The 56540-nt window shown below is 69.7% G+C and carries 54 protein-coding genes and 2 pseudogenes; 28 read left to right on the forward strand and 28 right to left on the reverse strand.

Going from position 1 to position 56540, the window contains the following annotated elements; genetic code table 11:
* Positions 1-180 precede the first annotated feature (180 nt).
* Positions 181-796: pseudogene (locus tag ACNPQM_RS11835) on the forward strand (TetR/AcrR family transcriptional regulator).
* 83 nt (positions 797-879) lie between these two features.
* Here ACNPQM_RS11835 and ACNPQM_RS11840 read toward each other — a convergent pair.
* The 3 genes and pseudogenes from ACNPQM_RS11840 to ACNPQM_RS11850 all read right to left on the reverse strand — a co-directional run.
* The gene (locus ACNPQM_RS11840) at positions 880-1968 is read right to left on the reverse strand and encodes an NADH:flavin oxidoreductase/NADH oxidase (protein WP_418083937.1); all 1089 of its coding nucleotides are present in this window, start codon (positions 1966-1968) and stop codon (positions 880-882) included.
* A 186-nt stretch (positions 1969-2154) separates the two neighbouring features.
* A complete protein-coding gene (locus ACNPQM_RS11845; protein ID WP_358860589.1) occupies positions 2155-2535 on the reverse strand; it encodes a hypothetical protein in 381 nt (126 codons plus the stop codon).
* 31 nt (positions 2536-2566) lie between these two features.
* Positions 2567-2689: pseudogene (locus tag ACNPQM_RS11850) on the reverse strand (hypothetical protein); the annotation flags it as partial.
* A gap of 115 nt (positions 2690-2804) precedes the next feature.
* On the opposite strand from ACNPQM_RS11850, the gene ACNPQM_RS11855 reads away from it, so the two are divergent.
* Positions 2805-5540, forward strand: coding sequence for a SpoIIE family protein phosphatase (locus ACNPQM_RS11855; protein WP_418083938.1), 2736 nt, complete (start codon positions 2805-2807; stop codon positions 5538-5540).
* A 196-nt stretch (positions 5541-5736) separates the two neighbouring features.
* The gene (locus ACNPQM_RS11860; RefSeq protein WP_418083939.1) at positions 5737-6261 is read left to right on the forward strand and encodes a GNAT family N-acetyltransferase; all 525 of its coding nucleotides are present in this window, start codon (positions 5737-5739) and stop codon (positions 6259-6261) included.
* On the opposite strand, the gene ACNPQM_RS11865 is transcribed toward ACNPQM_RS11860, so the two are convergent.
* Complete coding sequence (locus tag ACNPQM_RS11865; protein ID WP_418083940.1) at positions 6249-6965, reverse strand: cupin domain-containing protein; 717 nt, start codon at positions 6963-6965, stop codon at positions 6249-6251. The genes ACNPQM_RS11860 and ACNPQM_RS11865 overlap by 13 nt on opposite strands.
* A gap of 274 nt (positions 6966-7239) precedes the next feature.
* Here ACNPQM_RS11865 and ACNPQM_RS11870 point away from each other — a divergent pair, with 274 nt between their 5' ends.
* The 4 genes from ACNPQM_RS11870 (at position 7240) to ACNPQM_RS11885 (ending at position 11111) form a co-directional block, all read left to right on the forward strand.
* Positions 7240-8328: a WD40/YVTN/BNR-like repeat-containing protein gene (locus ACNPQM_RS11870; protein WP_418083941.1), complete on the forward strand. Its 1089-nt coding sequence runs from the start codon at positions 7240-7242 to the stop codon at positions 8326-8328.
* A gap of 34 nt (positions 8329-8362) precedes the next feature.
* Positions 8363-9040 carry a uracil-DNA glycosylase gene (locus ACNPQM_RS11875; RefSeq protein ID WP_358860584.1) on the forward strand — a complete coding sequence of 226 codons (678 nt, stop codon included), beginning with the start codon at positions 8363-8365 and terminating at the stop codon, positions 9038-9040.
* The gene (locus ACNPQM_RS11880; RefSeq protein ID WP_418083942.1) at positions 9037-10068 is read left to right on the forward strand and encodes an N-acetylglucosamine kinase; all 1032 of its coding nucleotides are present in this window, start codon (positions 9037-9039) and stop codon (positions 10066-10068) included. Before ACNPQM_RS11875 ends, ACNPQM_RS11880 begins: the two co-directional genes overlap by 4 nt.
* Positions 10069-10187: 119 nt before the next feature.
* Positions 10188-11111, forward strand: a complete 924-nt coding sequence (locus ACNPQM_RS11885; RefSeq protein ID WP_358860582.1) for a sirohydrochlorin chelatase — start codon at positions 10188-10190, stop codon at positions 11109-11111.
* 98 nt (positions 11112-11209) lie between these two features.
* On the opposite strand, the gene ACNPQM_RS11890 is transcribed toward ACNPQM_RS11885, so the two are convergent.
* From ACNPQM_RS11890 to ACNPQM_RS11900, 3 genes are all read right to left on the reverse strand, one after another.
* The gene (locus ACNPQM_RS11890) at positions 11210-12259 is read right to left on the reverse strand and encodes a lactonase family protein (protein WP_418083943.1); all 1050 of its coding nucleotides are present in this window, start codon (positions 12257-12259) and stop codon (positions 11210-11212) included.
* A gap of 200 nt (positions 12260-12459) precedes the next feature.
* The gene (locus ACNPQM_RS11895; protein WP_418083944.1) at positions 12460-13974 is read right to left on the reverse strand and encodes an FUSC family protein; all 1515 of its coding nucleotides are present in this window, start codon (positions 13972-13974) and stop codon (positions 12460-12462) included.
* A 270-nt stretch (positions 13975-14244) separates the two neighbouring features.
* Positions 14245-15384 carry an MFS transporter gene (locus ACNPQM_RS11900; protein WP_418084043.1) on the reverse strand — a complete coding sequence of 380 codons (1140 nt, stop codon included), beginning with the start codon at positions 15382-15384 and terminating at the stop codon, positions 14245-14247.
* A gap of 705 nt (positions 15385-16089) precedes the next feature.
* Between ACNPQM_RS11900 and ACNPQM_RS11905 the strand changes: the two genes are divergently transcribed.
* The 4 genes from ACNPQM_RS11905 to lepB all read left to right on the forward strand — a co-directional run bounded on the left by ACNPQM_RS11905 (position 16090) and on the right by lepB (position 19875).
* Entirely contained in the window at positions 16090-17508 is a 1419-nt protein-coding gene (locus ACNPQM_RS11905) for an APC family permease (protein ID WP_358860580.1), read from the forward strand.
* 87 nt (positions 17509-17595) lie between these two features.
* Positions 17596-18081, forward strand: a complete 486-nt coding sequence (locus ACNPQM_RS11910; RefSeq protein ID WP_358860579.1) for an Lrp/AsnC family transcriptional regulator — start codon at positions 17596-17598, stop codon at positions 18079-18081.
* A 25-nt stretch (positions 18082-18106) separates the two neighbouring features.
* Positions 18107-18805 carry an HAD family hydrolase gene (locus tag ACNPQM_RS11915; protein ID WP_418083945.1) on the forward strand — a complete coding sequence of 233 codons (699 nt, stop codon included), beginning with the start codon at positions 18107-18109 and terminating at the stop codon, positions 18803-18805.
* Between the two features lie 362 nt (positions 18806-19167).
* Positions 19168-19875: a signal peptidase I gene (lepB, locus tag ACNPQM_RS11920; RefSeq protein WP_418083946.1), complete on the forward strand. Its 708-nt coding sequence runs from the start codon at positions 19168-19170 to the stop codon at positions 19873-19875.
* 146 nt (positions 19876-20021) lie between these two features.
* On the opposite strand, the gene ACNPQM_RS11925 is transcribed toward lepB, so the two are convergent.
* The 3 genes from ACNPQM_RS11925 to ACNPQM_RS11935 are packed head-to-tail and all read right to left on the reverse strand — an operon-like array spanning position 20022 to position 22643.
* Positions 20022-21035, reverse strand: coding sequence for an NAD(P)/FAD-dependent oxidoreductase (locus ACNPQM_RS11925; RefSeq protein WP_418083947.1), 1014 nt, complete (start codon positions 21033-21035; stop codon positions 20022-20024).
* The gene (locus ACNPQM_RS11930; RefSeq protein WP_358860574.1) at positions 21032-21568 is read right to left on the reverse strand and encodes an isoprenylcysteine carboxyl methyltransferase family protein; all 537 of its coding nucleotides are present in this window, start codon (positions 21566-21568) and stop codon (positions 21032-21034) included. The genes ACNPQM_RS11925 and ACNPQM_RS11930 overlap by 4 nt, the downstream gene beginning before the upstream one ends.
* A 7-nt stretch (positions 21569-21575) precedes the next feature.
* The gene (locus tag ACNPQM_RS11935; protein WP_358860573.1) at positions 21576-22643 is read right to left on the reverse strand and encodes a type III polyketide synthase; all 1068 of its coding nucleotides are present in this window, start codon (positions 22641-22643) and stop codon (positions 21576-21578) included.
* 42 nt (positions 22644-22685) lie between these two features.
* On the opposite strand from ACNPQM_RS11935, the gene ACNPQM_RS11940 reads away from it, so the two are divergent.
* From ACNPQM_RS11940 to ACNPQM_RS11990, 11 genes are all read left to right on the forward strand, one after another.
* The gene (locus tag ACNPQM_RS11940; protein ID WP_418083948.1) at positions 22686-23588 is read left to right on the forward strand and encodes a UbiA family prenyltransferase; all 903 of its coding nucleotides are present in this window, start codon (positions 22686-22688) and stop codon (positions 23586-23588) included.
* Between the two features lie 252 nt (positions 23589-23840).
* Positions 23841-24236: a nitroreductase/quinone reductase family protein gene (locus ACNPQM_RS11945; protein WP_358860571.1), complete on the forward strand. Its 396-nt coding sequence runs from the start codon at positions 23841-23843 to the stop codon at positions 24234-24236.
* 270 nt (positions 24237-24506) lie between these two features.
* Positions 24507-24722, forward strand: a complete 216-nt coding sequence (locus tag ACNPQM_RS11950; RefSeq protein ID WP_418084049.1) for a hypothetical protein — start codon at positions 24507-24509, stop codon at positions 24720-24722.
* Positions 24631-25644, forward strand: a complete 1014-nt coding sequence (locus ACNPQM_RS11955; RefSeq protein WP_418084044.1) for a metallophosphoesterase family protein — start codon at positions 24631-24633, stop codon at positions 25642-25644. The genes ACNPQM_RS11950 and ACNPQM_RS11955 overlap by 92 nt, the downstream gene beginning before the upstream one ends.
* A 428-nt stretch (positions 25645-26072) precedes the next feature.
* Positions 26073-26540, forward strand: coding sequence for a DUF5709 domain-containing protein (locus ACNPQM_RS11960; RefSeq protein WP_358860570.1), 468 nt, complete (start codon positions 26073-26075; stop codon positions 26538-26540).
* 351 nt (positions 26541-26891) lie between these two features.
* Positions 26892-27224 carry a hypothetical protein gene (locus ACNPQM_RS11965; RefSeq protein WP_418083949.1) on the forward strand — a complete coding sequence of 111 codons (333 nt, stop codon included), beginning with the start codon at positions 26892-26894 and terminating at the stop codon, positions 27222-27224.
* 89 nt (positions 27225-27313) lie between these two features.
* On the forward strand, positions 27314-27625 hold the full coding sequence (locus tag ACNPQM_RS11970; protein ID WP_418083950.1) for a pore-forming ESAT-6 family protein: 312 nt from the start codon (positions 27314-27316) through the stop codon (positions 27623-27625).
* 118 nt (positions 27626-27743) lie between these two features.
* Positions 27744-28145: a DUF6507 family protein gene (locus ACNPQM_RS11975; protein WP_418083951.1), complete on the forward strand. Its 402-nt coding sequence runs from the start codon at positions 27744-27746 to the stop codon at positions 28143-28145.
* Positions 28142-28819, forward strand: a complete 678-nt coding sequence (locus ACNPQM_RS11980) for a hypothetical protein (RefSeq protein WP_418083952.1) — start codon at positions 28142-28144, stop codon at positions 28817-28819. The genes ACNPQM_RS11975 and ACNPQM_RS11980 overlap by 4 nt, the downstream gene beginning before the upstream one ends.
* On the forward strand, positions 28708-29466 hold the full coding sequence (locus ACNPQM_RS11985) for a hypothetical protein (protein WP_418083953.1): 759 nt from the start codon (positions 28708-28710) through the stop codon (positions 29464-29466). Before ACNPQM_RS11980 ends, ACNPQM_RS11985 begins: the two co-directional genes overlap by 112 nt.
* A 324-nt stretch (positions 29467-29790) precedes the next feature.
* Entirely contained in the window at positions 29791-30756 is a 966-nt protein-coding gene (locus ACNPQM_RS11990) for an aldo/keto reductase (RefSeq protein ID WP_358856267.1), read from the forward strand.
* 378 nt (positions 30757-31134) lie between these two features.
* On the opposite strand, the gene ACNPQM_RS11995 is transcribed toward ACNPQM_RS11990, so the two are convergent.
* On the reverse strand, positions 31135-31779 hold the full coding sequence (locus ACNPQM_RS11995; RefSeq protein WP_418083954.1) for a TetR family transcriptional regulator: 645 nt from the start codon (positions 31777-31779) through the stop codon (positions 31135-31137).
* Positions 31780-31859: 80 nt separating this feature from the next.
* On the opposite strand from ACNPQM_RS11995, the gene ACNPQM_RS12000 reads away from it, so the two are divergent.
* Positions 31860-32798, forward strand: coding sequence for an oxidoreductase (locus ACNPQM_RS12000; RefSeq protein ID WP_418083955.1), 939 nt, complete (start codon positions 31860-31862; stop codon positions 32796-32798).
* A gap of 160 nt (positions 32799-32958) precedes the next feature.
* Here the strand turns inward: ACNPQM_RS12000 and ACNPQM_RS12005 are convergent, their stop codons facing one another.
* Positions 32959-34143 (reverse strand): AI-2E family transporter, encoded by a 1185-nt coding sequence (locus ACNPQM_RS12005; protein WP_418083956.1) that lies wholly within the window; start codon positions 34141-34143, stop codon positions 32959-32961.
* 680 nt (positions 34144-34823) lie between these two features.
* Between ACNPQM_RS12005 and ACNPQM_RS12010 the strand changes: the two genes are divergently transcribed.
* Positions 34824-35357, forward strand: a complete 534-nt coding sequence (locus tag ACNPQM_RS12010; protein WP_418083957.1) for a SixA phosphatase family protein — start codon at positions 34824-34826, stop codon at positions 35355-35357.
* A 145-nt stretch (positions 35358-35502) separates the two neighbouring features.
* Here the strand turns inward: ACNPQM_RS12010 and ACNPQM_RS12015 are convergent, their stop codons facing one another.
* The 14 genes from ACNPQM_RS12015 to ACNPQM_RS12080 all read right to left on the reverse strand — a co-directional run bounded on the left by ACNPQM_RS12015 (position 35503) and on the right by ACNPQM_RS12080 (position 50709).
* Entirely contained in the window at positions 35503-35967 is a 465-nt protein-coding gene (locus tag ACNPQM_RS12015; protein WP_418083958.1) for a zf-HC2 domain-containing protein, read from the reverse strand.
* 358 nt (positions 35968-36325) lie between these two features.
* Complete coding sequence (locus ACNPQM_RS12020) at positions 36326-37138, reverse strand: ABC transporter permease (RefSeq protein WP_418083959.1); 813 nt, start codon at positions 37136-37138, stop codon at positions 36326-36328.
* The gene (locus ACNPQM_RS12025) at positions 37135-38073 is read right to left on the reverse strand and encodes an ABC transporter ATP-binding protein (protein WP_418083960.1); all 939 of its coding nucleotides are present in this window, start codon (positions 38071-38073) and stop codon (positions 37135-37137) included. The genes ACNPQM_RS12020 and ACNPQM_RS12025 overlap by 4 nt, the downstream gene beginning before the upstream one ends.
* Positions 38074-38224: 151 nt before the next feature.
* Complete coding sequence (locus ACNPQM_RS12030) at positions 38225-38920, reverse strand: response regulator transcription factor (protein WP_358856044.1); 696 nt, start codon at positions 38918-38920, stop codon at positions 38225-38227.
* Positions 38892-40148 carry a sensor histidine kinase gene (locus ACNPQM_RS12035; RefSeq protein ID WP_418083961.1) on the reverse strand — a complete coding sequence of 419 codons (1257 nt, stop codon included), beginning with the start codon at positions 40146-40148 and terminating at the stop codon, positions 38892-38894. Before ACNPQM_RS12035 ends, ACNPQM_RS12030 begins: the two co-directional genes overlap by 29 nt.
* Before the next feature lie 527 nt (positions 40149-40675).
* A complete protein-coding gene (locus tag ACNPQM_RS12040; protein ID WP_418083962.1) occupies positions 40676-41500 on the reverse strand; it encodes an ABC transporter ATP-binding protein in 825 nt (274 codons plus the stop codon).
* Positions 41493-42470, reverse strand: a complete 978-nt coding sequence (locus tag ACNPQM_RS12045) for an ABC transporter ATP-binding protein (RefSeq protein ID WP_418083963.1) — start codon at positions 42468-42470, stop codon at positions 41493-41495. Before ACNPQM_RS12045 ends, ACNPQM_RS12040 begins: the two co-directional genes overlap by 8 nt.
* Entirely contained in the window at positions 42467-43321 is an 855-nt protein-coding gene (locus ACNPQM_RS12050) for an ABC transporter permease (protein ID WP_418083964.1), read from the reverse strand. Before ACNPQM_RS12050 ends, ACNPQM_RS12045 begins: the two co-directional genes overlap by 4 nt.
* A complete protein-coding gene (locus tag ACNPQM_RS12055) occupies positions 43318-44277 on the reverse strand; it encodes an ABC transporter permease (protein ID WP_358856049.1) in 960 nt (319 codons plus the stop codon). Before ACNPQM_RS12055 ends, ACNPQM_RS12050 begins: the two co-directional genes overlap by 4 nt.
* On the reverse strand, positions 44274-45941 hold the full coding sequence (locus ACNPQM_RS12060) for an ABC transporter substrate-binding protein (protein WP_418083965.1): 1668 nt from the start codon (positions 45939-45941) through the stop codon (positions 44274-44276). Before ACNPQM_RS12060 ends, ACNPQM_RS12055 begins: the two co-directional genes overlap by 4 nt.
* Positions 45942-46017: 76 nt before the next feature.
* Positions 46018-47097 carry an agmatine deiminase family protein gene (locus tag ACNPQM_RS12065; protein ID WP_418083966.1) on the reverse strand — a complete coding sequence of 360 codons (1080 nt, stop codon included), beginning with the start codon at positions 47095-47097 and terminating at the stop codon, positions 46018-46020.
* An 8-nt stretch (positions 47098-47105) separates the two neighbouring features.
* Entirely contained in the window at positions 47106-48854 is a 1749-nt protein-coding gene (locus ACNPQM_RS12070; RefSeq protein ID WP_358856052.1) for an urease subunit alpha, read from the reverse strand.
* Complete coding sequence (ureA, locus tag ACNPQM_RS12075; RefSeq protein ID WP_418083967.1) at positions 48851-49564, reverse strand: urease subunit gamma; 714 nt, start codon at positions 49562-49564, stop codon at positions 48851-48853. Before ureA ends, ACNPQM_RS12070 begins: the two co-directional genes overlap by 4 nt.
* 566 nt (positions 49565-50130) lie before the next feature.
* Complete coding sequence (locus ACNPQM_RS12080) at positions 50131-50709, reverse strand: TetR/AcrR family transcriptional regulator (RefSeq protein ID WP_358856055.1); 579 nt, start codon at positions 50707-50709, stop codon at positions 50131-50133.
* Between the two features lie 355 nt (positions 50710-51064).
* Here ACNPQM_RS12080 and ACNPQM_RS12085 point away from each other — a divergent pair, with 355 nt between their 5' ends.
* The 4 genes from ACNPQM_RS12085 to ACNPQM_RS12100 all read left to right on the forward strand — a co-directional run bounded on the left by ACNPQM_RS12085 (position 51065) and on the right by ACNPQM_RS12100 (position 54231).
* Positions 51065-51697 carry a TetR/AcrR family transcriptional regulator gene (locus ACNPQM_RS12085; protein WP_418083968.1) on the forward strand — a complete coding sequence of 211 codons (633 nt, stop codon included), beginning with the start codon at positions 51065-51067 and terminating at the stop codon, positions 51695-51697.
* A gap of 228 nt (positions 51698-51925) precedes the next feature.
* On the forward strand, positions 51926-53077 hold the full coding sequence (locus tag ACNPQM_RS12090; protein ID WP_418083969.1) for an agmatine deiminase family protein: 1152 nt from the start codon (positions 51926-51928) through the stop codon (positions 53075-53077).
* A 34-nt stretch (positions 53078-53111) separates the two neighbouring features.
* Positions 53112-53273, forward strand: coding sequence for a hypothetical protein (locus ACNPQM_RS12095; protein WP_418083970.1), 162 nt, complete (start codon positions 53112-53114; stop codon positions 53271-53273).
* 124 nt (positions 53274-53397) lie between these two features.
* The gene (locus ACNPQM_RS12100; RefSeq protein WP_358856058.1) at positions 53398-54231 is read left to right on the forward strand and encodes a pentapeptide repeat-containing protein; all 834 of its coding nucleotides are present in this window, start codon (positions 53398-53400) and stop codon (positions 54229-54231) included.
* Positions 54232-54353: 122 nt separating this feature from the next.
* On the opposite strand, the gene ACNPQM_RS12105 is transcribed toward ACNPQM_RS12100, so the two are convergent.
* Positions 54354-54848: a lamin tail domain-containing protein gene (locus ACNPQM_RS12105; protein WP_358856059.1), complete on the reverse strand. Its 495-nt coding sequence runs from the start codon at positions 54846-54848 to the stop codon at positions 54354-54356.
* A 542-nt stretch (positions 54849-55390) separates the two neighbouring features.
* The gene (locus tag ACNPQM_RS12110; protein WP_358856060.1) at positions 55391-56437 is read right to left on the reverse strand and encodes a M36 family metallopeptidase; all 1047 of its coding nucleotides are present in this window, start codon (positions 56435-56437) and stop codon (positions 55391-55393) included.
* Positions 56438-56540 lie beyond the last annotated feature (103 nt).

Raw genomic sequence — 56540 nt, forward strand, 5'->3', positions numbered from 1 at the left:
GCCGCATGAGGAACTTGTACGCACGGATCATCCGGCCCACCCCCCTTCGGCTGTCGTGATCAACATAGTGCAGGCCACTGACAACACAGCGAACTTTGGCGCTTCGCGCCTCCGGGCCGAGGATGCGTTTCCCTCCCCGGCTGAAGCCGGGGATACCCACGCAAGATCACGGATGGACCGGTGAGCAGAACGCCGGTACAGAGCGCCGCCGCCCGTCGGGGCCGCCCCAGCTACGACCGTGACTCCCTGCTGGAGGTCGCGGTCGTGGTCTTCAATGAGCGCGGCTACGACGGCACCAGCATGGAAGAGCTGGCCAGGCGCCTGGGCCTGAGCAAGTCGAGCATCTACCACCATGTCTCCGGCAAGGCGGAACTGCTCGACCTCGCCGTCAGCCGCGCCCTGAACGCGCTGTTCGCCGTGCTTGAGGAGGACCAGGACCCCCGGACCTCGGCCACCGCGCGCCTGGAGCGGGTCGTCCACCGCAGCGTCGAGGTGCTGGCCGCCGAACTGCCCTATGTGACGCTGCTGCTCCGGATCCGCGGCAACAGCGCGGCGGAACGGCGGGCGCTGGAGAGGCGGCGTGAGTTCGATCACCGAGTGGCCGAACTGATGACCCGAGCAGCAGCCGAGGGCGGCGTACGCGGCGACATCGATCCCCACCTGGCCGCCAGGCTGCTGTTCGGAACGGTCAACTCCCTGTATCGAGTGGTACCGCCCGAACGGCGACCTACCCGTTTCGGCACTCGCGACGGCCCTGACGAGCGTGCTCTTCGACGGCCTGCACCACGAGAACTGAACCCAGCACCTCGACACCGCCCGTGCGAGGACCCAAGAGCCGACGCGTAGCAGCGCCGAACCGCTCAGCACTGGCCCGCCCCGTCACCGAAGTGCTGAGGAGCGGTGGTACTGGTCCGGGACGTGGACGTCGCCGCCGAGGCCGCGGGCTGCGTGCTGGGCCCAGTAGGGGTTCCGCAGCAGTTCGCGGCCGAGGAGGATCGCGTCGGCTTCATCGTTGGCGAGGATCTTCTCGGCGTGCTCGGGTTCGGTGATGAGGCCGACGGCGGCGACGGGGAGGGTGGTCTCGTTCTTGACTCGGGCGGCGAAGGGGACCTGGTAGCCGGGGGCGGTGGGGATGCGGACGCCGGAGGCGTTGCCGCCGGTGGAGACGTCGAGGAGGTCCACGCCGTGCTCCTTCAGCAGGGCGGCGAAGCGGACGGTGTCGTCGGCGGTCCAGCCGTTGTCCTCGAGCCAGTCGGTGGCGGAGATACGGAAGAACAGCGGGAGGTGGTCGGGCCAGACGGCACGCACGGCGTCGACGACTTCGAGGGCGAAGCGGGTGCGGTTCTCGAAGGAGCCACCGTAGGCGTCGGTGCGCCTGTTGGAATGGTGGGAGAGGAACTCCCCGATGAGGTAGCCGTGGGCGCCGTGGACCTCGACAACCTCGAAGCCGGCTTCCAGCGCGCGGCGTGCGGCGTCCGCGAACTGCCCGACGATTTCCTGGATTTCATCGGTGGTCAGCTCGATGGGCACCGGGTGGCCATCGGCGAAGGCCACGGGGCTGGGGCCCGACGGCTGCCACCCGTGCGCGCCGGGCCCGACCGGGGCGCCGCCCTTCCAGGGGCGGTCGGTGCTGCCCTTGCGTCCGCTGTGCGCGATCTGGATTCCTGGGGTGGTGCCCTGGCTCTTGAGGAAGTCAGTGATCCGGCGCAGGGTCTCGGTCTGGTGGTCGTTCCAGATGCCCAGGTCGTAGGGGGAGATCCGCCCCTCGGGGCTGACCGCGGTCGCCTCGAGGAGGATGAGTCCGGTGCCGCCGGCGGCGCGGGCCGCGTAGTGAGCGAAGTGCCAGTCGTGCGCGACGCCGGCCTCGAGGCCTTCGGGAGCGGCGGAGTACTGGCACATGGGGGCCATCCAGATGCGGTTCGGGATGGTGAGCGAGCGCAGGGTGTAGGGCTCGAAAAGGACACTCACGGCAGACTCCGTTTCGCCGGGAACGACAGGATCGCTAGTACGATACATCTCGTAGTACGAGAATCGTCAAATTACGAAGGTTCTCGTACAACGACCCGCACGCGCATGAGGCCCCTCCCGGCTTTGGACACTGCTGGTCCGGCTCCGGGAGGGGCCTCATGCCCATCCGGGCCGGCCCTTCAGAATTCAGCCGCGGCGCCGCAGCGCAATCTCCGCATCGGCGTCGTAACCCTGGGTCCAGCTGCGCCCGGCGCCCGACTTCCAGGTGATGTGGGCCGTGGCCCCGTCGACCCTGACCGCTTCCACGGTCATGGCCCGGTCGCCGTCCCGTACATCGCCGCGACGCAGCTGCCCCGCCTTGACCGTCACGGGCTCAGCCGACTGCGCGCTCTCCACCTCGTCCGCCGCACGAACGAGAGCCACAGCCAGCTCCCGGGCCTGGGCAGGGGTGCAGATCAGCGAGAACTCCCCCGAAGGACCCGCCGCCCGGACCTCGACCCCAGCCGCAACGGGGGTCACGCCCAGGATCGCACCGCGTCCGCCGGTGCCCTCGATCTCACTCTTCATCGCTCTGCTCTCCCCTTGCCTGTCCCCCGGCTCACTTCAGCCGGAGGCTCTCCGGCGGGCCCAGATAGCCGGGCTTGAGGCCGCCGGTGTCGACCGCCAGGTTCTGCAGCACCATCGTCGGGTCGACCATCCAGAATTTCAGCACATGGACACCGGCTCGGACCGGCGTGGTGCACCATGCGGTGCGATAGGAAGGAGGCCGCAGCCTGACCCCGCATCGGCATCACACGTGCGACATTTTGTGCGGATATAGCGGGTAAACAGGAGCTATGGGAGGCTTTGGCGGATATATTTCAAGGCTCCGACGATCGAACACCGGGCGCTCCCGCACCCTGCTCGGCGTGCGCACCGTGGCCGGGGAAGTCCTGCTGCTGGAGCTGGTGCTCGTAGTGCTGCTCGTCGCCACGGCGGCGTTCTCGCTCGTGGTGCAGGCCCGGAACGCCGCCGTTCGCGATGCCGAGAGTGGTTCGTACGCCGTCGCCCAAACGTTCGCTCACTCCCCCGGCATCGTGGCGGCGCTGGACAGCCCTGATCCCACCGCAGTACTGCAGCCGCTCACTGAGGAAATCCGGAAAACCACCCACGTCGATACGGTCGTCGTGGCCGACATACACGGCATCCGCCTCACCCACCCCGATCCCTCGCTGATCGGCAAGCACATCCTCGGCCCGTACAAGGAGGCGGTTCTCGGGCATGGCTTCACCCGTACCTTCACGGGGAGCCGGGGGCCGGCCGTGAACTCGGTGGTGCCCATACCGAGGGCCGACGGCTCGACCGCCGGCCTGGTGTCCGTGGGCATCGCGATCAATAACGTGAACAAAGTGGCCGACCGCGAAGTGCCGGTGCTGGTCGGCGCCGCGGTGGCCGCACTCGCCCTCACCTCCGGCGGTGCGGCACTGGTCAGCCGACGTCTGCGGCGGCAGACGCATGGCCTCGGCCCCGCCGAGATGACGCGGCTGTACGAGCATCACGACGCGGTGCTGCACTCCGTGCGCGAAGGTGTCCTGATCATCGACGGCGACGGGCGGCTGCTCCTGGCCAACGACGAGGCCCGGCGGCTGCTGAGCCTGCCCGCGAACACCGAGGGGCTTCCAGTAACAGCCATCGGCCTGCCTCCTCCCCTCGCGGAACTGCTCGCCTCCGGCCGCAACGCCTCCGACGAGGTGCGCATGGCCGGTGACCGGCTGCTGGCCGTCAATCTGCGGCCCACCGACGAACATGGCGGACCTGCCGGGACGGTCGCGACCCTGCGGGACACAACGGAACTGGCCGCACTTGCCGACCGGGCCGCAGAGGTACGGGAGCGGCTGCTTCTGCTGCACACAGCCAGTGCACACATCGGTACGACACTGGATGTGAACCGGACCGCGGAGGAGTTGGCGCAGGTGGTGGTCCCCCGCTTCGCCGACTTCGCCTCGGTCGACCTCGCCGAGCCCGTGCTGCGCGGCGAGGAACCGTCGATACCGCTCGGCACCGTGCTGGACCTGCGGCGTACAGCTGTGGCAGGCATGCGCGCCGGCCACCCCTTCTACCCGATCGGGCAAGTCGTCGGGTTCGTTCCCACCAGCCCGGAGGCCCTGGGACTTATCCGTGGGCACACCAAGCTGGTGCCGGACCTGTCCGCCGAACGGGGCTGGCTGGGAGCCGACCCCGAGCGGGCGGCGAGGATCGTCGCGTACGGTGCCCACTCCCTGATCTCCGTTCCGCTGCACGCACGCGGTGCGGTCCTGGGCATGGCGAACTTCTGGCGCTCGGAGAATCCGGACCCCTTCGACGGGGACGATCTGACGTTCGCCGAGGAACTGGTCGCCCGGGCGGCCGTCTGTATCGACAACGCCCGCCGCTACACCCGCGAGCACGAGATGGCGGTGACGCTGCAGCGCAGCCTGCTGCCCCGCGGCCTGCCCGAACAAGCTGCTCTCGACGTCGCCTACCGCTATCTGCCCGCTCAGGCGGGGGTGGGCGGTGACTGGTTCGACGTCATTCCGCTGCCCGGTGCCCGCGTCGCGCTGGTCGTCGGTGACGTCGTCGGGCACGGTCTGCACGCCGCCGCGACGATGGGCCGCCTGCGCACCGCGGTCCACAACTTCTCCGCACTGGACCTTCCGGCCGACGAGCTCCTCGCCCGCATCGACGAAGTGATCGCACGGATCGACCGGACGGAGAACACCGACGACGGGGCCGCGGAGATCACGGGGGCCACCTGCCTGTACGCCGTCTATGACCCGGTGGCCGGCACCTGCTCCGCCGCCCGGGCCGGTCATCCCGGTCCCGTCCTGGTGCTGCCCGACGGCACGGTGCAGGTCCCCGACGTCCCCGCAGGCCTGCCCCTGGGCATCGGCGGACTGCCCTTCGAGGCGATGGAGCTGTCCCTGCCGGAGGGGAGCCGCATGGTCTTCTACACGGACGGTCTCGTCCGGTCGCGCGAGCGGGACTTCACCACCGGACTCGGCACGATGCGCGAAACGCTGGCCGGACAGCACCGGACTCCGGAAGAGACCTGCGACGACCTGATCTCTGCGCTCCTGCCCACACCTCCGGGTGACGACGCCGTCCTCCTGGTGGCCGCCACCCACATCCTCGCCCCCTCCCGTGTCGGCGAATGGGACGTCGAGCCCGACCCGTCGGCCGTCGCCGGGATCCGCAAGGACGTGTCCCAGTGGCTCATCGACCGGGGACTGGAGGAAGAGACCTTTGCCACCGAGCTGATCCTCAGTGAGCTGGTCACCAACGCCATCCGCTACGGCGCCCCTCCCATCCGGGTCCGGATGCTGCACGACCGTGCTCTGATCTGCGAGGTGTCCGACTCCAGCAGCACCGCACCGCATCTGCGCTATGCGTCGACGACGGATGAGGGTGGCCGCGGACTGTATCTCGTCGCCCAGTTCGCCGATCGCTGGGGCACCCGCTATACAGCCGAGGGCAAGGTCATCTGGTCCGAACAGACACCGGGCGCGGCTGAGGCGCCGGAGTTCGAGTGGAACGACGGGACCCTGGGTCTCTGAGCGCACCGCCATGAGCGCCGTCGCCGGATGAACCGGCGCCTCGCGGTGGGGAGTCGCGGCACAAGCCCGCCCAGGACGTGTGCCTCGGCAAGCTTCCGGCCGTCCCTCATCGAGCACAACAACCTCGGCGTCCGGGCATTGCCGGTCGGTCTTATTCCGTTGCAGGTCGGACAGGGTGTGCGTACGGTCGACCGGCATGACGCTCCTCACCCTGCACACCGCACGGCTGCGCCTGGAACCGTACACACCTGCCGACGAGGACGATTTCGTGGCGCTCTTCCAGGACACCCGGGTATCCCGGTGGATGGGGGACGGCCCTGCGGCGGAGGCCGAGGACCGTGCCCTGTTCGGGCGGATCTTCAGCAAGGTGTACGCGCAGGATCTATTCAACATCTGGGCGGTGCGGCAGGACAGCCGGTTCGTCGGCCATGCGGAGATCAAGCCGTCGTCGGACGTGGACGGCCACGAGATCGTCTACGCGCTGGCTCAGAGCTCCTGGGGGCAGGGGCTCGGGACCGAGATCGCGCAGGCACTCACCGTGTACGGGTTCGCCACCCTGAAGCTGACCGCGGTGCACGCGACGGTCGCCGCGGAGAACGCCGCGTCGCTCGCGCTGCTGGGCCGGATCGACTTCCGGCACGTGCGGAACAGGACGGAGGACGACGGGAGCATCACCCGGGTCCTTACCGCGACCGCGGCCACGGACACTCAGCCGCTGTAGACGTCGAGACAACCGCACATCCCGAACTTTCCGTAGGCCGAAGGCTGTTGAGCGTGCACACGGGCAGCGGCGAGATGACCGCCGTCCCCGAGCGCCAGGGCGTCGAGCTGTTCACCGGTTGCCCGGGACGCGGCGGCGGCGCCCTGTTCCCAGCGCCCCCGCCAGTCGTCCGTCCGATGCTTCACGAGCGCGGCGGCCGCCCGGTGGAAAGCGGCGAGCGGCTCGGTGTCGCCCGCCTCCGCGGCCCGGCGCAGAGCCAGAAACCCCTGGACGGCGAGGTCGCGGCGGGCACGGGCGGCGCCTTCTTGTTCCGGCTCGGAACCGTCGACGGGCAGAGCAACGGCCGCGCGATACGTGTCGGGGTCCGTCAGGAAGCGGGGCGGGAGGGTGAGCACGGCGTCGCCCGCCTCGGGCAGTCCGCTGTTCTGCATGAGAACGACGATGCGCAGGTCGTCGTCGTTGACGAGCCGGTGGATCGTACCGGGGGTGAACCACACCAGCGAACCGGCGGCCAGGGGAGTCTGCCGGTAGCCGGACACGGTGAGCGTCTGCACCGAGCCCGTGCCCCCGACCACCACATACCCTTCGGAACAGGTGAGATGGAGGTGGGGCGTGCCGCCGCGCAGTCCGTCCTCGGTGGGCCAGTCGTAGACCCTGAGGTGGGAGACGGCCACGGCGCCGGGCAGTCCTTCGAAGGTCTCCACGCGCGCTCCTCGGTCCGGTTCGTCGGCTGTTCGTCGGGGGCCGATCGATGGCCCACCACATGGGCAAGCGCTTTCTACGAGGAAATTACGGCCCATCCGGGACGGCGGTCAAGGGTGCCCCGGCAGTGTCGGCCACGCCCCGGGGTGCCGGATCGGGCCCCTCCTCCGCACTCGCCGTCCGGCCTGCACAAACGCCTACTCTGCGGGCCACTGTCAGTGGCCGGGTGCAGACTGGCCCGTATCCGTCACAAAGGCGTTTCGGGAGGTGTCGGCAATGCCCGACGTACTGCTCACTGTGGGAACCCGCAAAGGACTCTTCATCGGCCGCAGACGCCGTGGCACATGGGAGTTCGGCGACCCGCATTTCAACGCGCAGGCGATCTACTCCATCGCCATCGACACCCGCGGGCGGGCCACCCGGCTGCTCGTCGGCGGGGACAGCGCGCACTGGGGACCCTCGGTGTTCCACTCCGACGATCTGGGCGCGACCTGGGTCGAGCCGAAGCAACCGGCGGTGAAATTCCCCCAGTTCACCGGGGCCTCGCTGGAGCGGGTCTGGCAGCTGCACCCGGCCGGGGCGGAAGCGCCGGATGTCGTGTACGCGGGGACGGAGCCGGCCGCGCTGTTCCGCTCCGAGGACCGCGGGGAATCGTTCGAGCTGGTGCGCCCGCTGTGGGAGCATCCGACGCGCTCGAAATGGGTCCCGGGCGGGGGCGGCGAGGGGCTGCACACGATCCTGACCGATTCGAGGGACCCACAGGCGGTGACCGTCGCGGTCTCCACGGCCGGTGTGTTCCGCACCAAGGACGGCGGGGCGAGTTGGGCTCCGTCGAACAAGGGGGTGTCGGCGGTCTTCCTGCCGGATCCGAACCCGGAGTTCGGCCAGTGCGTCCACAAAGTCACCCGGGATGCGGTCGATCCGGACCGGCTCTATCTCCAGAACCACTGGGGTGTGTTCCGCAGTGACGACTCCGGGGACAACTGGACGGACGTCGGCGGGGGGCTGCCCTCCGACTTCGGCTTCGCCGCGGCCGCGCATCCTCACCGGGCGGAGACGGCGTACGTCTTCCCGATCAACGCGGACGCCGACCGTGTCCCGGCCGAGCACCGCTGCCGGGTGTTCCGTACGAGCGACGCGGGCAACAGTTGGGAGCCGCTGTCCGCCGGACTGCCCGAGGAGACGCATTACGGCACGGTGCTGCGCGACGCCCTCTGCACGGACGACGCCGATCCGGCGGGGGTCTATTTCGGCAATCGCAACGGCGAGGTGTACGCGAGCGAGGACGACGGGGACAGCTGGGAACAGCTCGCCTCGCATCTGCCGGATGTCCTCTGTGTACGGGCGGCAGTCGTCGGCGGTTGATCACCCCGGTCGTATGAGCAGTAGAGTGCGGCCCGTGGCAGCAAGACCGTTGAAAGAAATCATCGAGCCGGGATGGGCGCAGGCCCTGGAACCCGTGGCCGAACGCATCGCCGCGATGGGCGACTTCCTGCGCGCGGAGATCGCCGCAGGGCGCACCTATCTGCCCGCGGGGCAGAATGTGCTCCGGGCGTTCCAGCAGCCGTTCGACGAGGTGCGGGTCCTGATCGTCGGTCAGGACCCGTACCCCACACCGGGACATGCGGTGGGACTGAGCTTCGCCGTCGCGCCGGAGGTCCGGCCGCTGCCGGGCAGCCTGGAGAACATCTACCGGGAACTTCACACAGACCTGGGGCTGCCCCGGCCGTCCAACGGCGATCTGACACCCTGGACCCGCCAGGGGGTGCTGCTGCTCAACAGGGCGCTGACCACGGCGCCCCGTAAGCCGGCGGCGCATCGCGGCAAGGGCTGGGAAGAAGTGACCGAGCAGGCGATCCGGGCGCTGGTGGCGCGCGGAACACCGCTGGTGTCCGTCCTGTGGGGGCGCGACGCCCGCAATCTGCGGCCGCTGCTGGGTGACCTCCCGGCGATCGAGTCCTCGCACCCCTCTCCCATGTCCGCGGACCGCGGGTTCTTCGGCTCGCGGCCGTTCAGCCGGGCCAATGAACTGCTGGAGCGCCAGGGCGCCCGGCCGGTCGACTGGCAGCTTCCGTGACTGCCGCCGCGGGGTCGTACGTCCTCGGAGTGGACTCGGGCGGTTCCGGGCTCCGAGTGGCGCTCGGCTCGATCGGGGGCGAGAAGCCGGTGGCGACGGCAGTCTGCGCCGAGCCGGTGCGTACGGGTCCGGCCGGGATCGATGCCGGACACCTGCTGGAGCAGTTGCTTCCCGCCATCGACGAGTTGCGGGCGCAGGCCGGGGAGCGGGCGGAGACGGCCGCAGGCTTGTCCGTCGTCGCCGTGGCGATCGGCGCCGCCGGCATGGCGACGCTCGGGGACCAGCTGCGCGCGGAGCTGCCGGCGGCGCTGGAGCGGGCACTCGGGGTGCAGCTGCTGGCGCTGGCGGCCGACGCGGTGACGGCGTACGCGGGAGCGGTCGGGCAGCGACCGGGAGCCGTCGTCGCGGGCGGCACCGGCATGATCGCGCTGGGGACGGATCTGACGAGCTGGCGCCGGGCCGACGGCTGGGGTCATCTCCTCGGCGACAGCGGCGGCGGCGCCTGGATCGGGCGGGCCGGACTCGACGCGGCGATGCGCGCCCATGACGGGCGGCGCGGCGGTTCGGCCGCGCTACTGGCCCGGCTGGAGGCGGTGTTCGGTCCGGCGCCGGAGCTCCCCGGTCTGCTCTATCCGCGTACCGACCGCCCGGCACTGCTGGCCTCGTTCGCCCCCGAGGTCGCCGCGTGCGCCGGGGACGATCCGGTCGCCGCGGGCATTCTGCGGGACGCCGCCGGTCATATCGCAGAGGCGGCCGCCGCGGTGTGCCCGGAGCGCGGGGTGGCCGACGAGCCGTGCGAAGTGGCCCTGACGGGTGGCTTGTTCCGGATGGGCGATCCGCTGCTCGTACCGCTGCGTGAAGAGCTCTCCCGGCAACTGCCGCGGGCGCGGACGGTCCCCGGTTCGGGTGATCCGCTGACCGGTTCGCTGCGCATCGCCGAGGCGATGGCCACCGGTGAGCTGCGGTTGCCGCTCCACCCGACGCTGCTGTGCGTACCCGCGTACGGGCCCGGGCCGGGGCGACCGTAAGGGGCGACAGAGCAGGGCAGTTGACCGGTAAGCCATTGATCGGATAAAAGCGGACAGATAACGCCTGACTGGGCCCTCCCCGAACGGTGAGGCACCCAAAACCAGTAGCATGCGGCGCCATGAGCACCCCCACTGAGCCCGCTTCCGGCCTGCCTGTACGAATGCCGCGACCTCGCCAGTCCGGACGGCACCGCCGCCCGGAGCCCGTGGTCGCACCCGAGGGCGCTGCCGCGCTCGTTCTCGCCGTTCCCGGTACCCCCTCTTCGGCCACGCGCAGTCTGGCCGAAGAGGTGATCAGCATTGCCCGTTCAGAGCTGCCCGGTCTCCATGTCCGGATCGGGTACCTCGACGGCGACGATGCCGAGTACCCCACGCTCGTCTCCGTACTCGCGGATGCCGCCGCCGAGCGCATCGCGCGCTTCGAGCAGGCGAAGGCCGCGGGCCGTGAGGCCGCCGAGCCCGAGGGCCCGGCCGCCGTCGTGGTGCCGCTCCTCGCGGGGCCGGACAACGCCCTGCTCCGGCGGATACGTCAAGCCGTCATGGACAGCCGTGCGCCGGTCGAGCTGACCGACGTGCTCGGCCCGCACCCGCTGCTCGCCGAGGCGCTGCACGTACGCCTCTCCGAGGCCGGTCTGGCCCGCGCCGACCGCGCCAGGCTGTTCACCGTGGCCACGGCCGCGGACGGGATCGTGCTGGCCACGGTGGGTGGCGAGGAGGCCGTGCAGGCCGCGGGGATCACCGGCATGCTGCTGGCCGCCCGCCTCGCGGTGCCGGTGATGGCCGCTGCTCTCGATGTCGAGGGTTCGGTCGCGTCCATCGCCGACCAGCTGAAGGCCTCCGGTTCGGTGCAACTGGCCGTGGCGCCTTACCTGGTGGGTCCCGAGGTGCCCGAGGGGCTGCTGGATACCGCCGCAAAGGAGGCGGGCTGCGCGACGGCCGAGCCGCTCGGCGCGTACCCGGCGATCGGCAAGCTCGTCCTGTCGCTGTACACGACGGCGCTGGGCATCGCCCCGGCGACCCCGCAGGGGGCCCAGGCCCACTGACCTGATCAGCACGGAGCAGCGGGCCCGTACCGGACGTTCGGCCGGTACGGGCCCGCTGTGTCTGCCGTCTCGCACCCGGGGGCGGACCGCGGGTCGGATCAGTCGAAGATCACGCAGGAGACGGCAGGAGCGGTCAGGGAACCCGTGTGGCGTGGGATGCCGGTGCTCGGGTCGACGGCGAACCAGCTGACGTTCCCGGACCGTTCATTGGCCGCGTACAGCCACTGCCCGGTGGGGTCGAGGGCAAGGTCGCGCGGCCAGTGGCCACCGCAGCTCACGGTTGTGACCAGGGACGCCTTCTCGCCTGTCGCGTCGAGGGTGAGGACGGCGATGCTGTCGTGTCCTCGGTTGGCGGCCCAGAGGAAGCGGCCGTCGCGCGAGACGACGAGCTCGGACGGGTAGACGACCGCGTCGGCGGCCACGTCCTCGGGCACGACGGTCGTTTCGCCGACCGGTGTGAGGGTTCCGGTGGCGGCTTCCCACCGGCAGACGGTGACGGTCGGTTCGAGTTCGTTCAGGACGTAGGCATGGGTGCCTGCGGGGTGGAAGGCCAGGTGGCGCGGTCCGGTGCCCGGTCGCAGCGCCGTCTCGTCGTGCAGGTGCAGCGTGCCGGTGCTCGGGTCGAGGGCGCAGACGCGTACGGAGTCGGTTCCGAGGTCCACGCTCAGCACCCAGGCGCCCGACGGGTCGGCGAGCACCTGGTGGGCGTGCGGGGCTTGCTGACGGACCGGGTGCGGTCCGCTTCCCTCGTGCCGGAGCACGGAAGTGGCGGCGTCCAGCGATCCGTCGGCGCGCACGGGGAGGGCGGTGACGCTGCCGGAGCCGTAGTTGGCGGTGATCAGGTATCCACCGGTCAGTGCGAGGTGGGTGGGTCCACTGCCGTCCACCGGCCGGATCCTGCCGAGCAGCCGCAGGTCGTCGCCGGTGAGGTCGAGGGCGGCGGCCGCGCCGGACTCGGTCTCGCTGACCGTGTAGAGGGTGGTGGAGCCGGGGCCCAGGGCGAGATACGAAGGATCGGGGACGATGTCCGTGGTGGCGAGGACGGTCAGCGCCCCGGTCTCCCGGTCCACGGCCGCGACGGTGACCCCCCGACCGCCCGCCGACGTGAACGACCCTATGTATGCCCGTCCCGCACCGTTGCTGCTCACCGCTTCTGCCCCTCTCCGCCGACTGATCACGACGGCTCGGACCGCCGTGATCCTCCGCGACGGTAGCAGTGCAGCTTGTGCGGCCCAGTGCCGTGACCGGCAGTGTGTGCCCCATGAGGAGCGTCGTCCGGTGCATGCAGAGCCGGGGGGAGCGCTGGACCAGGGCCGTGTCACCACCGTCTGCTGCCGCGGGTCACAGGTCAGGCCGGGACGAGCGGGGCGCGGGGCGAGGTGCGCAGGGTCGCGGCGAGTTCCGCGAGGGCCCGCTCCAGGGCGTGCAGATGCGCGAGTGCGGCCTCGGCGCCGGGGTGGTGGTGCGGTGCGTGTGCGGGCGCGGCGTTCAGTTCCGTACGGACGGGTCCCGGCTGCGCCAGGGCGAGCACCGCGGCCTCGACGCGGCGGCAGGCCGCTCCGAGCCGGGCGTCGTGCGAAGCGTCGGGATCGGCGGTGACCGCGGCGAGACCACGCACCTCGCGGGCGCACAGGTCGAGCAGGGCGAGGACCTGGCGGGCGCGCGCCTTACGGGCCCGCAGCGGGTTGAGTGGATGCACCAGTGGGGCGAGCGAGAGCCGGACCCGGCCGAGCAGCGCCTCCAGTTCGGTCACCTGCGGACCGGGGTCGGCGGTCGGGGAACCGGCCAGACGGGCGGCAGCCCCGGCCGTGCAGGCGTGCACGCAGCGCAGTGCCCGCTGGATCCAGGCGTCAGTGGTCGCGTGGAGGGTGACGGGCAGCACGAGAAGGACGGCGAGCGTCGAGCCGAGGGCTCCGGCCCCGGTCTCCGTGAGGCGGAGCACGAGCAGCCCCGGATTCAGGACGCCGAGCAGGCCGTACAGCAGTCCGGCCATCACGGTCACGAAGAAGACCATCCAGCTGTACGAGACGGCGGCGGTGTAGAAGATGCCGAAGACGCAGACGGCGACGAGGACCGCGGTGGGGACCGTGTCGCCGTGCAGCGGCACGGCGACCAGCAGCCCTGCGGCGATCCCGGCCGCCGTGCCGAGGATGCGGCGGAAGCCGCGGACCAGCGTCTCGCCGCGCGAGGCGGTGTTCACGAAGACCCACCAGACGGTGCCGACGGCCCAGTACCAGCGGTCGGCGGACAGCAGCTGCCCGATGCCGAGCGCGAAGGCGCTGGCGGCGGTCGCCTGGAGCGCCTGCCGCGTCGTAGCCCGGGCCAGCCCGCGACTGCCCTGGAGTGTGGGTACGACGGGCGTGGGCAGCCGACGTTCGTAGCACCAGGCGCCGAAGCGGATGGCCGAGGCGGTGATGAGCGAGAGTGCGACGGCGGCGTACAGCTCGGGCAGTTGGCCTGGTACGACGTGCAGGAACTGCGCCATGAAGAACGCCATGAACGCGAAAACCCCCAGGGCATGACCGCGGGGACCCCAGCGGCGCGCGTACACCCCCGCACAGACAACGGCGAGGAACGCGGCGTCACGCGCCAGGGGGTAGTCGTGCAGCGCCGTCGCGAGCGCCAGGACCGGGAATCCGACAACGGGCAGCAGCACGGTGGTGAGCGCCTGGTCGCGGACCTGGGCGTCGGTGACCGTGAAGAGTGCAAGCAGAGCGGCGAGGCCGCCGGCGACGGACGCGGGAAGCGAGTGACTGACGAGGCCCGAAAGGGTCACGGCCAGACCGATGCCGACAACGGCCCGGGCCGAGCTGCGCAGCCGCAGCCGCCCCGGGTCCGGAGCCACCAACATCCGCTTCAGCACCGATGACCACTCCCTGTTCTGTCCGGGCATGAAAAAGGCGCCGCGGGATCCGCAGCGCCATCGACTGGTCCAATCAGAGCATCTCGCCACCATCTGGCTCAAGTCGAGCAGACACAGTTGAGCCATTGGCACAGCCTGATGGGCTTTCGATGTGCCAGGCGCGCACCAATGGACCACGTCCTGCGCAACCGTCGGGCCGAAGAAAGGCCGTCCGAGCGATTCACGCGCGGGCCTCGGCACGGGCGCGCTTCCAGGATCCGTCCCGCGAGGTCAGCCGCACTCCGGGGGTGTGCGGCGAGCGCGCAGGAGAAGCGGCAGAACGGCGGTCGCCGCGGCGAGTACCGCGAAGCCCCAGGTCAAGGTCGCGGCACCGGCGACGGCGGCGACCAGCAACGGGCCTCCGGCGTCGCCGAGTTCACGTCCGAGTTCGGCCGTCCCCATGGTCTGACCGAGTCGTTCCTCCGGGGTGGCACCCGCGAGGGCGGCGAAGCCCAGCGGAGTGATCAGCCCGGTTCCGGCCCCGATCAGCACGGCGGCCGACAGGATGCCCGGCAGGCCGCGCAGCATGGCGGCGGCGAGTCCGCACGCGGTGACCAGCAGTCCGGCCACCAGCCCCCCGCCGGCGCCCAGGCGCCCGTGGTCCAGGGCTCGCCCGGCCCACGGCTGCACGAGCGCGGCGCACAGGGCGAGGACGGAGACAGCCGCGCCGGTGGCCACCGGCGACAGACCGGCAGCCACTCCGGACACCGGCAGGAACCCGACCCCGACGGACAGCGCGGCGGTGGCGGCGGCCAGGGCCGCCACCGGCCGCAGAAAAGCACCGTCGGCCAGTCGCCGGACGAGCCCCAGGACGGTCTGACGGGTCTTGGGCAGAGGCGGAACAGCAGGTACCGCGAACACGGCCCACAGGGCGACCGCGGCAGCCAGCGCGCCCAGCACCGCGAACAGCAGCGTCAGGCCGCCGGCCCAGACCAGCACGCCGCCGAGCAAGGGTCCTGCGGTGTAGCCGATGCCCTTGAAGAATCCGTACGAGCCGAATGCGCGGCCGTGCCGGGCCTGCGGGCTGAGCCGGGCCACCAGCGCGGAGGCGGCAGGTGAGAACGCGGACGCGGCCGCGCCCTGTCCGAGGCGGGCGGCCCACAGCCAGCCGGGGTCGCGGACCACCACGAAGATTGCGGAGGTGGCGGCGAACGCAATGAGCCCGCCGAGCAGCACCGGCCGGGCGCCGATCCGGTCGGCGAGCGTCCCGAACACCGGCTTGAGCACCACCTCGGCCCCGTCGTAGAGCGCGAGCAACAGCCCGAGATACAGCACCGAACGCGTCAGCCCGGCATCGCCCTGGCCGAGGTTGGCGGCGACGCCGTGCGCGCCGAAGGCGGTGGTGAACCCGGCTGCGTACAGCGGCCACATCCGCCGCCGCGATCCCGCGGGCAGAAGCCTCGATTCCTGGGCAGGCCCGGGGGTCACGGCTGCCGCCGTACCGCGACCCGGTGCCGGGACGGCCGCGTCGGCAGCCACACCATCAGCACCACCCACCGCAGCGGGGACGCCGAAGACTCCTCACCCACCGAGCAAACGTAACAGTCGTTACGTCATGAGGAGCGGGCGTCACGTGCTGGGCGCGACCTGCGCCCCTTTCGGCCAGCTTTGCCCCCGCCGGAACGCGGGCGGAGATTTCCTGGTCGCCTCTCACCTGGGCGCGGTCCGGGCCGGAGCCCCCGCGCGCTTCGCAGGCAAAAATCCGCAAAACGTGACCGGTTACACGCTGCGCATCCCGTTGCGGTCCGAGCGCGGTTCGCCGCACCCGAACCCCTCGCCGCCGACTCGCTCATCGAAGGAACTAGCGAGCAAAAGCCTTCATTTCGAAGATCATCAAGTGAACACGGGCACCGAACCATCAAGTTGTCAATAAGCGGCCGACTCTCGCCCAATCTACGAATACCGCCAGTTGCACTCCTGACGGCAACGAATTCCGTAGGTATTAGGTGGTTGACGTGACGGATCCCACAGGTTTCCATAGCGCGCCGGGAGCAGACGAAACCAACAGCGCAGCAAGCCACGGAGGCGATAGCGCTCCCGCCGTACCCGTCACACCCAGTCGATCGGAACCGCTCCATGACCGACACGCTCAGCCAGCCCGTCACCTCCGGCACCGCACCGGCGGAGGCCGATCCCCACGGCCAGGACGGCCCCCGCACTCTCAAGCGTTCCATCGGGGTCGTCGGAGGAACCCTGCTGACCCTCTCCTGCGTGACGCCCGCGTCCACGCTCTTCGTGGTCGTGCCCGACCTGTTCGGCGACCTCGGCTCCGCCACCGCGCTCACCATCGCCATCGGTTCGCTGCTCTGCATCGCCGTGGCGTTCTGCTACTCGGAGCTGGGCACCATGATCCCCAGCGCGGGCGGCGAGTACGCCATGGTCACCACCCTGACCGGCCGGCTGGCCGGGTGGCTGGTATTCGTCCTGTCCCTGCTGGTCGTGATGATCGTCCCGCCCGTGATCGCCATGGGCACGGCGGACTACCTCGCCCCGCTGGTCCACATCCCGGCCGAGGCCGCCGGGGCCGGGGTCATGGTGCTCGCCACCCTGGCCGGTCTGCTGGACCTGCGTGCCAACGCCTGGATCACCGGCATCTTCCTGGTTCTGGAAGTCATCGCGGCGGCCGTCGTCGCCGTGCTCGGCTTCGCCCACACCGAGCGCGGCGCGGGCAGCCTGATCCATGGTGTGGTCGCGAGCGACAGCGGAGCGTCCCGCCCGGTCACCGCGATGCTGGTCGTCTCGGGTCTGGCCATCGCACTCTTCATCACCCAGGGCTTCTCCACCGCTGTCTACCTCTCCGAGGAGATGGAGAACCCGCGGCGCAACGTCGCCCGCACCGTCCTCGCCACCCTGGCCATCTCGACAGCCGTCATCCTCGTCCCGGTGGTCGCGATCACCATGGGTGCACCCGACCTCGCGGCGCTCACCTCCGGTGACATCAGCGGCATGGTCACTGCCTGGAGCAACTCAGCCGTCGGTACGTTCGTGAGCCTCTGCGTCGCACTCGCGATCATCAACGCGGGCATCGTCATGGTCATCCAGAACTCCCGGGTACTGTTCGCCTCCGCCCGGGACAAGGCGTGGCCCGAACCGGTCAACAACGCCCTCGCCCGTCTCGGCCGCTTCGGTTCGCCGTGGGTCGCCACCCTGCTGGTCGGAGTTCCCGGCGCGGCACTGTGCTTCGTCAACCTCGACACGCTGTACGGCGTGACCGGCGTCTCGGTCACCGGTATGTACCTCCTGGTCGCCGTCGCCGCGCTCGCCGCCCGCCGCACGGGTCACAAGGAGCTGCCCGCCTGGCGGATGCCGCTCTGGCCGGCGGTGCCGGTGGCGCTGATCGTCGTACTCGTCTACATCCTCAGCCAGCAGGAGGTCACGTACCTGCTGTGGACCGGCGGCATCATGGCGGCGGCCACCCTCTACTGGGCCTTCTACCTCCGCCCCCGCCCCCACACCCGCTGGCTGGTCACCCTCCCCGAGGATGCCCGCCCCTGACCCGACGTGGACGGGCCCATGCCCGTCCACTGGGCCATTGGTACAGTCGGAGTCCGTATCAGCAGACCAGGGAGAGGCCGACGGACCATGGCGGTGGACGCGCTCGACACCCGCATCCTGCGGCTGCTCATCGAGCAGCCCCGGACCAGCGTGCGGGAGTACGCGCGGATCCTCTCCATCGCCCGGGGCACCGTGCAGGCCCGTATCGACCGGCTGGAGCGGAACGGTGTGATCACCGGTACGGGCCCGGTCCTCTCCCCCGCCGCGCTCGGCCACCCGGTGCTCGCCTTCGTCCATCTGGAGGTCACCCAGGGGCATCTGGACGAGGTGGGCGAGGCCCTCGCCGCCGTGCCGGAGATCGTCGAGGCGTTCTCGACCACCGGCGGCGGGGATCTGCTGACGCGGGTCGTGGCCCGCGACAACGAGCACCTGGAGGATGTGATCCAGCTGCTGATCCAGCTGCCCGGCGTGGTGCGGACCCGCACCGAAGTGGCCCTGCGCGAGCGGGTCCCGCACCGGCTGCTGCCGTTGGTCGAATCCGTCGGCCGAGCCGCGACCGGATCGTCGGACTGATCACCTCCTTGGCATGCTGGGTGCCATGAGCAATCGGCCCACCCCTGCCCCCTCGGTCATCTTCGATCTCGACGGCACTCTCGTGGACAGCGAGCCGAACTACTACGAGGCGGGGCGCCGGCTCCTCGCCCGTCACGGCGTGCCGGACTTCACCTGGGAGCACCACACCCGGTACATCGGGATCAGTACCCGCGAGACGCTGACGGCGCTGCGGGCCGAGTACAGGATCGCGGCACCCGTCGATGAACTCCTCGCCGGCCAGGACGCTCTCTATCTGGAGCTGGCGCGATCATCGACTGAGGTGTTCCCTGAGATGCGGAAGTTCGTGGAACGGCTGCATCAGGAGGGGATCGCGACGGCCGTGGCATCGGGTTCGTCCCGGGCCGCGATCGAGGCGGTGCTCGCAGGCACCGGACTCGGCGCGCACGTCACGACGTATGTCTCCGCCGACGAGGTGGCGCACGGGAAACCGGCGCCGGATGTGTTCCTGGAGGCCGCGCGGCGGCTGGGCGCCGCGCCCGGCGACTGCGTGGTGCTGGAGGATGCGGCGCCGGGCGCGGCGGCAGCGCATGCGGCGGGCATGCGCTGCATCGCGGTTCCCTATGTGGCATCGACGGCCGACGATCCGGCATTCACCACGGCGGGGCTGCGCTTCCGCGGTGGTCAGGGCGAATTCACAGCGCAGACCGCGTACGACTGGCTGACCGGAGCTCAGCCTTCCTGAATCGTGCCGGTGGCGGTCATCGGGAAACTCTCGACGAGCTCGATGCCCGGCACCTCGTATGCCGCCATCACTCCGGGTGTTCGTCGCCGACCCGGCCCTGTGGCACCGGCTGGACGAGGACGCGCGCATCTGCATGGGCCGCGGGACGCTGCTCGGGGGGGGGCGACGGCGCTGCGGCAGCTCGGTGACCGTATCGACCGTCGCACGGCCCGGATCGTGTTCACGGTTTCCGGTCTGGAGTGGAGCCGTCCGGGCCCGCCGTCCGTCGTCACTGCCCCCGGTGCGTGCTTGGTGACCGGGGCCTTCTACGGTATCGCTGCACGTGTGGGGTGATGATGACGGCTGTGAGGGGAGACCGGCGGATGCGACGCGCTGGACGTGGGTTGTTGATCACGGGAGCCGTACTGGCCGTCCTGGGGATCGTGCTGACCGCGGGGTCGCTCTGGACCCTCCGCAGCGGCTACACGATGGTGACGCCCAGGGGTGAGTCCATGGAGCCGACATACGCCCCGGGTCATCGGGTCTTCTTCGCGAGGACCGGTGGCGAGAAGATACGGAAGGGCGATGTGGTGCTCTTCGGCCTGCCGGACCGTTTCAACGGCGAGGCCGTGCTGCAGCGTGTCATCGGCCTCGGAGGCGACCATGTGGTCTTTGACGGGACCCGGTTGACCGTCAATGGGACACCGCTCGAGGAGCCGTACCTGAAGGGGGCGGAGGTCGACGGCGGGCACGGCCCCTACAACGTAAAGGTTCCGGCCGGGCGGATGTTCCTCCTCGGCGACAACCGTGGGAACTCCAACGACTCGCGCTACTTCTCCGGCGAGGACTCCGGAACCGTGCCCGTGACGGCCGTGCGGGGACGGGCACTTGACGATGCCACCGCGCCGATGATGCTGGGCCTCGGTGCCATGCTCGGTGTGGTTCTCGCCCTCGCGGGCGCCGTCTGTGCGCTGGTGGGCGGGCTGACACGGCGGCACCGGGCCACGGTGCCCCCGCCTCTTACCGGGTACGCAGGTACAGGTACCGGATACACCGCTCCCGGGGGGCCGTCGCCCTTCCAGCGCCCCTGAGGTGCGGCGCCACGTGACTTGTGGCCCTCAGCGTTCGGTGCCTTGCACCGCAGTGCCGAGGCGGCGGGCGCCCTCGGTCAGTTCGGCGGGGTCCGCCGCGGCATGAAGGAGGAACCTGCTCGGACGGCCACACCCCGGAGAGCCGGTCACGCCAACTGGTTGACCAGGGCGGTGAAGACCGTGGGAAGGCGGGTCGCGGCCGGAACGATACGACGGGCGAGTCGCGGGTGCTGACGGACCCTGAGCAACGACTCGGTGAGCAGGCGGTGGCGCCGGGAGACCTTGCGCCACGCCTGCTCGTACGCCAGTGGGCGGTCGTCCCGGATGCAGCGCACCAGTTGCGCGGCCCCGGCGAGGGCCAGGGAGATCCCTTCACCGGTGAGCGCGTCGATGTATCCCGCAGCGTCCCCGACCAGCAGGACCCGCCCGGCCGCCCGGGAGCTGACACGCTGGCGCAGCGGTCCGGCGCCGCGCACAGGGGTGGTGGTGGTCGCGGGCAGATGGTGTGCGAGGAGGGGGAAGCGGGCCAGGTGGCTGTCGAACGGTCCGCGTTCCGCGGACAGGACGGCGACGCACACCAGGCGCGGGCCGAGCGGCGTGACGTAGGCCTCCGCCCGTGCTGACCAGTGCACCTCGACGCAGTCCGTCCAGGGCTCGATCGCGTAGTGCCGGCGCAGGCCGAATCTGGCGGGCCGCGGATCCGGCCGGTCCAGACCGAGTTGACGCCTGATCGGCGAGTGCAGTCCGTCGGCGGCGGCCAGGTAGCGGGCCGTGATGCCGGCTGCGCGGACGCTGTCGGTGCTCTGCCGGATGCCGCCCGCCCGCGCCTGGATCACCGGTACGCCGAGTTCCGCCGCTCGGCGGGCCAGGGCTGCGTGCAGTTCGGTGCGCCGGACGCCGCAGCCGGGGGCGGGTGCGAAGAGGGCTTCGGCACTGTGGCGGTCGTCGACGTACCGGATCCCGCGCAGTGGGTGTCCGGTGACGGTGACACCGAGTTCGGCCAGCGCGTGTACGGCGCCCGGCATGAGGCCCTCGCCGCAGGCCTTGTCGATCGGGGTGGGGCGCGGCTCGGTGACCACCGCTTCGAGTCCGGATGCGGCGGCGTGGATCGCGGTGGCGAGTCCGGCGGGGCCGCCGCCGACCACCAGCAGGTCGATCACGGCGTGGCCGCAGGGGTCGGAGCCGGGGCGGCCCCGGCCAGAGCGGTGTTCTCGCACCGCACGCGGGTTGCGAGAAGCGGCAGGTTGAGGAGTGTGAAACCGGTCGCGGTAAGCCAGTTGGTGTGTACGAGCGGCAGCGCGGCGCCCTCGACGATCACGGCGGCGTAATTGGGGTGGTCCATCCACCGGTACGGTCCGGCGGTGACGAGGGGCAGGTCCGGCACCACGATGACGCGGGTGTTCCAGCGCGGCCCCAGCGTGGTGATGCACCACCAGCGCAGCCCCTGGGCACCGAGGGCCAGGGCGAGCATCGGCCAGCCGAGCGCGGGCAGGAAGGGGCGGCCGCCCAGCCAGGTCTCCCCCAGGCAGCCTGCCAGCAGCGCGGTGTGAAGGGCGACCATGACGGGGTAGTGCCCCCGCCCGTACTCCGTTCCGGCGTTGCGGCGGCTCCAGGCGGCGTTGCGCCGGGCGGTGACGACTTCGGCGAGGCGCTCGACGGCGACCAGGAGGATGAGGACTGTGTAGGGGATCACGGGGCGGCTACCAGCGCAGGAGGACTTGTTCGGTGCAGAAGCCCGGCCCCATCGCGAGGAGGAGACCGGGCGATCCGGGCGGTGGCGGGTGCAGCGCCAGGGTGTCCCGGAGGATGTGCAGGACGGACGCGGAGGAGAGATTGCCGACCTCGGCCAGCGAACGCCGGGTCGGTTCCAGCGCTCGGGCGGGCAGATCGAGCGTCTCGCGTACGGCTTCCAGGACCTGGGGACCGCCGGGGTGGCATACCCAGGCCGTCACGTCCTGCGTCTTGAGGTCGTGGCCGGAGAGGAAGAAGCGCACCTCGTCGCCGAGCGTCTCGCGTACCAGGTCGGGGAGGTCGGCGCCGAGGACGATACGGAAGCCCGCGTCACCGATGTCCCAGCCCAGGCTGCGTTCGGTGCCGGGGTAGAGCGTGCTTCGGGTCGCGACCACCTCCGGCCCGCGCTGTTGTTCCCGACGGTGCGGGTGGTCCCGGCCGACCGCGAGGACCGCGGCGGCGCCGTCGCCGAACAGGGCGCCCGCCACCAGGTTCGGCACGGACGCGTCGGTACGTTGCAGGGTCAGCGAACAGAGTTCGACCGAGAGCAGCAGCGCGACCTGTCCGGGGTGACCGTCGAGGTAGTCGTGAACCCGGGCCAGTCCGGCAGCTCCGGCCACACAGCCCAGACCGAAGATCGGCACGCGTTTCACATCGGGCCGCAATCCGACCCGTCCGGCGAGCCGCGCCTCCAGCGACGGGGCGGCGATGCCGGTGACCGAGGTGGAGATGACCAGGTCGATCTCGCTCGCGTCGAGACCCGCCCGGTCCAGGGCACCGCGCACCGCCCGCTCCCCGAGCCGGAGCGCGGATTCGATGAACGCGTCGTTGGCCTCCCCGAAGCCGCTCAGGGAGGCATACCGCTCCAGGGGCAGGGCCAGATGGCGGCCGCGTACCGTGGCGGACGTGTGCAGGCGTTCCAGCACGCCGCGGTCGGCGCCCGATGGCAGGCACATATCGGCGAAGGCATGGGTGATCTCGGACTGCTCGTACCGGTGCGGCGGAAGCACACCATGGATCGCGACGATTCGCGTCATCCCATCACAATACGTGCGAATAACGTATTTTGATCGTCCATCATGAATCACACTTTTCGGGCAGCTTCCGTGTCCGCCTCGATGCCTGCCGCCGTGCCGGCGGCCGCTCCCCGCCCCGGCCGGGTCGCGGTCGCCCTGCTCCTGTCGGCCCACCCGGCCCCCGCATTGGCCGTCTCCGCCCTGATCACCGCACTGGCCGTGGCCGCGGGACGCGATGCGTCCGGCAGCTGCCTGGTCGCTCTGACCATGCTCACCGGGCAGCTCTCCGTCGGCTGGAGCAACGACTGCATCGACATCGCACGGGACACGGCGGCGAACCGGCGCGACAAGCCGCTCGTGAACGGCGCCGTGAGGGCCCGAACCGTCGCGGTGGCCGCCTGTGCCGCACTTGTCCTGTGCGTCCCCCTGTCGCTGGCGAACGGCGCGTCGGCGGGCAGTGCCCACCTGATCGGGGTCGCCGCCGCCTGGTCCTACAACCTGGGACTCAAACGAACACCGTTGTCCTGGCTCCCGTACGCCATCGCCTTCGGTCTCCTGCCCGCCTTCGTCACGCTCGCGCTGCCGGGCCACCCCTGGCCGGCCGCCACGCCAGTGGTCGCGGGCGCGCTCCTCGGCTTCGGCGCGCACTTCACCAACGTCCTCCCCGACATCGACGCCGACCTGGCCGCGGGCGTCCGCGGCCTGCCCCAGCGGTTGGGCCGACGCCGGACCCGTACTGTCGCGGCACTCGCGCTGCTCGCCGCATCGGCCGTCCTCGTCCTCGGCCCACCGGGATCGCCGGACGCCACGGGCTGGACCGGTCTCGTCGTGACCGGGACCCTGGCCGTGGCCGTCTGCCTCCCGCTGCGCTCCGCACTCGACAGCCGCCTGCCGTTCCTGGCCACGCTCGGCCTGGCCGGGATCGACATCGCACTGCTGCTCCTGCAGGGCAGGGCGCTGGGCTGATCCCCTCCCGTGGACGCCGCAGCCCGACCGGCTTCTCGACCAGGGGTGTCCGGCAGATCGGGGCCGGACAGGTCGTGGCGTCGGGTGCGGTGCGTCGCGAGGCGGAGGAGCGTCCTCATACTGGACGTATTCGCTGCGTTCCGACACCGCGGCGAAGTGCCGCAGCTGTCGGTTCCGCACCCGCCAGGGATACCGGGACAGTCCCTGGGCCGGCTCCGGCGAGAGCTGCCGGCAACGAAGGGAGAGTCACCCATGTCGCGCTATCACGAGATGAAGTTCCGGGCGGTCACAACGTTCCAGCGGCGGATCGGCAATCCGGTGCTCCGCCGACTGCCGAACCAGACCCTCCTGGAGACCACGGGACGCACGTCCGGAGTGCCCCGCCGGACCCCGGTCGGCGGCCGCCGGGCCGGCAAGGAATTCTGGCTGGTCTCGGAGTACGGCGAGAAGTCGCAGTACGTACGCAACATCCGGGCGAATCCGGAGGTACGGGTCCGGATCAGGGGGCGCTGGCACGCCGGAACCGCCCATCCGGTCCCGCAGGACGACCCGCGCGCCCGGCTCAGGACACTGCCGCGCTTCAACAGCGCTGCAGTCCGGGCACTCGGCACCGACCTGCTGAGCGTGCGGGTCGATCTCAGCGACTGAGGGCGGCCGGTCCGCCTGCCGGCGCCGGTGGACCCCGGCCCGGATACGACGGTCGTGGAGGTCCCGTACCGCGCCCGGCGTCCCCTGCGGCAGCGGCGGAAGCGACGCGGCCGCGCAGGAACGCCGGGGCACGAGGACGAGGGGACCTGAGCAGCGTTCGATCCAGTCCCCGGCAAGGCCGGATCCCTGGGTGTCACCCCCTCGCCGTCGGGCCGGACACACCTTCGCGCGGAACAGGTGTACTCGCCCTGACCTCGCACGGCGTCGCCCATGGCGCGCCGGCAGACGCGTACCGCATCCGAGAGGATCACCGGCTTCGCGGCCGGACCCATCGGCCTGCCGAAGTTCGGCGACCACGCCCGGCGTCATGGCGTCTCGTGCATTGCCGGGCCAGATGGTTCGATCGGAGCCGGAAAGGGCGAAGGGGCCTGCCAGGCACACGGCGTCACGCTCGCCCGCTCCGGTCCGGGACTGTTCCACCACTGACGGGACGTGCCGGGGACGGCCGGGTGCGAAACCCACGGAACGAGGAGGGCTTGCCCTGAACGGACAACTGCTGGCGATCAGCGACCTGCACGTCGCCTACGCCGATAACCGTGCCATCGTGTCGTCCCTGCGTCCCGGCACCGACGCCGACTGGCTCGTCGTCGCAGGGGACGTCGCCGAGAAGGTCGCCGACATCGAGCAGACGCTGAAGATGCTCAGCGAGCGCTTCGCGAAGGTCGTGTGGGTCCCCGGGAACCACGAGCTGTGGACCCACCCGCGCGACCCCGTGGAGCTGCAGGGCGAGGCGCGGTACCTCCATCTGGTCGAGCTCTGCCGGACGCTGGGCGTCGTCACCCCGGAGGATCCCTATCCGGTGTGGGAGGACGAAGAGGGGCCGGTGACCGTGGCGCCTCTCTTCGTGCTGTACGACTACACGTTCCGCGCACCGGGAACGACCACCAAGGAGGAGTCCCTCGCCTATGCCCACAGGACCGGGGTCGTCTGCACCGACGAGTACCTCCTCCACCCCGACCCGTACCCGACGCGCGACGACTGGTGCCGTGCGCGGGCACGGCAGACCGAGCTCCGACTGGCCGCCGTTCCGGAGAACCACCGTACGGTCCTGGTGAACCACTATCCACTGGTGCGGGAACCGACCGATGTGCTGCGGTACCCGGAGTTCGCCCAGTGGTGCGGGACGGAACTCACCCGGGACTGGCACCGCCGCTTCCGTGCCGCGGCCGTGATCTACGGACACCTACACATTCCGCGGGTGACTCACTACGACGGCGTACGGTTCGAGGAGGTGTCGATCGGCTACCCGCGCGAATGGCGGGCCCGCCCGCCGCGCACCCCGCTACGGGTCGTCCCGTTGTCGTCCCCCTCGGCGGACCGGACCCGGGCGGCCGACAAGAACGGCTGATCGCGGAGTGCGGGTGATCGGCGCATGCCGCCGATCGGCCGGACCGGCTCACCGGTCCGGCCGTGCACCCGTTCGCAGGCCGTGCCCGCCTCGATGCCTTCGATGAGGCAGGCGCCGGCGGTCCAGCACGACGACGCGGCGAACGGCCGCGCACTGGCATACCTTCGGCGACGGCGAGGTCGCCCCGGTGACCCGCGAAGTGCTGCGCCGGGCGGAACCTGACCCCGCTCCGCGGCCGCGCATCCACGTCGGCCGACCTCGGGCCCGGCGGCGCCCGCACGTATCCGACCGGCCCCGCTGAGCAGTGCGTCGGGACGCTTGAGCGCTTCCGGTCGTCCCGACGGCCGACAGCCCAGATGATGATAGAGAGGACATGGCGCGAAATGGCACATTTGTCCCGACGGTTCATTCGCGACAGTGGAGGTGCCATGGACGGCGACACCACGATGGGTGACGAGGTCTACCAGCCGGACGGCTCGGAAGTGCAGGACGACGCCGGGCTTCTGGACCCGGCCGACACCCTCGACGACCGGCCGGGCCAGGACCCGCTCGACACAGGCTATTCGCCCCCTGAGCGGCCATGGGCCGTGGAACACCATGGTGTCACTGCGGCCGAGCAGCGAGAGGGAGAAAGTCTCGACCAGCGCCTCAGCGAGGAGGAGCCGGACGTGTACCCCCCGGACGGGGACGGGATCGGTGATGTCGTCGACACGGACGGTGAACTCCGGGACGGGGAGGTAGGTGAATTGCGCGCGGGGCGACTGGTCGCGCCCGACGAGGGCGCACACGGAGACAATGAGAGGTGCATGATCGCCCTCGACATGGGAATCGATGGCGCGGCAGCCTCCGCCGAGGAAGCGGCGGTACATGTGGTCCCCGACCAGAACGAGCAGTAGTCCACTCGTAGGGGCGACCTGAGCGCTGATGCCCGTGCCCGGGCTCTCGGCAGAGCGTCGGACCATGCGCGCTCGGTCCTGTCGCTAGGAAAAAACGGGGGACAATCCGCGTTCAGCGAACGCGGTCGATGAAGTCGGAGGGCAACATCACTCCCTCTCGGCACACTCAGCAGCGCCGCCATTCCTGTACACCCTCCCCGGGCCCCCCGGGACGCTGCGCGGCGCCCTCGCTGCGTGACGGCAACAGCCGTCACACCTCTGTCACAGCGGAGGGGCTGCCGTTGTCACTGTCATCTCGATATTGATAGAGATGGATCAGATACGATCACTTGGCCGGACAGGGGGATGCACATGAAGTTCGACATGGGTGCGCAGGTTCTGTCGACTCTGGCGTCGAAGTCGCGTGGTTCGAGTGATGACTTGGGCACGTTGATCCGTCAATTGGTCCAGGCGGCGGCGCCGTTGGAGGGGAAGTTCAGCGGTCCGGGGCGGGTGGCGTTCGATTCGTTCAAGAGTCGTTCGGACGAGATCACGGCGGCGTTGAACGGTTCGTTGTCGGCGCTGCTGGGTGGTCAGTCGGGCATGGAGCAGGCGTTCGGCTCGGGTGACCAGGAGCAGGGTGACAACGCCCGGCAGCAGATGGGTGCGGCGAACTTCGACGCGGCCCGCTTCGGCGGACGCTGACGTTTCCTGTGCCCTGTTCAAAGGTGCACAGATACCGAACTGGTTTCGCCGGTTCACTGATTTCATGAATTCACGGGGAGTGATTGTTGATGGCTGGTGACAGTGACCGTCGTGCGTATGACACGGGTGCGTCGGCGGATGCGCAGGGCAATATCCAGGTCGTGATCGCGCGTCTGGAGGAAGTGATCGCGGCGCGGGACGGGCAGGTCAAGGCGGCGATGGCGGACTTCGCCGCGGACGGTGTCTCGGAGGAGTACCACGGCAAGGAACTGCGGTGGAACCGGGCCTCGCAGGAGGTCAGGAACATCATCCAGCTGCTGAAGACGACGCTGGAGAAGAACGACGGCACCGCGCAGCACACCATCACGCGCGCGAAGGCCGCGGTCGACAACATCGGCTGAGGCGGGTGGGGTCGGGCCCCGGGACGGGAGTCCTCGGGGCCCGGGTGTGTGCGGAATCTTTTGACGAACCTTTGGTGGTCGGGCAGTTGCCCGGCCAGTTGGGCACGGGGGTGTGCGCATGACCGGGTGGGATCTGAAGCCGCAGGGCATTCAGGGCGTGCTGAAGACGACGGGTGAGACGGCGGGGAAGATCGAGACGTATGCGAAGTCGTACGGCGAGCATCTGACGTCGGCGGCGACGAGTGCGGGCACGATCACTACCGAGGGCGGTGACGGCGGGGGCAAGGACGGCGAGAAGGCGGCCGGTGGTCTCGTCGCGCTGGCGTTGTCGCAGTACGCCGAACACGCCACGAGCGACCTGAAGTTCATCGCGGCGCGGGCCGGGAAGTCGCTGACCGGTGCGGTCGACGCGACGACCGCCTACCTCAACGGTGACCTGGAGATGGCTGCCGAGTCCCAGCGCAAGGCGCTCGGTGTGCCCGATCTGGATCTCACCAAGCCCGGAGTGCAGACCAAGTGATCAAGCCGGACGCGATTCCGCAGTTCACCGGTGATCTGGGGCAGTTGGAGAAGGACTACGCGGGGCTGAAGGCGGACGCCGGGCACATCCGCGGCACCGGCTCGGACGTCCGCACCCAGTTCCAGGGCCTGTCCGCCTACTACATAGCCCCCGAGGCCGAGAAACTCTTCGACTCCACCAAACCCGTCCAGGACCGGGCCGACACCTTCGGCGACGACCTGGAAAAGGTCTCCACCGCCCTGTCGGACTACGCGACCGAAGTCCGCCCTCTCGTCACCAAACTCGCCCAGCTCAAGACCGACGCCACGAACTTCGTGAACAAGGTCAAGGACGACGACGACTGGAGTACGACGAAGACAAGATCGACGAGCACAACCAGCTCCGCGACGACGTCACCGCGACCGTCACGGCGTTCTGGGCCGCCGAACGCACCTGCCACAACAAGATCACCGCCCTGTTCGGCGGAACCCAGATGGTCGCCGGCGACGGATCCGACCGCAAAGACCAGTACGGCTTCAACGCCGACGACCTCAAGAACGCGAAACTCCCCTGGGGCGACCCCATGGAGGAGAAACACCACGCCTGGGAAGTCGGCCTGGAACGGCTTCGTGCCGTCGACTGGTCCGGTGACTGGGACTACGCCTTCGGGCATGCGCAGTCTCGCCGACTACTGATGCACGAGTATCTGCGGCGCTCCGCCCTGTGGTCGCAGGCATGCGGTGCGGAAGACGCCTGGCCTTTCTTCGACGCCACCGAATATCTTGACGCGAAGTTCCAGCTCCCTTCGGAACTCGCCGCAGAACTGGACCAGTTCCTCAAGGAGGCAGCGTACGGCGCCAGGAAGACCTGCGGTGCAGCCGTACGACTTGCGGAGCTCCGCGCGCAGAACAACACGGAGCTGCCCGACCTGCCCGACCTCTATGAGCCCCTGATCCTCTTCTACGAGCGGGGCGGGGAGTTCCTGCAGGATGGTGCGGGATTCCTCGACCTGACCGGTGTATCGATCAAACTCCGCGGTCTGCAGAACCATCTCACGGACATGCCCTTCCTCACGCTCGGCAGCAGCACGCTGGACGCCCTGGATGCCGAAGGCCGGATCTCCTACTACGCGACAGCAGACCGCCGGGGTCCGGTCCTGCGGCGGCGCCTCCTCAGGGGAGAGCAGCGCGACGAGGCTTTCACCCAGGACATGCGCTGGGAACCGACGGACCGACTCCAGCTCGCCGATGAGAAGAAGTCCGACGTCGCCTATACGCAGATCGGTGACATCGAAGCGGCCGAACTCATCGAGACGACCGTCGAAGGCATCTCCGGTGCCTAATGCCCCTCCCGGCAAGCTTTGCCCCGTCGCGACGCACAGGTTCTCCGGGCACAGAACGGGAACGTGAGAATCATCGTTCCATGAATTCCTGAGCCCGGCATCGGCGGTCGGAACCCACCCGTATCGGACTCGCCGATCGAGGTGGTCGACCGGCCGCTGGTGCACCGGGCCCACCGCGCACACGCCGACGGTTACATCCGTGACCACGACGGCGTTCCCCGTAAAATCCACCTGCCCCTGCCACCCAAGTCGCCTATCGTCAACGTGATTCCTGGTGGAAGCCTCGGATCGGCCAGGACAAGGACCATGACGTGGAGGATGACTGTGCGCTACCGCGAGCTGGGACGAAGTGGACTGTCCGTGTCCGAGATCGGGTACGGCGCGTGGGGTATCGGTGAGTCCAGCTGGGTGGGTGCCACGGAGGACGAGTCCGTACGGGCCCTGCACCGTGCCATCGACCTTGGCGTGAATTTCATCGATACCGCCCGCGGCTACGGCGAGAGTGAGCGGATCGTCGGCAGGGTCGTCCGCGAGCGGGCGGGCGACGAGGTGCGCGTCGCGACCAAAGTGCCGCCGAAGAACGGCATATGGCCGGCGCCCCACGGCCTTGACCCGGCCGAGACGTTCCCGGGCGAACACATCCGCACCAGCCTTGAGACCAGTCTGCGCGCCAGCGGCCTGGACCACTTCGATGTACTGCAGTTCCATGTGTGGAGCGACGACTGGGTCGGCCGTGGCGACTGGCTGGAGACGATCGCCGAACTGAAGCAGGAGGGAAAGATCCGCCTGTTCGGTGTCTCCATCAACGACCACCAGCCCGACAACGCACTCGCACTCGTGCGCAGCGGCGCCGTGGACAGCGTGCAGGTCATCTACAACGTCTTCGACCAGGCGCCCGCCGACGCGCTGCTGCCGGCCTGTGAGGAACACGGCGTCGGTGTCATCGTGCGGGTGGCGCTGGACGAGGGCGGCCTCACCGGTCGGATCACCGCGGGCACCACGTTCCCCGAGGGTGACTGGCGCAACCGCTACTTCCGCGATGACCGCCCGGCACAGGTCGAACAGCGGGTGGCCGCGATCGTCGCCGACCTCGCTCTCGCCCCCGATGAGATCGCCGAGACCGCGTTGCGGTTCGTACTGAGTTCGCCGGCGGTTTCCACCGTCATCCCCGGCATGCGAACCGTCCGCAATGTCGAGCGCAACACGGCTCTGAGCGACGGGCGTCCGCTCACCACAGACCAGCTGGCCGTGCTGGCCAAGCACCGGTGGCAGCGCAACTTCTACTCCTGATCGGCGGGCGGGCGTCGCCCGCCCTGACATGCCCCGGCACGCGAACCGGCCCGCGGAAGAGATTCCACGGGCCGGTTCGTTCACACCCTGCACGCCACTGCCTGCCTCACCCACGGTGGCCGCCGTCTGCACTTGCGGATCTCCGCGACCTGGCCCTGGCGCAACGAGTTGGCCACCGCCTGGCCGGACTGCCCCGCATCGACAGTCGTACGGGGACAGAACACGGAAGCCGTTTCCCTCCCCGGCGGTCTCCGGCACCGGTGGAACGATGACCGGTTCAGGCGCTCGCCGGTCATCCGGTCCATCGACGAACCTTGCGAGCGCACGGACCGGCACAAACCGGTCGACGACCTCCCCAGGACCGCCGAAGCAGCTGCCTCAGGCGCCGTTCGGCGTGTGTCCGGAAGACGCCCGCCGTTCGACGGCGTCCAACGCCGGGGCGATCACCTTGAAAGCCCGGTCGGTCAGCTCGGCAGGGTCCTCGGCACCCTCGCTGCCGCTCCACCGTTGCAGCACGGCGCCGAAGGCGGTCAGCGCCATCCCGGCGGCCAGCTGCGGGTACAGATCGGCGTCGGGGTCGAGCTCCAGGCGACGCGCCAACTCCGCCGTCAGGTCGTCGCGCCACTGCGCCTGGCGCTCCAGAAAGCGTGCGTGCAGGGCAGGGGTACGCAGAATCAGCTGCACCACCCGCAGTGCCCGGTCGGATGGGTCGCCGCAGGCAGCCATGGAGACCCAGACGGCGTGCTGCAGCGCCACGGAGGGCCGTTCCTCGATGGGGCGGGCCGCCAACTCCGCGTGCATGCCGATGCCCATGCCGGCCAGAAACTGGACAACCACGTCCTCCTTGGACGCGAAGTACCGGAAGAAAGTGCGCTTGGACACTCCGGCCGTGGCCACGATCTCGTCGATGGTGACCGCGTCGAACCCCTTCAGCGCCAGCAGCTGCAGCGCAGCTTCGGTCAGCTCGTTCGAGACGAGCTGACGTTTGCGCTGGGCCAGGCTGATTTCGGGCTGGGAATTCACCCGTCAATCGTAGCGCCATGCCACGTATGGCACCCAGTAGCGCCTTGACACCAAGTGCCACGCAAGGCAACGTATGCCATATGACACAGAAGCGGCGCTGGACTGTCGAGCAGATCCCGGACCAGACCAAGCGGGTGTTCATCGTCACCGGAGCCAACAGCGGCCTCGGTCTGGCGACCACCCGGGCGCTCGCCCGCCAGGGCGGGCACGTGATCCTCGCGGTGCGCGACGAGGGAAAGGGGCAGCGGGCGGTCGCGGAGATCACCGCCGAGCAGCCGGGTGCCTGCCTCGAAGTGCGCCACCTCGACCTGGCTGATCTCGACTCGGTCCGCGCCTTCGCCGATCAGTTGCACACCGACCATCCGCGGCTGGATGTGCTCGTCAACAACGCCGGTGTGATGGCGCCGCCTCGATCGCTGAGCGCGCAGGGCCACGAGCTGCAGTTCGCCTGCAACCACCTCGGCCACTTCGCACTCACCGGGTCACTGCTCGACCTGCTGGCCGTCGGGCGCGACCCCCGTGTGGTCACGGTGAGTTCGATCAACCACCGACAGGGACGCATCCACTACGACGACCTCGCCGGCGAGCGCAGCTATTCACCCATGGCCTTCTACAACCAGTCGAAGTTGGCCAACGCCGTCTTCGGATGGGAACTCCACCGGCGACTGGCCGAGGCCGGCAGCCCCGTGCGCAGCCTGCTCGCCCACCCCGGCTATACCGCCACCAACCTGCAGACGAGTGCGCCGGTCGCCGTGTGGCGGGTGATATTCGGCCGCATCGGCAACCCGCTCTTCGCCCAGCCCCCGGCCCGCGGCGCATTGCCACAGCTGTACGCGGCGACCGACCCGCATGCGGAGAGCGGTCAGTTCATCGGGCCGGACGGCCTGGCCGAGCTGCGCGGCGGACCGACGCGGGTGCAATTGTCCCCCACGGCGGCCGACACCGAGACCGGCCGCCGCCTGTGGGAGCTGTCGGAACGCTTGACCGACGTGCAGTTCATGATTCCGACTCCTGACTGATCAGTCGGGGCGCTCGCCCAGGCCCGTACGAGGAGCGGCGGCGCCGGGGCACAGCTCAGTGGTGACGGTGCCGGGCTTGTGCCGTCGACTTCGTGCAAGAGGGCGTAGCGCTCATCGAGTTATTCGCTGGAGGCGCTGTCGGAGATCCGGCCCCGGGTCGCTACATGCCGGGACGGTTCGGCCCTCGTCCCCCGCGCATGCCGGTCGCCGACCGCGTACGGGTGGCCTTCGACTGCGTGGATCCCCGTGCCCGCTGCAGAGCCTGATGGACCGACCAGGCGACGGACACCAGCGGAACAATCACCACCGCTCCGAGAACCCCCGCCGCAATCGCGCCGCCGATCACCGAGAGTGCGACCACGACTGGATGCAGGCGGACTGCCCAGCTCATCACGATCGGTTGCAGCAGGTGCCCCTCGATCTGGCCGATGATGACGATCAGCGCGATGACAACGACCGCGACGAGCGGGCCCTTTGACGCCAGAGCCACAACGGCAGCCACTGCGAGGGCGATGGGTGAACCGATCAGTGGGACGAAGGCGGCGAAGAACTCCAGCAGCGCCAGCGGCATCACCAGCGGCACTCCGAGCAGGAGGAGGGCAATTCCCACGAGTACGGAGTTGGTAGTGGCCACCACGACGATGCCGTGGGTGTACCCGGTGAACGTCCGCCACGCCGCTCGTCCCGCGATCTCCATTCTCTCCCGCGCCGTCGCCGGAAGCTGTTCGCACAACCAGTCCCACTGCCGGTCGCCCGAGTGGATGAAGAAGACCGAGCAGAACAGCGCGAGAGCGACCACGGTCATCACCTCCACCAGTCGGCCCACACCGCTGAGCGCCGTACTGATCACGGTGGACCGATGGCTGGACAGGTACTGGCCGATCCGGACCTGCAAGTCGCCCAGTGCCCCGGGGTTCAACCGGAAAGGTGGCTTCTCCAGCCACCGCTCGATCCTGGCAAGGCCCTCGCTGAACTGCCGTTCCAGCCCGGCACGTTCTCCAGCGACCGCCTCACCGACCAGGGACAGCACGCCGAGCACCAGGACGATACTGCCGAGGAGCGTCACCGCCACCGCGAGTGGCCGCGGCATCACACGAGCCAGGAGGTCAGCCGCCGGGCGCAACAACGCGGTGACAACCAGGCCGAGGAAGACTGCTACCGCAACCTCGTGGAACCGTCCCAGCACGGCGAAGGCAGCGTAGACGACAGCTCCCACGACGAGCGTCCGCCAGGCGTAGGCAGCGGCCGTCCGCAGCGCGGGAGGCACATGCAGTTCCTGCGTCGGGTCCGTCGCTGCGCGCTGCGAGCCCAGATCCCGAGGTGCGGGACCTCTGATGCCACGCATCGCCTGGCGCGACGCCGCACGGACCGGATACCTCCGCCCTCCAGGCCGGGAGCCGGGGTCCGGATTGTCGGGCTGGAGATGCGATCGCCTGGGCATTCCTTGCTGGTACCAGACGGCGCCGCGTCCCCCCGGCTCCCACGGCTGCACACTCGCGAAGTCACCCGACAGGCGCAGTCGCCGATACCCGACGGAGATCGCAGGCTGATTGCCCGCGAGGACGGCCACGGGTCAAACAGGCGGGGCCGGGACGGAGCTGCGGCAGCAGCCCGGCTGGCTTCCCTCGTCGGTGAACTGTCCGTCCAGGAGCGGAACTTCCGGCGACGGTGGGCCTCCCACCACGCCGCCGTCATGAACCGGTCCGTATCCGGGGTGCTCCCTTGCGCATTCCGCCGGGTGGAGCAATCGACTGGTTCGGTGCCGGATGCCGACCAAGACTGGTCCCGTCAGGGGCGGCCGGTTTCCGGCCCGCCAGTGGGGGAACCGACCCATCGAGTTTGAGGGAGCATCCGTGGGCCTCACGATTCTGCGAGCCGGTCAGGGCACGTGGCTGTTCCTCGTCCTCGCGAGCTGCACGCTCGTACCGCGGAGCGCTCCAGGCGCGCCGGCGGCATCCGGGCAGGCAGCGGAGGACGTCAGGCTCGGAGTCGGTGGCAGGCAGCCGGCGGAAGCGAGATGAGACCGTGCCCAGGTCCGCGCACACCCGGTTGATCGTGCTGCGGCACGCCAAGTCGGCCTGGCCGGAGGGGGTAACCGACGATGAGCGTCCGCTCGCCGGGCGGGGCCGCCGGGACGCCCCCGCGGCCGGGCGATGGCTGCGCGAGGCTCGGTGTGTGCCTGAACTGGTCATCTGCTCTACCTCCAGGCGTACCCGTGAGACTTGGGAGCTTGTTGCGGCGGAACTCGGTGTGCTTCCGAAGGTGGTCTTCGAGCCGCGGGTCTACGAGGCAACCGCCTCCACCCTGCTCGATGTGGTGCGTGCGGTCCCGGAGCGGCGGCGGACCGTGCTGTTGATCGGCCATCAACCAGGCGTACAGGACCTGGTCCTGTCCCTGGCCGGAGAAGGTGACGACCAGGCACTCGCAGGGGCCCACGGAAAGTTCCCGACCTCGGCCATCGCCGTGCTCCTGTTCCCGGGCCCGTGGGCCCGGCTCGAACCCGGCAGCGCGGCACTCACCGCCTTCGCGATTCCCCGCGGCCTGACCGTCAGGCGCTGAGCACCCCCGCCCCCAGCAGGCCGAACACCAGCGCTCCGATGACGATCCGGTGGTTGACGAGACCATGGGAGGAGCGCTGGGCAACGAACCTCAACGGCCGGGCGAGGCGTATACGACCGCAGGGCCCGGTCGGCCCGCCTCGGCCTCACGCGGCCGGCCGCGGTGTGGCCACCCGGCGGAGAGGCTGAGGCGCGGCCGGCCCCTCCGCGCCGTCTGCCGTTGCCCGGGGGCCCTGGGCATCCCTGCCTACGCTCTTGCCGGATTCACCCGATGCACGCGTCCTGCTCACCAGTTGGGTGAGCGTGAGCTGCCTGGCCATGACCCCCCGGGCCGGCCGACGCCGACGGGGCTGGTGACGGGGCGTGTGGCAGCCCTCCGCCGGGGCGGGCACGTACAGGTGCTGCCGCCGGCCGGTGTCGCGGGCGAGAGCATCGCGGAGCAAGGGCAGGTGCGCGCTCACCGCTGCGAGGCAGTCGTGTTCGTCCCGGCAGGCGGAGCAGGTCGTCAGGTGGGCGCGGACCCGAGCGGTTTCGTCGGCGGCGAGGGCATTGAGTGCGTATCCGGCCAGCAGCTCACTGATCGTGCTGCATTCCTGGGGTGTGGTGAACATGGCGGGTGTCCTCTCGGTGCGGGGGGGGCCGCGCGGTCGGTGCGGCCATGGGGTTCAGGCGCGGGCGCCGTCCTGGTCCTGCTCGGTGACGTCCACGGTGGACGTGGTCTGTTCGGCGGTGCTGTCCTGATGGGTGTGGGTCGCCTTCGATCGGCGGGGCCTCCGCTCTGCGGGCAGGCCCGGCGCCGGGAGAGGAAGACTGCGGCTGCGAACAGCAGCGGGAAGATCCAGGAGGTTCAGCCGTGGATCGGGGATGCGGCGGGCGGGCGGCGCAGCGAATGATGCGCGGTGCCGTGGGCGCCGGGGCCGCGGCCCGGAGGAGCGGTGACGGGCGCTGTGCGGCTTCGTCCTGCGCCGGTCAGGCGTCGCGTCGCTTGAGGAGCCAGGCCGCGAGGCCCAGGAGGGCGGCTGCGTATCCGGCGCACAGTGACAGCCCTGTCCAGGGAGCCATCGCGGGATCGGGGACGACGGAGAGCACGGCTTGTCCGGCGTTGCTGGGCAGGTAGGGGTCGATGTGCTGAGCCCAGTCGGCCGGCAGCAGGGCGCCGAGTCCGGGCAGGACGAGCAGGATGCCCACCAGCGTGGCGATGGCTCCCGCAGAGCTGCGGATGATGGCGCCCAGAGCGACGCCGAACAGTCCGACGACAGTGAGGTAGAGGGCGGTTCCGAAAACCACACGGGTGACGCCGGGGTCGGACAGATGCGTGTTCAGGTGGGCGGAGGACAGGACAGCCTGGCCACCGAAGAAGGCGGCGAAAGCGGCTGCGGTCATCAGGACGAGGACGACGCCGGTGAAGACGGCGGCCTTGGCCAGCAGCATGGGCAGCCGCCTGGGGACGGCCGTGAGCGTGGCGTGGATCATTCCGGTGGAGTACTCACTGGTGAACACCATGACGCCGAGGACACCGATGGCCAACTGTGCGGGCCGGTACATGCCCAGGCTGACCTCGGCCCCGTTGAAGTGCGCCAGTTCTCGCGCGTCGAGGTGGCCTGCCCGCAGGTGACTGACCAGCATGCCCAACCCGACCATCGCTACCACGGCGGTGAGCAAGGTGATCGACGTGGAGCGCACGGTGCGCAGCTTGATCCATTCGGACTTGAGGACCCGCCGCAGGGTCACCTTGCCGGGGCGCGCTGCCGAGTCGAGCGAGTACGTAAGGACCGTAGTCATGACGTGCTCCTTACCTCGAGCGGCTCGTCAGTGCTGTTGGCGCGGTACTCGACCGCGTCCCGGGTCAGTTCCATGAATGCCTCTTCCAGAGAGATCCTCTGGGGAGAGAGTTCGAGCAGGGTGAGCCCGTGCCCGGCGGCGACCGAGCCGATGTGGTCACTCGTCAGGCCGACTACCTCCAAGGTGTGGGGCGCGCAGGAGGTGAGGGTGACGTCCGGGCCGGCCAGCAGACGCTTCAAGCGGCCGATCTCCGGGCACCGCACGCGCACCACGGTGCGGGCCGCGCCGCGGGTGAATTCCTCGACCGAGGTGTCGGCGATGAGCCGGCCGCGGCCGATGACGACGAGATGTTCGGCGGTGAGCGCCATCTCGCTCATCAGATGCGACGAGACGAACACCGTGCGCCCCTCGCCCGCCAAGCTCTTGAGGAGATTGCGAATCCAACGGATGCCCTCCGGGTCGAGGCCGTTGACCGGCTCGTCGAGGATGACCGTGGCCGGGTCGCCGAGAAGTGCGCTGGCGATGCCGAGACGCTGGCCCATGCCCAGGGAGAACCCGCCGGCCCGCTTGTCGGCGACATCGCGCAGGCCTACGAGGTCGATGACCTCGTTCACGCGCCGGCGGGGGATGCCAGTGGTGGCGGCCAGGGCCAGCAGGTGGTGGTAGGCGGTGCGGCCGGTGTGGATGGCGCGGGCCTCCAGCATCGCCCCGACCTCGCGCAAGGGCGCTTCGTGCATTGCATAGGGGCGGCCGTTGACGGTGACATGCCCTGCGGTGGGGGCGTCCAGGCCGAGGATGAGCCGCATGGTGGTGGATTTGCCGGCCCCATTGGGACCGAGGAACCCCGTCACGATGCCGGGGCGGACCGTGAAGGACAAGTCCTCGACAGCCGTTCTGTCGCCGTACCTCTTGGTCAGGCAGTGGGCTTCGATCATTGCGAAACCTCCGTTCACCACCTCACTTTCGCCCGGAGACGGCCCCTTGCGCATCGTCCCCGTGCAGCGATTCCGGGGTACCACGTCCGTGGTACGCAGTCCGCCGGCCTACAGCAGGGACGGACCCCGGCAGGTACCTGTGCCGGGGTGATTACGCGGATGTTGCTGAGCGACTCGGCTCCGTCGCCGGGCTGACCAGGCCGCTCTGGTAGGCGATGACCACGAGCTGGGCCCGGTCACGAGCCGCCAGCTTGGTCATGGCCCGGTTCACGTGGGTTTTGGCGGTCAGCGGGCTGATGACCAGGCGATCGGCGATCTCTTCGTTCGACAGGCCCAGCGCGACGAGCGCCAGGACATCGCGTTCCCGTGGTGTCAGGCACTCCAGCCGCTCGTGCATGGCTGCCGGGAACGCTTCGGGCTGCATCAGGAACCGCGTGATCAGCGCTCGGGCGGCAGACGGGCACAGCAGCGCTTCCCCGGCGGCGATCGTGCGGACGGCCTCGAGAAGCTCCTCGGGCCGCGCACCCTTGCCGAGAAAGCCGCTCGCACCCGCGCGCAGCGCCTCGGCGACGTACTCGTCGTCCTCGAAGGTGGTCAGAATGAGGACCTTCACCCCTGCAAGGTCCTCCGACTCGCCGATCAGCCGCGTCGCGGCGAGGCCGTCCATCTCGGGCATGCGGATGTCCATCAGGAGCACATCCGGGTGCTGTGCATGGGCCAGCTCCACCGCCTCGCGGCCGTTGGACGCCTCGCCCACGGTCTCCATGTCGTCCGCAGAATCGAACAGCATCCTGAAGGTGCCCCTCAGCAGGGCCTGGTCATCGGCGAGCAGAACGCGGATCGTCATACCCATCTCTCCTCGGCGGTCCGTTCGTTGCCGGACCGCCCGTGGCCGTTGCGGCTCGCAGGGGCAGATCGGCAGTCACAACGAAGCCGCCCTGCGGGCGGGCTCCCGCGTACAGCGTGCCCCCGACGATGGCTGCCCGCTCGCGCATCCCGATCAGCCCGTGCCCCGTTCCCTGGGTCGGCTGGTGGTTCGGTCCGACGCGTCCGTCGTCCTCGATGGTGATCGTCAGCCATTCGGGGCGGTAGTGCAGGAACAATCGGGCGTGGTCCGCGCCGGCGTGCTTGTGCACATTGGTCAGGGCCTCTTGCACGATGCGGTACGCGGCCAGGTCGACTGCCGGCGTCAGAGGTTCACTGACACCCCGCTGACTGTGCCTGACAGCCAGGCCGGCGCCTTCGAACGACGCCAGCAGAGCCGGCAGCTGCGTCAGACCCGGCATCGGATCGCGCGGCGCGGCCGGATCACCCGACTGCCGTAGCAGGCCGACGGTCACGCGCAGTTCGTCCAGCGCCGACCGGCTGGTGTCCCGGATGTTCTCCAGAGCGGCGAGTGTCTGCTCCGGCTGCCGCTCCGCGAGATGGACGGCAACGCCTGCCTGAGCGTTGATCAAGGCGATGTGGTGCGCGACGACGTCGTGCAGCTCGCGCGCGATCCGGACCCGCTCAGCCGCCACCCGCTGCTGTGCCTCCTGCTCACGGGTCCGCTCCGCGTTCTCCGCCCGTTCCTCCACGGCTGCCACATAGGCACGACGTGACCGCACCGCGTCCCCGATGGCGGCCGACAGAGCCGTCCACGCCAGCATCACCGCCTTCTCCGGCTCCAGCCACGATCCCGGGGCGAACACCACGGCCGCCCCCACCAGGACGGCGGCCGTTATCGACGTCGCGGTCCAGGTGGTGCGCCGGTCGGTCTGCACCGCCACGGTGTAGATGGACACATCGACCGGGCTGGCCACCACCGGGCTCTCCCGGAATCCGAGCACCTGAAAAAGCACCCCGCAGCCGACCGCGACAGCCAGTACGCCGAATGGGTGACGACGCCGCCACATCAACGCCGAGCAGCCGACCGCCGCCAGCACCACGCCCTGCCACCGGTACTCGATCCGGTGCTCGTCCGGCACAACAGCAGAAGCCACAACCGACAGCGCGAACAGCACGGCCGACATCAGCGCGTCCACCACGCCGGGCCTGGCTCGTGCTTCCCGCCTCCAACCGTTGATGACTGCCATCTCACCACCGTAAGCGCGGTGGCTGGGCCAGGCATTGCGTCGCTTCGGCAGGGCAGCCGACCGCGCCCTGGCGTCGCCCGCATAGTCGGCGCACATGATGACGGGGTCGTATGCGGCGATGGTCCGGGCGATCAGTGGGATATCCGCCTGAACTCCTCTGAGCACACGCCCCCAGATGGCGGTGCTGTCCGGCCAGGCCATCCAGGTGCAAGTGCGGCGGACGTCCTCGACCGGGACAATGAAGGAGCCTGCCGGGGCTGTGGTCCGGCTCGGTCGGAACGCGGCCCCCGCGTTCCTGGGCTGCCGCCGCCAGGGCCGCTCCCCTTGCGGTCAGGCTTGCGGCTGCCCAGGAACTTCGCCTGCCCGGGCCCGATCCGGAGGGTCGGATCGCTGCGTGATCGTTCACTTGTGCCTCCTGTGAGGACTGTTCGCGGAGTGTCCGCAGTCGGGTGGAAAGACTTGGACCGACCGGCATTTGGGGGGCGGCGTCACGGGGCTGGGGCACGCCCCCCAATTGCCCGTCGGTCTTACGTGGTCGTGCCGGTGACGGCCTGTCCGAGAGCTCGTCGGGCAGCCGCAATCCGTTCCGGGTCCCAGCCGGGATGGGGCACGGACTCAAGGAGGAGCCGGGTGTAGGGGTGCTGAGGCGCGGCAAGCACGTCGGCGGTGGCGCCGGCCTCAACGACTCTGCCGTGGCGCATGACGATGACGTCGTCGGTGACGCACCGGACCACGCCGAGGTCGTGGGTGATGAACAGATAGCAGATCGACGTCTGTTGCCGGATGTCAGCCAGCAGGTTGAGGATCTGCGCCTGCACCGACACGTCGAGTGCGGCAACCGCTTCGTCCAGGACGAGAACGGCCGGCTCCACCGCCAGGGCCCGCGCGATGGCCACGCGCTGGCGCTGGCCGCCGGACAGCTGCCTGGGAACCGCATCGGCGGCACGTGTTCCGAGGCCCACCTGGTCGAGGAGTTCGCGCACACGGTGGGCGTGGTTCATGTCGGGGAAGTGCAGGCGCAGGGTCTCGCGCAGGACAGCCTCGACGCTCGTCCTCGGATCGAGGGACAGGTAGGGGTCCTGGAAGACCATCTGGACCTCACGGGCACGGGCGAGACGCTGTGCGCGGCCCCGCGCGCTACGGGGCCTGGATCGGCCCCGTACGAGGACCTCACCCGCGTCGGCTTGCTCCAGGCCCACGACGATCCGGGCGGTAGTGGTCTTGCCTGAGCCGGATTCGCCGACGATGCCGAGGGAACCGCCCACCGGCAAGGTGAAGGACACACCGTCCACGGCGCGTACTGTTCCGAAGGTGCGTCTCAGGTCCACGGCCTGCAGTTCGTGCTCAGACATCGGCGGCGCTCCTGTCGAGCCGGTCGCTGTGGTGGCAGGCGGCCTGGTGTCCGGGCTGCCCCGGGACGGGCTGGGGTACGGGCGTCTGCTGGTCGCAGACCTCGGTGGCGAGCGGGCAGCGGGCGGCGAAGGAGCAACCGGTCAGGACCGTGCGCAGGTCGGGGGGCTGCCCGTCGATTGCGGCGAGTCTGCCGCCGGGAGTCGTGAGACGGGGCGTGGAGGCGAGCAGAGCCGCCGTATAGGGGTGGCGCGGGTGTGTGAAGAGGGTTTCCGCGGGGCCCCTCTCGGCGATCCGCCCTGCGTACATGACGTAGACGCGGTCACTGATGGCGGCGGCGAGGTCGAGATCGTGGGTGACGAACAGCAGTCCGGTGCTGAAGCGTTCACGCAGTTCGGCGAGGAGGGCAACGACCTCGGCCTGCGTGGTGACGTCCAGGGCGGTGGTGGGCTCATCGGCGAGCAGGAGGGCCGGGTAACCCATCAGGGCCGCTGCGATCATGACGCGCTGCAGCATGCCGCCGGAAACCTGGCTGGGGTACTTGTGCAGGGCGGAGGCGTCCAGCCCGACCGCCCGGAGCAGCTCGGTGGCCCGGACGGACGCGTCCGTCCGGTTCATGATGCGGGTGCGACGGACGCTTTCGGTGAGGAAGTCACCGATGCGGCGCAGCGGGTTGATGGCGGCACGCGGATCCTGGAAGATCATGGCCACTGTGCCGGTGCGCAGGGCGCGCAGCTGATCGGTGTGCATGGTGAGCACGTCATGGCCGTTGACGCGGACGGCACCCTCGGTGGTGGCGCCGGCCGGTAGCAGACGTAGTGCGCTGCGGGAGGTAAGGGTCTTCCCGGAGCCGGACTCACCGACGAGGGCGACGGTTTCGCCTGCGGCGACCGTGAGGTCGACACCGTCGAGGACCGGGCGGGCGGTGCCGGGCAGGGTGATCCGCAGCCCTTGGATGTCGAGTGTGTTCATCGCTCTCTCCTGGCGACGCGGTCGGCCCAGCGTTCACCGACCACGTTGAAGGCGACCACGGTCAGCACGATGAGGACCGAGGGCAGGATCGCGGACAGCGGGTAGCCGTACTGGATGGCGGTCTGTCCGTCGAAGACCATGCGGCCCCAGTCGGGGGTCAGCGCGGGCACGCCGAGTCCGAGGAAGGAAAGGCCGGCGAGGTCCATGAGGGCATAGCCGAAGTTGATGGTGGACTGGGCGAGGGCGACGGGGGCGATGTTGGGCAGGATGTGGCGCAGACAGATCTGAATCGGTGCATGGCCCTGGACCTGATAGGCACTGATGTAAGGGCGTTCGCGTTCGGCCAGGACCAGGGAGCGGGTCAGGCGGCTGACGTAGGGGAGGTAGGCGACGGCCAGCGCGATGACCGGGGCGAGCAGCCCCTCGCCGTAGACCGAGATGATCAGAATGGCCAGCAGCATTCCGGGGAAGGCGAAGACCAGTTCCGTGCTGCGGGAGAGGGCGGAGTCGATCCACCCGCCTTTCCAGGCGGCGGCCGTACCGATGGCCACGCCCGCGACGGTGGAGAACACGACTACCCCGAGGGGGCCCAGCAGCGAGGTGCGGGCTCCGAGGAGCAGACGGGAGAGGGTGTCACGGCCGGCTGCGTCCACACCGAGGGGATGCCCGGCGGAGGGTCCGGCGAGTGCGTTGCCCAGGTCGATGCTGTTGGGGTCGTAGGGCACCGCCCAGGGGGCGAGCAACGCGGCTGCGACGACGAGGGCGACGAATCCCAGACAGATCGCATAGAGCGGTGACCGGACGGAGCGGATCCTGGAGAGGCCGGGCCGGCGGGTGAGGACGGCGGTCATGTGGAGGACCTCCTCGATCCGACGGTGATCCGTGGGTCGACCAGGGGCAGCAGCAGGTCGACGATGAGGTTCACGATCATGAACAGGGCGACGATGATCAGGGAGATGGCCTGGACTGTGGGGAAGTCCTTGGTGGTGGTGGACAGTTCGAGGAGCTGGCCGATGCCGCCGATACTGAAGGCACTCTCCACCAGGATCGTGCAGACCAGGAGCGTCGAGACGATCAGTCCGCCGGTGGTCAGGACGGTGCCCAGCGAGTTGCGGAACACATGACGGCTGATCACCTGGCGTTCGGGGACACCGCGGCTGCGAGCCACCGTGACGTGCTCACTTCCGAGGGCTTCGAGCATGGCCGAGCGGGTGACCCGGGCAAGCATGCCGATCAGGTAGAGAGCGAGCGCGATTGCCGGGAGAGTCAGGTGCCAGACCATGTCACCGAAGCCCTCGCCCGCTCCACTGCTCGGGAACCAGCCGAGGCCGACGGCGAAAAGGCCCTGGAGCAGGACGGCCGCGACGAAGGACGGGGTGCCGACGGCGAGCGTAGTGGTGACCAGGATCGCGGAGTCGGTGGCGCCGCCGCGCACGGCGGCGAGCCGGCCGAGCAGCAGGCCGACGACCACGACCACGACCAGCGCCATCGCGATCAGCAGCAGGGTGGTGGGAAGGCGGTCTACCAGAAGTCGGGACACGTCGGTGCGGTAGGTGATCGAGCGCCCGAAGTCGCCCTGCATCACGTCGCCGAGCCACTGGAGGTACCGGATGACGAACGGGTCGTCCAGGTGGTACTGGGCGTTGATCACGGCGAGCGCCTCCGGCGAGGCCGAGCGGCCCGAGAGCAGGAAACTCGCCGGGCTGCCCGGCGCAAGGTACATCGCACCGAAGACCACGAACGACGCACCGAGCAGAGTGGCGGCCATCTCCGCCATCCGCCGCACCGCGAATCTGACGAAGTTCACGTCGCGGCCCCCACATCGGCGGCCCACGGGTAGTACATGTACGAGATGGTCGTGGGAGCGCCTGTGATCCTCTTGTTGAGGAACACCGCTGTGGGCCACTCCGCGACCGGGATCCACAGCAGTTGCTCGGCAGCGTGCTTCTGAAGTTCGGCCTCCACCTGCAGCCGCCGGTCCGGGTGGTAGACGGCGGTGGCCCGGTCGACCAGCTCGTCGTACGCCTTGTCGCTGAAACCGGCGAAGTTCAGGTAGGCGCCGGTCTTGAAGTTCGCCAGCAGGTCCAGCGGGTCGGTGATCGAGTCATAGTAGGTGAGCGGGAACATGTCGATGCCCTCGCGCGCCTTGGGATCGGTGAACAGCGCGGTGAACGCGTTCGGTGCGATGGTCTTGAGCTGGATTCTCAGGCCGATCCGGGTGCCGGCTGCCTGGACCGCGGTGGCCAGGAGGGAGACGTCCTGACCGATGGAGCTGGTGGCAACGGTCAGAGTCCTGCCGGTGGCATCGGCCTCCTTGATCAGCGCCTTGGCCTTCTCGATGTCCTGGGTGGTCGGCGGCAGGCTGTCGAAAGCGGCCTTCCTGGTCTGTTCCGAGGATTCGCCCCAGGCGGCACGGGTGGTGAGCGAGTTGGTGGCGGTGCCGGCGCCGCCGAGGCCTGCCTTGACGAACCCGGACCGGTCGAGGGCCAGGGACAGTGCGCGGCGTACGCGGATGTCGCCGAGCGGGCCCTGCATGTCGGTGATGTTGACGTTGACGGTGCTGAGGCCCTCGCCGAAGTACAGGGTGCCCGCGTCGCTGTTGCGCAGCCGGGCGTAGCTCTCGGTGGGGATCAGATATCCGCCGTCGGCTTCCCCGCTGAGCAGGGCGTTGGTACGGGCGGAGGGGTCGGTCAGGAAGCGGAACACCGCTGTGCCGGACTTGGCCTTGGTACCCCAGTAGCCGTCGAAGCGATCCAGCTCGATCGACTGGCCCTTGTTCCAGGTGCCCAGCTCGAACGGACCGGTGCAGGCAAGGCCGCCGGAGGTGCCGTAGTCCCTGCCTGCTGCCTCGACACCGGCCTTGGAGGCCACCACGCCCGCGGCGGTAGCCATGTACTGGGGGAACTGGGAGTCTGCCTTCTTGAGCTTGACGGTGACCTGGAGCGGGCCGGTCTTCTCCACGGAGGCGACGTTCTGGAACACCTGGGCCCAGGCGGCGGCGTTGTCCGGGTTCATCTGCCGGCCCAGGCTGAAGACCACGTCGTCGGCAGTCATCTCCTTGCCGTCGTGGAAGCGCACGCCCGGGCGCAGATCGTAGACCCAGGTGGTGGGGTCGGGATTCGATGCCTTTCGGGCCAGACCCGGCTCCATGGTGAGTCCCGGTGTCCAACGCATCAGGCTCTCGCACACGTTGGACAGGATCGTGTTCTGCGGGTAGTCGAACGCCACGGTGTAGTCCAGCGTGGGGGGCTCGGCGTAGACAGCCCAGGTGAAGGAGTCGATCTTCCCCCTGGCCCGCGGTGTTCCCGGCGACAGAGTGAAGGAGGTACCGAGGGTGTCCGCCCCGCTCCTGGGAGGGCCTGCGCAGGCCGCGAGCAAGGCGAACGAGGACAGTGCGGCGGTTGCCGCGGCGAAGCCGCCGCGCACGCCGCGGCGCCGTCTACTGGTGCAGGGTGGGGGTGGTGTGGTCATCGTGGCGCTTTCTCTCCATTCGGCGGGGTGGCCGACGGGCCGTGGGGCCGGCCCGTCGGCCAGGTTGATTCCGGTTTCATGCGATGGGGGGCGCCAGGGGGATCTGCTGGGTGATGCAGTGGACGCCGCCGCCGCCGAATGCGATCGCGGGTGCCGGAACGCCGACGACCTTGCGGCCGGGGTAGGCCGAGGCGATCACGGCGAGGGCGTCCTCGTCCTGGGGCAGACCGGCCACCGGGACGACGACACCGCCGTTGGCGATGTAGTGGTTCAGGTAGGACACCTCGACCTGGCCGCCGGGGGCGCGGGCCAGGTCGACGAACGCCGTCTGGGGAACGTCGATGATCTCCAGCGGTCGGCCCTGGGCGTCGGTGGTGACCTCCAGCACCGCGCGGTTGGCGCGCATCCGGGCGAAGTCAGGGTGTGCGGGGTCGTCAGGCAGGGAGACCACGACCGTGCCGGGGGCCGCGAAGGCGCAGACGCCGTCGACGTGACCGTCGGTCTCCGTGTCCAGCAGACCGCCGTACGGAAGCCAGACCACCTTGCTGACGCCCAGACGGGCCCTCAGCTCCGCCTCGATCTCGTCCCGGTTCATGCCGGGGTTGCGGTTGGGGTGGAGCAGGCACTGCTCGGTGGTGATCAGCGTGCCCTCGCCATCGACCGTGATCGACCCACCCTCCAGGACCATGTCGGAGTGGATCCGCTCGATGCCGAGATGGTCCAGCAACAGGCCGCTCACACGGTCGTCGGCGTCGTGCGGCTGGTGCTTGCCGCCCCAGGCGTTGAAACGGAAGTCGACACCGGCGCGCCGACCGTCGCCGTCGAGGACGAACAGCGGGGCGGAGTCGCGGAACCACGAGTCGTCCAGCGGCAGCTCCACCACCGTGACGTCATCGCCGCAATATGTGCGGGCATCGCCGCCGCAACCGGGCGGGGCGACCATGGTGACGGGCTCGAACTCCGCGATGGCCCGGGCGACGTTCGCATACTCCTCCTTCGCGGCGCCAAGGACGCTGCCCCACAGGTCCGCACGGGTGGGCCAGGCCATCAGGCAGCCCTCGTGCTCGGACCATTCGGCGGGCATACGGAACGCGGTCATCACGTATCTCTCTTCGTTGAGATGGATGGAACAGTTCTTGACTGAAAATTCAGTCAAGAATGGGATCACAGAAAATAGAGGCGACCGAGGGAGACCTCGTGCGCCGGCTCGGAACGCAAGGGCGCTCCGTCGAGGGTGACCAGACCGCTGCGCGCGTCGACCTGGACCTCTCCCAGGCGCGCGTTACCGACCATGTCCGCGGGACCGATACCGCGTGTGCCACGCACGGCAACGCGTCGGCGGCGGGTGGCCAGAGCGTCATAGGGCCTGCGGGGCGAACCGGACTCCGCCGCGGCGCGGCTGACGAACGCCACCGAGAGGTCCGCCGGGGCGGCCCCGTGGGCTCCGAACAGCGGTCCGAGCACGAGTGGTTCGCAGGCATCGGTGGCGGCGTTGGGGTCGCCGGTGACGCCGTAGGCGGGAAAGCCGCTCTTGAGGACCATCTGCGGCTTGGCACCGAAGAACGGGGGTCGCCAGAGCACGATGTCGGCCATCTTGCCGACCTCTATGGAGCCGACCTCGTGCGCAAGGCCGTGGGCGATGGCAGGGTTGATCGTCAGCTTGGCGATGTAGCGCAGGACCCGCGCGTTGTCGTCTCCCTCGCCGTCACTCTCCATCGGCCCCAGCTCGGCCTTCATTTTGCCTGCCATGGCGAAGGTGCGACGGATGGTCTCGCCGGCTCTGCCCATGCCCTGCGCGTCGGAGGAGGTGATCGCAATGGCGCCCAGGTCGTGCAGGACATCCTCGGCGCCCATTGTCCCGGCCCTGATCCGGTCCCGGGCCAGTGCCTCATCGCCGGGCAGGTCGGTCTTCAGGGCATGGACGGAGACGATCATGCGGTAGTGCTCTTCGACGGCATCCCGGCCGAAAGGCAGGGTCGGGTTGGTGGAGGAGCCGATGACGTTCGGCACGCCAGCCATCTTCAGGACGTTCGGAACGTGGCCGCCGCCGCAGCCCTCGATGTGAAAGGCATGGATCGTACGGCCGTCCAGAACGCTCAGGGTGTCTTCCACCGACAGGCATTCGTTGAGGCCATCCGAATGCAGGGCGACCTGCACGTCGTGGTCGTCGGCCACCCGCAGCGCCGTGTCCAGCGCCCGGGTGTGCGCACCGAGATCTTCGTGGACCTTGAAGCCGCAGGCCCCGCCCTCCGCGAGTGCCTCGACGAGGGGCGCCGGCTCGGAGGAGGAACCGCGGGCGAGAAAGCCGATGTTGACGGGCCAGGCGTCGAACGCGTTGAAGGCGTGCTTCAGCGCCCACGGAGAGTTGACGCCGACTCCCCACATCGGCCCGAACTCCTGGCCGATGATCGTGGTGACACCGCTCGCCAGCGACGCCTCCATGATCCGCGGCGACAGCAGGTGCACATGGGTGTCGATGGCGCCCGCTGTCGCGATCAGCCCCTCCCCCGAAATGATCGTCGTCCCGGTGCCGACGACTACGTCCACACCGTCGAGAGTGTCGGGGTTGCCCGCCCGGCCGATCGCATGGATCCGGCCCTCCCGGATGCCGACGGACACCTTGCGGATGCCCTGCACGGCGTCGATCACCAGGACGTTGCTGATGACGACGTCGCAGGTCTCGCCCACGGCGGCGGCCTTGAGGTGCAGCCCGTCTCGGGCGGTCTTGCCGAATCCGGCCAGGAACTCGTCGCCGGGCCGCTGCGCATCGGACTCGACGCGCACGACGAGACCCGAGTCCCCGAGCCGGACCCGGTCCCCGGCGCGGGGGCCGTGCACGGTCGCGTACTCGTGCGCGTCGATGTGCCGGCTGCCCGGCGCGCAGTGAGTGCTGTGCCTGGTCGGCTTGCTCATGGGTTCGTTCCTTCCGGGCCGTGGCCGGCGTCCGCGCCGAGGTAGCCGCAGGCGACGGCCTTGCGCAGGGCCTCTTCCTTCGCCCCCGAGGCATCGAGGGGCCCGTCGACGAGACCGGCGAAGCCGATGGCGATGCGGTCGCCGCCCATCGGCACGAGGCCGACCTGGACGGCACCGCCGGCGTCGAACCGCGTGGAGGATCCGGTGGGCGCGGCCAGACGCATGCCGTAGGCGGCGGAACGGTCGAAGTACAGGCGCGGGTTGGCCTCGAAGAAGTGGAAGTGGGACGTCACGCTGATCGGCACCACGGCGGTGTTGCGTACGGTCAGCGTCGTGGCCGGCGTCGGCGCCTCCACGCTCTCCGAGGCCGGCAGCACCGCTCCCGGGGCACCGTCACGCCGGCCCCGGGCGCCGAACGGGTCACTGATGACTGCCAGGCGGGTGCCGTCGTCGAAGACGGCCTCGACCTGGATCTCGGTGACCACATCGCCGACCCCGGGCAGGACGTCGTCGGGGCCCAGGACGCTGCGGCCGCGTTCGAGGGCAGCGGCCAGTCGCAGGCCGTCACGTGCCGCCTCGCAGACTGTGTCCGCGATCAGCGCGGTCGCCTCGGGTACGTTGAGCCGCAGTCCCCGCCGATGGCGGGACCGGGCAAGCTCGGCAGCAGTGAACAGCAGCAGGCGGTCCCGCTCGGTGGGAGTCAGAGGCATGACGGCCTCCGACTGACTCTCCCGACGGCTGCGCCGGTCGCATACGTGGCGTTCATTTCCTACTTCCGGAAGGTCGGCGGACTGCCGGTACGGGGTCGCTCCGCGAGGGAGAACCGAGGGTCCGCTGGGCTTCCCCTGGCACTGCGTGGGGCGCAGGCGGTGACGGGGGTGACTGCGTGTGACTTCCTGACGGCCCCTCACCGATACGGGCGAGCGGGCCGCCGTGCTCTGCGGCGGAGCCACTGTGACACTGACTGAAAACTCAGTCAAGGGATGGCGCACGTAACAGCCGGATCCGTCACCCCTCACACGACATCCACACCTGACCGCGGAACGGCCGGAAGAAAGGAGGGGACGTGGGAACGGGTACCCCTGGCTACTAGTGCGTGTATCGGAAGTGGCCTAAGGGCTGTCCCGTAATCCCTGGCGGATCGGCACGCGGCGTCAGGTCCGGTGCATCGCAAGGCGGAGGGGCGTCCTCATACTGGGTGCATTACGGCGTTCCGACAACGCAGCGAGGTGCCGCAGTTGTCGTCGTGTGCCCGCCAGGAATGACGGGACAGCCCTTAGCTCCGCAGCCGCGCGAGTTCTGCTTCGATGGCGCCCTGCATCAGGGCACGCGCATGGTCGACCCTGAGTCCACCGCTGAGCCAGCGCATACTCAGCCCCTCCAGCAGGGCGGTAAGCCGTTCGGCGGCCGCGGCCAGCGTCGCCGCCGAGGCCATCGGCTGCACCTGGCCCAGCAGAGCGGCCACCTCCTGCACCCACACAAGGGTCGCCCTGGCGAGATCCTCACGCAGCACCGGATCGAAGACAGCACTTGCCCGCAACTCGCCCCATGCAGAGCTGTTCTCCCGCACCTCGGCCGTGTCCTGCAGTTCCAGCAGGAGGATCTGTTCGAGTTCCTCGCGGGGGCCGAGCGGTTCGGCGTCCGGGTCGCGGGCCGTGGTGTAGCGCTCGGCGCGGTCGTTGATGAACTCAAGCGTGTGGCGGAGGATCCCGGTGCGGTCCTTGAAGTGGTAGTAGATCAGCCCCGTGGACACACCCGCCTCGGCGGCGAGCTCCTCCACGCGCAGACCGCGGACCCCGCGCCGGGCGATCACCCGGGCGGCCGCTTCAAGGATCTGAGTGCTGCGAGACGCCATGAACACGAACCCTATCGGTCCGTTCCCGGGCGCATGTGCCGGGCTGCGGCCGGCTGGGCGGCACCGGGCCGAAAGACCTGCCGCCGTCTCCTCGGGGTAGTCCAGGGAGTATCCCCCGGCACCGACCGGTACGAGCACCGCGAGGACAGCCGCCGACGCGATCAGGACCGTGCCAACCACGCAGGCGGGCGCGGCGCGAGCCGGAGTCCGTCTGGATGCCGCTCCCACCGACCCCACTCCCCCGCAGGCCGCCACGGGATGCGGAAGCGGTATCTGGTGAACGATCGTGCTACTAACCAAAGATTCAGTCAACATGAGACAGTGACCAGTCGACCTGCCAGAACGGGAGCGCACGGTGAGGGACCGCAGAACGGCCATCCTGGAAGCAGCTGCCAGAGTCATCGCACGCCAAGGGGTCAGAGGGCTGCGGATGGAGGAACTGGCAGCCGAGGCGCGAGTCTCCAAGGCCCTGATCTACTACTACTTCGAGGACCACGCCGGACTTCTGCGCCACACACTCGAGTTCATCAGCGACCGGGCCGAGCGGTACACCGGGGGACGGTCCGGTCCCGCACGCCCCTCCTCCCCACGCCAGGAGCTGGAACAGTCATTTCTGCTGGAGTTCCAGGAGGTTCCCGAGGTGCGGGAGAACAGCACCGCATGGGGCGAACTGCGAGCCAGCGCGGTCTTCGATCCACAGCTGCGGGACGAGCTTGCCCGGGCGGGTCTGATGTGGGTCCGCGAGGTGGCGGACGCCCTCGGCCGCACCCGGACGGGAGCGCCCGACCCTGCCCTGATCGCGTCCGCCGAACGGCTGACCGCACTGCTCGAAGGGCTGAGCGCCCGCTGGCTGAGCGGCATCCTGCCACTGGGGAACGCCCGAGAGCTGATGCGCGAAGCGATCGCCGTGGAGGTGGAGCAGCTGGGCCGGCACCCGACCCACGGCGCCCCACCCCACCCAGCCGTCGCGTCGCACACCCTGCGATGACCGCACGGGACCGGTGTACGCACACCGGACTGTTTGACTGAATTTCCAGTCAGTGGCAGAGTGGCGGTGCGTCCATCCCACCAGCTTTCGCGGTACTCACGCCCGAAGTACGCCTCCGCACTGCTGCCGCCTACGGGGCCCAGGCCTGCGATTCCTGCTGCGCGACGGCTCTCCGCGCCCGGTTCATGGCCGCTGGACAGTGTTGCCAGTCCACGATCGGAGTTCACCGTGTTCCACCGTCCCCCCTCCCGTCGTACAGCCCTCCGTACGCTTGCCGGAGTCGGCGCTCTCGCTCTCGGCGCCGCGGCCTGCGGACCTGGCGATTCGGCCGGGGCTTCCCGCGCCGGTGAGGACGTCGCGACGGACGAAGAACGCCGGCTCGGCGCCGAGTGGGAAAGTCACACGCGTACCTTCATGTCGTGGCCCGCCCTGGAATCGGTGTGGGCGGAGGACCTGCCGTACGTACGGAAGGACATCGCCCGTGTCGCGCGCTCCATCGCGGAGTACGAGTACGTCGTGATGTCGGCCCGGCCCGATCAACAGGCAGCGGCCCAGAAGGCATGCGGCTCCCAGGTCGAGGTCATCCCGCTCGCCGTCGACGATCTGTGGGCACGCGACACCGTGCCCGTGTTCGTGGAGGAGGCGGGCAAGGTCGTCGGTGTCGACTTCAACTTCAACGGATGGGGCAACAAGCAGGAGCACGCGAATGACGGCCGCGTGGGCCGCACCCTGCTGCCGGTGTACGGGATACCCCGCACGAAGGCGCCCCTGGTCGCCGAGGGCGGCTCCTTCGAGACCGATGGCGAGGGCACGCTGCTGATCACCGAAAGCTCGATCGTCAACAGCAACCGCAACCGGGGAAAGAACCGGAATCAGATCACGGCCGAGCTCAAGCAGACCCTGGGCGTGGACAAGGTGGTCTGGCTGGCAGGCGTACGCGGCGAAGACATCACCGACGCGCACGTGGACAGCCTTGTGCGGTTCACCGCACCCGGTGTCGTCCTTCTGGACAGAGCGTTCCCCGGCATGCCCGCAGACTCCTGGTCGCGCGCGGCCGACCAGGCGAACTCCGTACTCACCAAGGCGACGGACGCCCGGGGCCGGCGCTTCGAGGTGATCGACCTGCCGCAGCCCGACCTCGACAGGATCACGGGAAGCGGCGACGACTTCGTGTCGAGCTACGCCAACTTCTACGTCGCCAACGACTCCGTGTTCATGCCCCGGTTCGGCGACAGAAAGGCGGACGACCGCGCGCGGGGCATCCTGCAGGAACACTTCCCCAAGCGCGACATCGTGCCCATTCAGATCGACACCATCGCCTCCGGGGGCGGCGGGATCCACTGCTCCACGCACGACCAGCCCGGCAAGCCGGCCACCTGATCCACGCCCCGCTGTACGGGGCGGCTGTGGCACCGTGATCAGCCGGCCGCTGGGACAGAACCGGGAGGACCTGCCGATCGGCGTGGTGCAACTCGTCGCCGGGGACGGCCGGGAGGATCCGCTGCTCCTGATGGCCGCGCAGCCGGCGCAGGCCGTCTCCCGGAGGGAGCGCCGACCACCGATCCATGCGGACTGAGCCCGCCGCCGCCCCCCCGGGGCCGTGCTCCCGGACGGCAGACACGCGCCGTCTGCGAGAATGGGCGCTCGCCTCGGAGCGTGGCGAAACCGCCACGCTCGTCTCATCACAGGAGAGCACGCAGTTGTCCCAGAAGCACCCGGCCCAGTCCGACAGCAACGGCCGCAACGATCTGCAGGCCGACTGCGCGAGCTGCTTCGGACTGTGCTGTGTCGCGCTGCCCTTCGCCCGTTCCGCCGACTTCGCGGTGGACAAGGACGCCGGGAAGCCATGCGTGAACCTTCAGACGGACTTCCGCTGCGGCATCCACACACGCCTGCGGGAGAAGGGCTTCCAGGGCTGCACCGTCTTCGACTGCTTCGGTGCGGGCCAGAAGGTCTCACAGGTCACCTTCGGCGGAACGGACTGGCGCCAGGCGCCGGAGACTGCCCGCCCGATGTTCGAGGTCCTGCCGGTGATGCGGCAGCTCCACGAACTGCTCTGGTACATCACCGAGGCCCTCGACCTCGCGCCGGCCCGCCCCGTCCACCCGGACCTGCGCCGCGCGCTGAAGCGCGTCGACGGCCTCACCCGGGGGGATGCCGCATCGCTCACGGACCTTGACGTGGCGGCGCTGCGCGACGATGTGAACGCTCTGCTGCTGCGGACCAGTGACCTGGTGCGGGCCGAGGTGCCCGGCCGCAAGAAGAACCACCGGGGAGCCCAGCTGATCGGAGCCAGGCTGGGCGGCGCCCGCCTGCAGGGTGCCAGTCTCCGCGGTGCCTGCCTCATCGGGGCCGACCTCAAGAAGGCCGATCTGCGCATTGCCGACCTGATCGGGGCGGACTTGCGGGGCGCCGACCTGAGCGGAGCCGACCTCACCGGGAGCATCTTCCTCACCCAGGCCCAGCTCAACGCGGCCAAGGGCGACTCGGCCACCAAGCTGCCTGCCACCCTCACCCGTCCCGCCCACTGGTAGCCCGCGGCGGGGCCACGACGACCGCGGTCGCCACGATGCCGGCACCGCCCGCCGGGCCGCCGCGAGCCGGCGGCAGAGCACCCACTCTGCCGCCGTTCCCTGCGGTCTGCGGTGATGGTGCGTCAGCCGTGGTAGCTGATGTAGCCGTTACGGTCGGGGTCGGAGCCGCTCTTGGTGTAGGAGTGGACATCCGCCCGGCTGCCTGACGGCTTGTACAGGTAGATGGTGTCCTTGTCGTTGTTCCAGATGAAGTTGCAGTTCTGGCGGTAGACGACGTTCTTGGCGTCGGAGTCGGTGCCGTGGCCACCCCGCAGCTTTACGTAGTCGCCGGGCTCGAGGTAGTGGCTGGTCGAGAAGGTGAAGCGGTTGCCCGCGGCGTCCTTGACGACGTAGCCCTTGAGATTGACGGTCGCCTTCGACGAGTAGTTCTTGATCGTCAGGTACTCGTCCTTGGCGTTCCCGGTGGAGCACTTGTTGGAGTCCGGGCCCGGCGCGTCGTACTGGACACCCTTGATCTTCAGCGCCGACGAGTACTCGGCTGCCTGTGCCGGGGCAACGGCAACAGCCGCGATGGCCCCGGCAGCGGCGACAGTGGATATGGCATGGCGTATGCGCATGAGGAAGTCCCCCCAGTGGTGCGGATGAAGCGCCTGGAGCATACACAATCCGTGATGAAGAGATGCAGAAAACTTGATGGATATGTGAAGGTGACCGGCGACGCATGTCCGGAATCCCTCAAGTACGTTGTGTAGACGGTGAATTGACGGCGACGCACGCAGGTCGACGGCAGGCAGTCGGTCGAACGCCCGACGCCCGCTACCTAGTCCGCCTCTGGCCGTCGCGGCTCTCGCGGTCCCGTACCGGCAGCGCTCGTGGCCGCTCGCCTACGCCCGCACCTGGCGGCCCGAATCCCTGCCACCGCTGCGTGGGAGCACAGGCCTCTCGGTCTCCGTGGCAGCTTCCGAACCAGGCGATGACGCCCCGTCAGAAACGCTGTCGCCGGGATGCAATTCCCGAGCGCCGGCTCGCACTTGCCACATCTGCCGTAGCAGTGCTCGTTGATCGATCCGGCCGGCGCGTGGCCTCGCAACGGACTCAAGGCCGACGCGAGACCACGCTGAGGGCCGCCCTGAGAAGGGGGCGACCGCCGTCACACTGCCTACTGGATGCCAGGGATCTGGCGGGCCTTGAACGCGGCACGGGCCGCGTCCGCCGCGCTCTTGCCGTACATGCGTTGCGCCGTCGCAATCGTCGTCAACGCGGCATCCTTGAAGCTGGTGTCGGGCGCGAAGCCGAACTGAGCGTTGACGATGATGCGGTCGGCCACCCTGGCGCCGAGCGCCCCGCGGATGTCCAGGAGTGCGCGGGACCAGATCTCGCCGTCCGCGTGCACCTCGCCCACCCGGTCCCCGTACACCTTGTTCCCGTCGATCCGGCGCAAACAGTGCGGGGCGGCGCTGTAGGCGACCGAGTCCCAGTCGGCGACACATGCCAGGTCGGTCTTGCGGGGCCAGCCGTACCGGGTGTCCGCATGGACGCCGACCTCGACTGCCAGGTAGTCGCCGAAGGCCTCACCGATCGCCCCGGCCTCCGGGGAGGTGCCGAAGCCGGGCACCTGGGCGTTGTGCACCGCGTGACCGTACTCGTGAACGATCACCTCGGCGTCCTCGGCATCGTCCACGCCGCCCTTGCCGAAGCGGATCTCGGCCTTCTTGTCGGTGAAGAAGGAGTTGTCCGCACCCCACTGGTTGATACGGATGGGCTGCGCACGGTTGTTGGCACCGGGCAGTTCACTGCCGAAGCCGAGGCCCTGCAGGTACTCCTGGGCCTCATTGACCCAGAAGTAGGCCATGACCTGCTCGAACTGGTCGTCGTGCCGGTTGTACGTGCCGGCGTCGGCGGTCTTCGCGGGGGCGCCGGTCTCCGACCTGATGTAGGCCCACCGTCCGGAGAGTCCGCCACTGCCGTCGAGATTGCGCAACGCGGCGATGGCGTAGCTCGAGGCGGGGACGGCGTCGGCCGAGTCCTTGGCATCGGAAAGCGACTGGTCGCCCGAGGACTGGACGGGGTTGACCATGAATACCCGGGCCTGTGGTTCGGCCGGGGCGGGGACAGCGCCCGAGGCCGAGGCCACTCCGGCCGGCGCGAGCAGAGCCGCGGTGGCGGTGGCCGCGGCGATCAGGCCGCGAGGTGTGCGGCGAGTCATGTACATCCTCCCGTGCTGGGATGTGGTGCGGTGGCGTGCCGAAAAGCGGGGGGTGGCGTGGTGCGAGCGCGATCCTTGCGCACGGGCCCTTCTTTGGCCAGGC

Source organism: Streptomyces sp. NPDC056231, from assembly GCF_048270745.1.
GTDB lineage: Bacteria > Actinomycetota > Actinomycetes > Streptomycetales > Streptomycetaceae > Streptomyces.

Excerpts from the sequence above, each read along its gene's own strand:
- ACNPQM_RS11845 (WP_358860589.1), bottom strand. The coding sequence starts at position 2,535 with ATGAAGAGTGAGATCGAGGGCACCGGCGGACGCGGTGCGATCCTGGGC.
- ACNPQM_RS11855 (WP_418083938.1), top strand. The coding sequence starts at position 2,805 with ATGGGAGGCTTTGGCGGATATATTTCAAGGCTCCGACGATCGAACACC.
- ACNPQM_RS11860 (WP_418083939.1), top strand. The coding sequence starts at position 5,737 with ATGACGCTCCTCACCCTGCACACCGCACGGCTGCGCCTGGAACCGTAC.
- ACNPQM_RS11870 (WP_418083941.1), top strand. The coding sequence starts at position 7,240 with ATGCCCGACGTACTGCTCACTGTGGGAACCCGCAAAGGACTCTTCATC.
- ACNPQM_RS11885 (WP_358860582.1), top strand. The coding sequence starts at position 10,188 with ATGAGCACCCCCACTGAGCCCGCTTCCGGCCTGCCTGTACGAATGCCG.
- ACNPQM_RS11900 (WP_418084043.1), bottom strand. The coding sequence starts at position 15,384 with ATGTGGCCGCTGTACGCAGCCGGGTTCACCACCGCCTTCGGCGCGCAC.
- ACNPQM_RS11905 (WP_358860580.1), top strand. The coding sequence starts at position 16,090 with ATGACCGACACGCTCAGCCAGCCCGTCACCTCCGGCACCGCACCGGCG.
- ACNPQM_RS11910 (WP_358860579.1), top strand. The coding sequence starts at position 17,596 with ATGGCGGTGGACGCGCTCGACACCCGCATCCTGCGGCTGCTCATCGAG.
- ACNPQM_RS11915 (WP_418083945.1), top strand. The coding sequence starts at position 18,107 with ATGAGCAATCGGCCCACCCCTGCCCCCTCGGTCATCTTCGATCTCGAC.
- lepB (WP_418083946.1), top strand. The coding sequence starts at position 19,168 with ATGCGACGCGCTGGACGTGGGTTGTTGATCACGGGAGCCGTACTGGCC.
- ACNPQM_RS11935 (WP_358860573.1), bottom strand. The coding sequence starts at position 22,643 with ATGACGCGAATCGTCGCGATCCATGGTGTGCTTCCGCCGCACCGGTAC.
- ACNPQM_RS11940 (WP_418083948.1), top strand. The coding sequence starts at position 22,686 with ATGAATCACACTTTTCGGGCAGCTTCCGTGTCCGCCTCGATGCCTGCC.
- ACNPQM_RS11945 (WP_358860571.1), top strand. The coding sequence starts at position 23,841 with ATGTCGCGCTATCACGAGATGAAGTTCCGGGCGGTCACAACGTTCCAG.
- ACNPQM_RS11950 (WP_418084049.1), top strand. The coding sequence starts at position 24,507 with ATGGCGCGCCGGCAGACGCGTACCGCATCCGAGAGGATCACCGGCTTC.
- ACNPQM_RS11955 (WP_418084044.1), top strand. The coding sequence starts at position 24,631 with ATGGTTCGATCGGAGCCGGAAAGGGCGAAGGGGCCTGCCAGGCACACG.
- ACNPQM_RS11960 (WP_358860570.1), top strand. The coding sequence starts at position 26,073 with ATGGACGGCGACACCACGATGGGTGACGAGGTCTACCAGCCGGACGGC.
- ACNPQM_RS11965 (WP_418083949.1), top strand. The coding sequence starts at position 26,892 with ATGAAGTTCGACATGGGTGCGCAGGTTCTGTCGACTCTGGCGTCGAAG.
- ACNPQM_RS11970 (WP_418083950.1), top strand. The coding sequence starts at position 27,314 with ATGGCTGGTGACAGTGACCGTCGTGCGTATGACACGGGTGCGTCGGCG.
- ACNPQM_RS11975 (WP_418083951.1), top strand. The coding sequence starts at position 27,744 with ATGACCGGGTGGGATCTGAAGCCGCAGGGCATTCAGGGCGTGCTGAAG.
- ACNPQM_RS11985 (WP_418083953.1), top strand. The coding sequence starts at position 28,708 with ATGGAGGAGAAACACCACGCCTGGGAAGTCGGCCTGGAACGGCTTCGT.
- ACNPQM_RS12000 (WP_418083955.1), top strand. The coding sequence starts at position 31,860 with ATGACACAGAAGCGGCGCTGGACTGTCGAGCAGATCCCGGACCAGACC.
- ACNPQM_RS12005 (WP_418083956.1), bottom strand. The coding sequence starts at position 34,143 with ATGCGTGGCATCAGAGGTCCCGCACCTCGGGATCTGGGCTCGCAGCGC.
- ACNPQM_RS12015 (WP_418083958.1), bottom strand. The coding sequence starts at position 35,967 with ATGTTCACCACACCCCAGGAATGCAGCACGATCAGTGAGCTGCTGGCC.
- ACNPQM_RS12020 (WP_418083959.1), bottom strand. The coding sequence starts at position 37,138 with ATGACTACGGTCCTTACGTACTCGCTCGACTCGGCAGCGCGCCCCGGC.
- ACNPQM_RS12025 (WP_418083960.1), bottom strand. The coding sequence starts at position 38,073 with ATGATCGAAGCCCACTGCCTGACCAAGAGGTACGGCGACAGAACGGCT.
- ACNPQM_RS12030 (WP_358856044.1), bottom strand. The coding sequence starts at position 38,920 with ATGACGATCCGCGTTCTGCTCGCCGATGACCAGGCCCTGCTGAGGGGC.
- ACNPQM_RS12035 (WP_418083961.1), bottom strand. The coding sequence starts at position 40,148 with ATGGCAGTCATCAACGGTTGGAGGCGGGAAGCACGAGCCAGGCCCGGC.
- ACNPQM_RS12040 (WP_418083962.1), bottom strand. The coding sequence starts at position 41,500 with ATGTCTGAGCACGAACTGCAGGCCGTGGACCTGAGACGCACCTTCGGA.
- ACNPQM_RS12045 (WP_418083963.1), bottom strand. The coding sequence starts at position 42,470 with ATGAACACACTCGACATCCAAGGGCTGCGGATCACCCTGCCCGGCACC.
- ACNPQM_RS12050 (WP_418083964.1), bottom strand. The coding sequence starts at position 43,321 with ATGACCGCCGTCCTCACCCGCCGGCCCGGCCTCTCCAGGATCCGCTCC.
- ACNPQM_RS12060 (WP_418083965.1), bottom strand. The coding sequence starts at position 45,941 with ATGACCACACCACCCCCACCCTGCACCAGTAGACGGCGCCGCGGCGTG.
- ACNPQM_RS12070 (WP_358856052.1), bottom strand. The coding sequence starts at position 48,854 with ATGAGCAAGCCGACCAGGCACAGCACTCACTGCGCGCCGGGCAGCCGG.
- ureA (WP_418083967.1), bottom strand. The coding sequence starts at position 49,564 with ATGCCTCTGACTCCCACCGAGCGGGACCGCCTGCTGCTGTTCACTGCT.
- ACNPQM_RS12080 (WP_358856055.1), bottom strand. The coding sequence starts at position 50,709 with ATGGCGTCTCGCAGCACTCAGATCCTTGAAGCGGCCGCCCGGGTGATC.
- ACNPQM_RS12105 (WP_358856059.1), bottom strand. The coding sequence starts at position 54,848 with ATGCGCATACGCCATGCCATATCCACTGTCGCCGCTGCCGGGGCCATC.
- ACNPQM_RS12110 (WP_358856060.1), bottom strand. The coding sequence starts at position 56,437 with ATGACTCGCCGCACACCTCGCGGCCTGATCGCCGCGGCCACCGCCACC.